Origin of the sequence: Streptomyces xanthochromogenes, assembly GCF_014650455.1 — a bacterium.
In the GTDB taxonomy this organism is placed as follows: Bacteria; Actinomycetota; Actinomycetes; order Streptomycetales; family Streptomycetaceae; genus Streptomyces; species Streptomyces xanthochromogenes.
In genome coordinates, this window is sequence record NZ_BMUZ01000014.1 from 55696 (window position 1) to 112478 (window position 56783).

Consider the following 56783-nt stretch of genomic DNA (forward strand, 5'->3'; position numbering starts at 1 on the left):
AGACGGCGGGAACTGGCCGCTTGCCGCTTGGCCCACCTGCTGGAGGTGGAGACCGGCTACCGCAGCGGTGACCCGCTGCGTCCCGCGCCGGGCGAGCCGAAACCGGAGTACGACCCGGCCACGACCACGCTGACCGCCCGCCGCTTGGCGAAGGTCGCCGAACTGGCGGCTATGGACCGCCAGCAGGCGAAGCTGCTGGGCCTGGACAGGGTCGGCTACCGCACGCTGATCCGCTGGGACCGCCGACGGCGGGAAGCGGGTCTGGTGGGATGCGCGGACGAGCGGTGGCTGCGCGAGAGCGGCGGCCACCCCAGCATCACGGAGGAGATCCGTGAGGCGATCTTCGCGGTCCGTGCGGAGACCCTGCACCGGTCGAAGGTGACGATGCGGACCCGCGAACGCCTGATCCACCAGTACGTACGCGAGACCTTCCCCGACCGGGACGTCACCGTCCCCAGCTACCAGACGCTGTGGGTGGTCTGGCGGGAGTGGTTCGGACCGGGAGGCTCCCGCCAGCGCTACGCGCGCTCGGCTGAACTGCCCTCGAAGAACGGGCACGTGTTGGTCCACCGGCCCGGCCAGGTGGTCGCGCTGGACACCACGGTGCTGCCGGTGATGGTCCGCGAGAGCGTGTTCGGCGATCCGGTGAAATGCCACCTCACGCTCGCGATGGACGTGCACACGCACTCCCTTTGCGCCTTCCGTCTCACCCTGGTCTCCGACCAGTCGGTGGACGTCGCGATGCTGCTGCGGGACGTGATGCTGCCCCTGCCGATGCGGGCCGACTGGGGCGAGGAACTGGAGTGGCCCTATCCGGGCCTGCCCGCCGCGGTGGTTGCCGAGTTCGCCGGGCACAAGGTCGCCGGCCTGCCGTTCTTCGCGCCGGAGACCGTGACCACCGACCACGGGTCTGTCTATCGCAACCACCACCTGGTCGACGCCCAGCGGGTGCTCGGCTGCAACATCCTTCCCAGCCGCGTTCTGCGGCCCACGGACAAGTCCGCCTGCGAGCGGGCCTTCGGCGCGATCAGGTCGCTGCTGTTTGAGCAGCTGCCCGGCTACACCGGCATCGACCCCGCCGACCGCGGCGCCGACCCGGAAGGTGACGCGGTGCTGACCATCGACGAGATGGAGCACGTGATCGCCACCTGGATCGTTGCAGTCTGGCAACGGCGCCGGCTGGGCCAGTACGCGCCCAGCTGGGACCCTGGCGGCGACCACAGCCCCAACTCATTGTTCGCCGCCTCGTTCGCCCAGGCCGGTTTCGCCATGGAGATCCCCTCGGCGGAACTGTTCTACGAACTGCTGCCCGTCCACCACGTCCGCAAGATCGATGCCCGGCGCGGAGTGAAGATCCGCGGACTTTGGTATGACGCCCCGGCCTTGGACCCTTACCGGGGCCAGCACTCGACCCGCGGTGGACAGCACAAGGGCCAGTGGGTCATCCGCCGGGATCCCCGAGACCGCCGCAGCGTATTCTTCCAGGACCCGCTCACCCACGACTGGCATCCCCTTGCTTGGACCGGGCTGCCGCCTGATGGGCAGGCCCCCGCCTTCGGTGACGCACGCGTACGCGAACTTCTCAAGAAGGCCCAAGCTTGCGGGCTCAGGCCCCGCACAGACGATGAACTCCTGCCGGTCCTTCTGGAGTTGCTCGGCTCTCGCATCCCGGTGAGTCAGTGGCCGACCCGGCTCCCGAAATCGGCGCGGACTGAGCACTCCCGTGAGGTCGTCCAGGCCGCCGCTTCGCGGGCTGACCGGCCGCAGAGCGAACCCGCCAAGGTTGCCGTCGGGGATGGGGTGGTCACTCCCTTGCGCTGGCAGGACAGGACGCGTCAGGCCGCGGACAGCATTGACAGCCACCGGCGGCACCGCCGTGAGCAGGCAGTCCAGGAAAGGCCGACGCCGCCGCCTCCGCTGGGTGAGGCATACCGGCAGCGTGATCTTTTCCTCCTGCCCGAGGAAGACGAGGAAGAGGATGGGCATGGCGGACCCGGCGTGGGGTGAAAATGGCATCGTCCCCTTTCTACGGGCTGGCCCACCGCCTGACCGCACCAGGGTCGAGGGCTGGCGGCAGTGGCAGGAACGTCGGAGCACTTTCATTCCGGCGCCGCGGCTCACCGTGGAGGAGTACGCGGCGATGAGCCCGAGGCGCCGTGCTCTGCATGACCTGCACCGGACCGCGACGCACGTGAACATGGGGCTGCTGGAGACCCCGATGAGCGCGAAGGTCACCAAGCTGATGCGGGGACGGATGCGGAACAACGCGTTGAACTTCGAGCCGGGCACCCGCGACGGACTGATGGTCAGCGGCGGCGGTTACCTAGGCAAGACGGAAACGGCCTGTGATGCCGCTGCCACCTTCGAGATGTTGTGGCGGGATCTGCACCGGCAACTGCTGCCCGGTCCGGTCCCGGGCACCCGGGACCTGTTCGTGCCCGTCGCCTATTGCCGCACTCCGGTGCGGGCGACACCGAAGGGGTTGTGCGCCGCCGTTCTGGACTTCTACGGGGCGCCACTGCCGAAGACGCTGAACGGCATGATCCGCGCAGTGCGGGACTCGTTGCGGGACCATCGCACAACGGCCTTGCTGCTGGATGACATCACCAGGCTCAGGCTCCACCGTGAGGACAACCAGGACACTCTCGATCTCGTCCGGGAGTTGATGGACCTCAACGTCACCCTGGTGCTGATCGGTGTCGATATCCCCCGCTCGGGGCTGCTGCGGAGCGGCTATCCCGATCCCCGCACCGGGCAGTGGGTCTTCCCGTCGGTCAAGGCGGGGAAGAGTTACAACCCGTCGGCCGCCACGCAGACTGAGCGGCGTTTCGACCTGGTCGATCTTGATCCGTTCGACTACGACACCGCTGAGGGCATGGCCGCGTTCATCCAGCACCTGGCTGGCATCGAGGACCGGCTGAGGCTGTTCCGGGCCAGGCCGGGGATGCTCACCGAAGGTGGGATGCCGGAGTACCTGTTCCGCCGCACCCGCGGAATCGTCGGGCTCCTCAAGCGGCTGATCGAGGACGGATGCACCGAGGCGATCGAGTCCGGGGCCGAGGAACTGACCCCAGAACTGCTGTCAGCGATCCCGATCAACCTAGGAAATCTCACCGACCGCGACCCAACTGCCGGTGAGGTTCCCGAAGTTCCCATGGATGTTCCCGTCTCTGCCCCAAAGCCCCGTAGGAAAGGACGCAACACCGTTTACGACGACCGCGGTGGAAGCGCGGCTGGTGGCTGAGCCGTCCGTCTTGTCCTCTCTGCGGCAGCTGCCCAGGAGCCTGGACCCGCTGGAGGACGAGTCACTGCCCGGCTATGTGCTGCGGCTTTCGCACCGGCTGGGCGTCGGACCGGGACCGCTGATCCTCCGCATGGGGGTCCCCAGCAGCCGAAAGGACAGGACGACCCTCATCCGCATCCCGGTCTCTTGCGCGATCAGTCTCGGCGAAGCCGACCTTGCCGCCTTCTGCCACGCCACCCGTCTCTCCCGCCATGAGGCAGCCGGCCTGCTGCTGGCCTCGCTCGGAACCCGCTATGGCCCCCTTAGCTCCGAATTTCGCGGCCGGAGCACTTCCGGCACCAGGCGCCTGCAATACAACAACCCCTGGCTCCTGACCACGCGGACCCAGTTCTGCCCCGACTGTCTCGCCGGAGACGGTTCGGAGATCCAGCAGCGTCACGGCGGCGCTTGGCGCAGGCTCTGGAGGCTCCCGCCGGTCTTCTCCTGTCCGCACCACGAACGATTTCTCCGCCGCTACTGCCACCTCTGTGGCGAACTGGCCCAGAATCGCCACAGCAACGACTTGATTGCCCGGCCGCGAGACAGCGAACTGCATCCCGTCCGATGCCGAGCGACCCCGAAGCCGCCGAGTCCCCGGGCAATGAGCCCAGCCTGCGGAGCCGACCTAACCCAAGCTCCCAGGAGCGATGAGCCGATGTCCCGGGACCACCAATCCCGTGACGTTCTCTTCACACTGCAGAAGAAGTACCTGTCGTTCCTGTCCCCGGGCGGCCCCAAGCAGGTCAGCAGCATCGGCTGGCTGACCCCCACGGCACAGTACTTTCAGGACCTTTGCGGCGTCGTCGCCCTGATCTTCATGACCTGGCCCGAAGTCCGGCCCTATGCGGCCACTCCTGAACTGGCGCGAATCATCGATACCGAGGCAGAACGACGCCACGAGCTGTTCCATCGTCGCGGTGCCGAGCCACGGAAGAACCTGCGGTCGACCGCATACACCGACCCACCGGACGACCCGGTCGCCACCGGCGCCGTCCTTGAAATCGCAGACCGCATCCTCAGCACACCGGACGAAGAAGCCGCAGCACAGTTCCTTGTTCCCCTTGTGGATGAAGCCAAGCGCATTCATCAGCCGATCAGTTACACCCTCCGCAGCCCCCGCGGCGCTTCGATTCCCCTCCGCGTCGTCCTCGCCTACAACCCTCGGGGAAAGTCGAGAAGCCGGGGCGACGTTATCCAAGGCGTCTCTGCGGGAACCGCCACCCGAGCTACCGGACGCGACTCTTCTGGGTAGCCAGCGCCGCGGTGCTGAGCTGGGTCCCTGGCTCAGTAAGTTCGCCAGTGCCTGTTTGCGCGTGACAGACAAACCTCAACGCTTAATGGATTCTGCGATCTGCAGGGCGCAGCCTGTGCTGGCTTCAGCGCGCTTACCGGTCCTGCAGCCGGCGCATGGGCTCCCTCCGCATGCGAGGAGTGCAAAGTATCCACACCCTGTCCTTCGGAGCCCGTATGTCCAGGCTAGACAAGCCTGGACATCCCAGTCTCAGAAGATACTTTCGCGTTTCCGCTCAAAATCTGGTCGCCACCGCAAGTGAAACGCTGGGTTAGAGTAGTTTTTGAGAGTGCGCAGCGACCGGAAGTGTTGTGCCGTCAGGGAGGACACCACGTCGGCGAATAGAGTCCGCGGAAACCCAAGCAACGTCGGCGTGCGGTGTCTCTATTAGTCGACGCAAGTGGGTTTCTTGATCTGCAGTAGGGAGCAGCTCGTAGATATCTGCGATCAATATTTCCCATGATTGCGCATGCTCGCTAAATCTAATCTTCGCTACGTCACGCCTGACATAGTCCTGAAAAGTAAATGGGAAAACCTCGGCTGGCAAGATCCCTGGATCGATTAGTTCCTCGTGAAACTCTCTCCAGGGTGAGTCTTCGCGACCTGCTCGGGAATCAAACCACGAATAAAACCTGGGAATCTTTGAGCCTTTAAATCGCACCCGCAGGTCGTCGCTGCTGGCGGCGTCTATAGGGATCAAAGAGTCATCCTGTGCGCCAATGGATACCAGAAATTGCTTGCCGGATTCTGAAACCTTATAGACGCCTCCGACCGGCTGTAGTTGAGAGAAGCGTCGACCTTTGATCAGTAGATACTTACCATCGATCTTGATTCTGAATAGGTAGGCTGCCGAGATTCTCACATCTTTATTTCCGTACCGCACCGAGTACCAGAGATGGCGCAAGTTCAGACGGTTTGTCAATATGCTGTCCAGAAGCGGAATCATCAAGCTGATTACCGCTCCGCTAGCGATGCTTCCTACCGCCTTACCGTTGTATGAAAAAGTCGCGGCAAGGGAAGCGATGAAGAGCACGGCGTAAACGAGAAGTCTGCTCATTGGCGTCAGAAGTCCAATCTAGAACTTAGGGAGCGGAATCGTTGACGGGTACTGCAGGCGCGATAGGTATCGAGCAGTCCATTTCAGCATGGTTGGATGGCTGCTCAGCCGCTTCAGGAGCCCTCTAGGCATGTAGTCGGCCTCATACATGGCCACAAGAAGGGCTCTTCTTACGTCAATGTCGTACTCGCCCTCGTACTCCATTTTCAAAAGCTGTCCGTCGTTGGAGGCGCCCAGTAGACCTATGTATCTCGCGGCGAACTCGCGCGGGTAGCTAGTTCGGTTTCTATCTCTAACTATTCTCCACGCCCACGAAAGCAACACTGGAGAGCGGATTCCGCCACGCATCGAGGTCTCAAATATGTTGCGCTCCAACAGGGGGTAGTCGACGGTCGGAACGCTCTCCAGTAGGCCCTCTAGGAGTTGCTTAAGTTCATCTTCTTTACCCTTCACGCTTTCCATGTAACGGAGGATGCGCGGCGAAATGTGATGCCACTCCTTCAGGTTGCCCACGGCCCAGGTGAATGCGAAATCGTCACTCCTTTTACCTAGGTAGGGGAGTGATAGCTTGATGTTACGCTCGTTTTCCGGGCTTTCGGTAATGGCATCTCTGAAGAATAGGCGCAACTGATTTATCGCGTCTGGCTTGCGTAGGGTAAGGTCGTACAGAATTCCGTCGCTGCGACTGTCGTCGAGATGTGCTTCAGCCTCACTCCGCGCATAGATTCTCGTCTTGTTGGCTGACATGTTGAGTCTGCGCGCTCTAAGCGCTCGATTTACGTGCTGCAGTATCGAGCGTAGGCGTTCCTCGTTGACATCAAAGAGGTAGATATCGTCAGAGTAGCGAAGGAAATCTATGTTGAACTGCTGAATAAAGTTGTCAATCGGGAGCAGATAGGCATTGGCAAGTATCCCTGATGCGGCGGATCCCTGCGGAAGCCCCCAAGTGTGACATTGGCTCTCGAATCCTTCCAAGAAGCTGTGTATTTTTGTTGCGACGGAGCTGGGGACCCCGGCTGATGTCAGATCCATGAGTAGCGCCCCGATATCTATGTGCTCATAGAAAGACGCTATGTCGGTCTGTGCCATTACGAGTTTTTTGTTGTGGGAAAGAACGCGTCGAGCTTCGGTTCGCATGGCTTTCCAGTCCCAGGAGGAGTGAACCGCCAACTTTTTAGAACGATGGTTATAGACTGCTTTTGAGAGGAGGGGATCGATGAACTCAGAAGCTTCAAATGCCAGGGCCTCGTAAATGAGTCGATCCTGGACTGAAAGTCGGGCCAATGGTCGAGTTGCCAAGTAATTTTTGGGATGCTCAACTAGGCTTATGGAAGCTGGCGTGTAGTCGCATTGATCGAGGAAATCAAGAATTTCGGAACGATATTCGCCCCAAAAGGGTTGCAGGTCTCGAAAGTTAATTACGTCGGGAAGATCAAGGCGTCCTTGGCCACTCCATAGCCTGCCAGCTGCTCGGTTCACGAAGCGACTGCGGGTCTCGTTTCCTCTCACAGTCATCAGCCTACGTGCGCTCGGGGGATGAGCGCAGTTGCTTGCTTTGGCCGACCTCGCTGGCAGTGCTTCGGCAGTTAGGCCAGGGCGAGTTGGGTGGTAGCGATGTGGTCGGCTGTCGTGTTGAAGCCCGGGTTTCGGGCATGAGGAGAGCGGCGAGGGGCTCACCGGGTATAGCTCGGTCCGTGGTCGAGGAAGGCCATCAGCGAGTGATGCGCGCAGGTGTTATCCCAGGTCGCGGCTGCTTCCTCCTTGTCGGAGTGAGCTGTCATGGAGACGCCGTTGAGATCGACTACGACCTGGCCTTCGGCGTCGGGGGCGTTTTTGCCGGCCAACGACCAGGCGCGAGCACGGACTTCGGCCGGAGGTGATCGGATGGCCTGCAGGGCCTCGCACGATTCGAGACTCCCACGTCGGCGCCAAGCTCATCAGCGACATCAACGAGGCCTCACAGGACGGCAAGTGGTGTCCCCAGCCGCAGCGCAGAACCGCCGCAGTCGGGAAGAGTGGCGCTGCGGGCGTCTGGCCGGGGTGATCTTCCAGAGTTCTCTAGTCGTTGGGCAGGTAGATAGCCGGAGCTGGCCGAGTTACGCATCCCGATTCTTAGCTCAGCTGATGACGACGTCGTGGTGATCGGTGGCTAGGACCCGACCGTTCTTGACGATGTAGACCTCCACATAATGTTGGCCTTTCCAAGAAGTCGACTCCTTGCGGGTTCTGCTTCGGTTCTCATCGAGAATGATCTCGCCTCGGAGTTGATCAAGCGCGGTGGCTTCGGGACCGCGGTTCCTGACCTTCCAATAGAGGTCGTACGGTTCCGGTACGTCGGTTGTGATGGTGAAGCGCAGACTCTGAAGGACGCTCACTCGTCGGAGGCGACGCAGGGGCCCGTGACGAAAGCCGCTCTTCGGGAGCACCTGGGCGTTGATCCGTACCTTGTATCCTCCTCGCCAGCTGAAACCAAACTCTTCGATGTACTGCTCATGTGGGGCACGGGTCTCGCGAGTTGGTTGAATGCTCGCAGATGCTGTCAGGGACTTCTGTTCCGAGCTGGGTTGTTGAAACGAGTTACCGAAGACACGCTGCCACGCTGCAAGACTTAGCGCTTTATCTTCCTTATCATAGGCCTCGGCCACCCATGAGCTATACAGGTTGATCTTCTTGCGGAAGTTCTCGTATTGTTCCTGGTTCCAGCGATGGTTGAACGTCGTCTCGGGGCAACTCGGGTCGGCAAGGGGCGGCATGAGCGGGTACAGGTCTAGCCAAGCGCTCAGGTCGGCCAGAATTGTCTTGAGAGCTGTGGGAGTGTCGCTGTAGCGCGTAGCTTCGTGCCAGGCTTGGATGCGTTCGCCGAGCAGAGTCGTGAGAATGACAGACGGTACACTGAAGGTCTGCTTGAAATCTCGGATGTACTTCAGCAGTCTGATGACGCGACGCAGTTGTCCGTTGGCCAGACTGTCTTTCTCTTTCATCCAGTCGGTGAATCCTTGAGGGTTGGTATCCTCGAATTCATTCTCGGCGTAGTTGACGATGACTTCGCGGCCGTCCGACAGAGTGATGTAGGGCACCACGTCGACGTGGCAATCGCCCGCGTAGACGATGCGGCAGCACCGGTTCTTCTTGGCGACCTTCGACTTGTAGGTGGTGGACCGCTTGAACGCAGCCCGGACCTCCCGCAAGTAGTCTTTGGGCTTCCAGTCCTCCACCTCATCCATGTGAAGGAGAAAATCTGCGTCAAACTCGTGATTGTTGAATGGCTTGATGATGGTGCGGTGAGCCCAAGACCCCTGCGGGATGTGCGTCTTGTAGAGGTCGCCGATCTGGCTGTCGGACTTCAGGGTCGATGTAATCGCGTTCACACGGTCGTTGAGTTGATCGAGGCGTGTCTGGTTGAGGTTCACAGTGTCTGCAAGGAATGCACTGAAGTAGGCCAGCAGTTTCATGAGATCTCCAGCGCGACTGTGTAGCGGCCGTCAGTCCGGTCGTAGATGGCCATCTTCGGGTGCACATGAGTGTCATGGACTCGTCCCAAAGCTACGGCTGCCGAAACCGGGGCTGCGGCCAGAACGTGCAGGGTCTGCATGTGCTTGTGCTGGGCTTCCAAGGAGGAGAGCATCGAGCGCAGCGAGTTTGTGAATTTGCTCAGCGTTTCGAGGGAGTCGATTACATCGACTGAGGGCACCTTGTCAGCAGGGTTGATTACCCAGCGCGGTAGTTCCTTTAGATGCTCGGGAAGTTCGTCTGCTTGGATGGACCCGGAGACGTTGAGGACCAGGACCCCCTCCTCGGCGCCCTGTGGGAGGTTCCGCGGTGGAGTGGTGGTGAAGCTGGTGCTAGGCGCCGGGTTGTCGGGCCAGTTCCATGCCTCTGTGCTGCGGTGACGTTGATAGATGGTCACGGCAAAGGTGTCGTCGAGGCGAGAGCCGAAGTAGACGAGCAATGGCAGACGCGCGAAGCCGAAGGCGCTGACGTGGTGTACGGCGTCCTCGCGCAGTGCCTCAGCGAGCCGATGCTCAAGGATTCGATCGATCTGCCGCTTGCATTGCTCCCAGTAGGCCGGCTCGCCCTCCTCCTCTCCGATCACGTTACGGAGGTCGATTTCGAAGCCGTCACCGTGCAGGCTCAATGGAAAGTCCGGGAACCGCTCCTCTGAGCGGATCACCGCCTCGGCGGCTGTCGGCTTGGTCAGCTCAACCTCGTAGCCACGTACCGGTCCGATCAACCGGATCACCGCGGTTCCATTCTGAGGACTGAGACCAGTCATGCGCCGGATCCAAGCCTCGCGCTCGCGCTTGATCGCCCGCAAGCGCTCCACCGTCATGAGGTCGAGTGACCCCCTGCGGTCGATCTCATTGTGCTCACCTCGACACAGAAGCATCAGGTTGTCAGCGAGGTCCCGCTTGTCTTCTGGGAGCGGGTCCATGCCTCGCGGAGAGCCAGGTGCTATGTCTCGGCCCACGATGTGGGCTAGTTCTCCGAGGGTGAAGTCCTTGTACGTGAGCTTGCCTTCGAGCAGGTAGTTGCCGCAGAACTCACAGCGCCCCCCGGCGCGGACCCAAACTTTCAAGCGTTCTGTGTCAGAGATGGCCATACGCCCTCTTCTCGCGCATCTTCCCATCGAAGATGGAAGTGCTTACAGAGAAGCACGCGCCACTGACAGTTGGGGCCGTCAGTGTGATCACTCATCGACGGACGGCTGTACGCCACCCGGGCCGAGCTGTCCGAGCGGGTCGGGTACGAGTCAGCGGCAACCCCGACGAGGAGTTCCCCCCCCCCCCGGCAGACCAGGCCAGGCTGCTCGGGATCGACATCAGCGCGATCGCCACTACCGCGAAACCCACCGCCCGACTGGCCCGCCCACGTGCGAACCGAGGAGCTGGAGAGCGGCTGGGCGCGCGAGTACCTCACCCGGTGCCAACTGTGGGAGTACGCCGACTCCGGCCTGCGGGCTGGAGTGGCCAGCCGCCCGCCGGCGCCGGACCCTCGGGTCGCCCTGGCCGCCGAACCCGGCCGGAAGCGGGGAGACCGCCGCCGTCCTCGCCGAGCGTCACGGCGGAGGCCTCAGCATCTGGAAACGAATCGTCACCCAGGCCCGCAGGCAGCGCTGTCCCGCCGCCAGCGACGTGATGGCCAGCATGCACCCGACCCGGCGCGTGGTGACCATCACTGCGTACGGGGAGGGCGGCTCGCCGGGTCACTAGAACAACCAGTGACTGATCACCCGGACGACCTCGGCGAGGGCCGTGAAGAAGCGGATGTACTCGAAGGCCGGGCGCATCTTCTCCAGCCCACGCCGGGTGCTCTGGGTGACCGTCCCCTTGGCGACGCCGTAGTCGTCCGCCACGCTCTGGGCGGTCTCACCGAGTGCCTTGTGCTCGTACAGGTACCGACGTTCCTTCTCCGGGAGCTTGGCCAGTTCCTCCTCCAGAAGGATCCGGTCGACCAGCGCGTCGATCGGATCCTCCGTGGCCTCCTCGATCTCCGCGAGGTCGGCGGGAGTCTCCTTCCGCTCCAGGGGGTAACGCCTCCAGGCCGTTCTCTTGGCCACCTGGTACATGGCACGCTCGGGCTTCTTCAGCTTCTCGCGCTTCTCCCACAGGACGGCCATGGTCTCCGCCGCGACCTCGTCTACGGCCCTCTCGCGCTGCTCGAACGGCAGGTGACGCAGCGTTCCGCCGATGTACCTACGCAGGCGTCGGCTGTACAGGAGGTGGAACCGGTCGAACGGGCCCTGGTAGACCCAGCAGGGCTGGCACCACAGTGCTCGATCGGCGTACAGGCCGGTGGGCGAGTCTGCGCGGGCGTCACCGGCCGGGCCGGTCGGGAACACGACGGCCTGGCGGCTCGGTTCGTCGGAGCAGCCCAGGCAGTCCGGCATCTGATCCTCGTTCACGCGCTTCCCCTCGGAGCGGGGGCCGACCTCAGTCGTACGGCCCATCACCATGCTCGTGCGCGACGCGCGGCTTTTGGGCGACAACGAGATCTGTCGGCTTCTGCTCAAGCGGACGCCCAGTCCCGAAGATGACCGGCCGTACGCGGGGACTGGTGACAAGAATCCCTGGAAGATGACACCTATCGGGTGAAGTCACACGGATGCGGCGGAGTGGGACGGCGCACTTTTGCAAGCATCCGCTTGCAATAGTTAGCGCGATGGGTGCACCATCGGGGCATGGCATCGCTCAACGTCGGCAATCTCGGCGAGTATCTGCGCGAGCAGCGGCGCAACGCGCAGCTGTCGCTGCGGCAGCTCGCCGATGCCGCCGGGGTGTCCAATCCGTATCTGAGTCAGATCGAGCGCGGGCTGCGCAAGCCGAGCGCGGACATTCTGCAGCAGCTCGCGAAGGCGCTGCGGATCTCCGCCGAGACGCTGTACGTGCAGGCCGGCATTCTCGACGAGCGGTCCCCCGAGGCCGCTGGGACGCGGAGCGTCATTCTCGCCGACCCCTCGCTCAGCGAGCGTCAGAAGCAGGTTCTGCTCCAGATCTACGAGTCCTTCCGCAAGGAGAACGGGCTCGACGCCGACGAGACGGGCACCGAAGGCGCGGCCGACGGCAGCGGCGCCGACGGCAGCGATGCCGACCACCCTCAAGCGAGCAACTGAGCACTGATCCGGGAGGACAGTCATGGCCATCACCGATGACCTGCGCAAGACCCTCACCGACCCCACCCCCCTCTACTTCCTCGCCGGCACGGCGGACATCGCGGGGCAGCAGGCCAAGAAGGTTCCGGCGCTGATCGAGAAGATCCAGTCCGAGGCGCCCGAGCGCATCGAGGCCGTGCGCCGCACCGACCCCAAGGCCGTGCAGGAGAAGGCGACCGCGCGGGTCAAGGAGGTGCAGAGCGCCGTCACGACGCGGGCGGGCGAGCTCTTCGGCGCCCTCGACGGCGACCTGAAGAAGCTCGGTGAGAACGCCCAGGACCTGGCCCTGCGCGGCGTCGGCGTCCTCGCCGAGTACGCCGTCAAGGCGCGCGAGGGCTACGACTCCGTCGCCGAGCACGGCCAGGAGGTCGTCAAGCAGTGGCGCGGCGAGGCGGCCGACGAGATCGTCGAGATCGCCAGTGTCGTCGAGCCCGACGCCGAGCCGAAGGACGAGGCTCCGGCAGGCCAGGACGCGGCCACGGCCGACTCGGACGCCGACAAGCCCGCCGCCAAGAAGGCCGCCCCGCGCAAGGCCCCCGTGAAGAAGAGCACCGTCAAGTCCGCGGAGTAGATGTCCGCGGCGGCTCGGGCGCCGGTTTCGCGGGGCGGGCACCTTCGCGGTGTCCGCCCCGTTGAACCAGTACCTTGGCCGCGAGGCGCTCTCCACCCACTTCAGTACTGACTAGGCGGTGCACGGCATGTTGCTCTCGGGATTCAGCCTTTTCACTTCGCTGCTCTATCTCGCGATGCTCGTCATCGCCGTGGTGGCGCTGGTCTTCGCCGTGATCGCACGCGAGGACGCCTACCGGGCGGCCGAGAAGCAGACCAAGCCGTTCTGGCTGATCGTCCTCGGCATCACGGTCGTGGTGAACCTGTTCGTGCCGATGCTCTTCCTCCAGCTCGCCGGGCTCGTCGCCTCGATCGTGTTCATGGTGGACGTACGGCCCGCGATCCGGCAGGTCTCCGGCGGCGGTCGTGGCGGCCGCCGTGGCGGCGGCTCCAGCAGCGACGGTCCCTACGGGCCCTACAACGGCGGCCGGTAGGCGCGGGCGGGCAGCTCCCTCATCAGGCGCGGCGGCCGTCCCGGTCGCCGCGTTTGCGTTCCAGGAGGACCACCGCCACGTCGTCCGTCAGCTCGCCTCCGTTGAGTTCGCGCGCCCGGGTCACCGCCGCTTCGAGCAGTGACTCGCCGCGCAGGCCGGACGCCAGCTGACTGTTGATCATCTCCACCATGCCGTCCTGGCCGAGCCGCTGCCCGCTGCCCTCGCCGGTGCGGCCCTCGATCAGGCCGTCGGTGTACATCAACAGGCCCCATTCCCGGCCGAGTTGAACCTGGCGGCGCGACCAGCGGGCGCGCGGCAGCAGGCCGAGGGCCGGTCCTCCGTTCTCGTACGGCAGCAGTTGCGCCCGGCCGTCGAGGGCGATCAGCGGGGCGGGGTGGCCGGCCAGGCACAGGCCGGCGCTGCGGCCGTCGGGCGCGATGTCGACCGTGCACAGCGTCGCGAATATCTCCTCGCTGTCCCGCTCGTGCTCCAGGACCTCCTGCAGGGTGGAGAGCAGGTCGTCCCCGCACAGCCCCGCGAGCGTCAACGCCCGCCAGGCGATGCGGAGTTCGACCCCGAGGGCCGCCTCGTCGGGGCCGTGGCCGCAGACGTCGCCGATCATCGCGTGGACGGTTCCGTCGGGTGTGCGCACCGTGTCGTAGAAGTCGCCGCCGAGCAGCGCCCGGGAGCGGCCGGGGCGGTAGCGGGCGGCGAAGCGCAGGTCCGAGCCTTCGAGCAGCGGCGTCGGCAGGAGGCCGCGCTCCAGCCGGGCGTTCTCCTGGGCGCGCAGCTTCGACTCGGCCAGCTTGTACTGGGCGGTGTCCGCGCGCTTGCGCTCCACCGCGTACCGGATGGCACGGCTCAGGAGCCTGCCGTCCAGCTCGTCCCGGAACAGGTAGTCCTGCGCGCCGACCCGGACCGCCTCCGCCGCCCGCTCCGCGTGCCCGGACGGGGTGAGGGCCAGTACGGCGTGGCGCGGCGCGAGGAGGAGCAGATGGCGCAGGGCCGCCAGCTCGTCGTCGGGGTCGCGGCCCGGCAGCGCCAGATCGAGCAGGATGCAGTGGATGTCGTCGGTGAGCAGCCGCTCGGCCTCGGTGAGGTTGCGGGCGGTACGGATGCGGACCCGGGTGCCCGCCGCGTCGAGCAGCTCGTGCACGGTGAAGGTGCCCGCCGGGTCGTCCTCGATGACCAGCAGGTTGAGCGGGCCGTCGCCGGCGCTGCCCGGCGCGGCCTGAGGGGCGGCTCGCTGGTGCGGTACGGGTACGTGCTGGGATGCGGGCATCGTCGGTTCCGGGATCCTTCCCTCCCCCCGAGGGCGCGGGGGAGCGCCGGTCGGCGCCCCACCAGCCGGGACCCTAGCGTCATCCACGGGGGTGGCGGAATGGCGTTGGGTGGTTCATCACGTCCGACCGGATGGCATATGCCACATGCCTTATTTGTCCGGGCCTCAGGAAGTTGCGCCGTGCCCCTGCCGACGGGTCGGCGTGCCCCGGGTCCCGGTGCCCGGGTGTCCGTGCCGGATATCCGTGCCCGGATGTCCGGGTCGGCCGCGGGGCGTGCCCGTGCCCCCCTCGCCGCGCCGCCGCTGCCCGGCCGTACCGTCCTCGGTGTGCCGCTACTTGTCCGGCCGCACGACGCCGAGTATCGGCATGGACCCCGCCCCGGTGATCGTCACGGTCCGGCCCGGGCGGGGGGAGTGCACGATCGCGCCGTCGCCGATGTACATCCCGACGTGGGTGGCGTCGGCGAAGTAAATGACGAGGTCACCCGGGCGCATGTCCTTGATCGCGACGTGCGGCAGCTGGGCCCACTGCTCCTGCGATGTGCGCGGGATGGGGTGACCGGCCGCGAGCCAGGCCTGTGAGGTGAGCCCCGAGCAGTCGAAGGTGTCGGGACCCGCCGCGCCCCAGATGTACTTCTTGCCGATCTGGTCCGTGGCGAACTTCACGGCCTTCTTGCCCTGCTCGCTCGCGCTGCTGTTGATGTCCTTCAGGACGCCCGTGCTCAGCCAGGCCGTCTGCGAGTCGAACTCCTTCTTGCGCTCCAACTCGGCCAGGCGCTCGCGCTCCTGCTCCTTGAGCTGGGACTGGAGCTTCTCCGCCGCCGCGATCTTCTCCGTTATGTCCTTCTTCGCGGCTTCCTTCTTGACCCGGTTGGCCTCCAGGTTCTTCCACTGGGCGGTGGCGTCCGCGCTGTAGGCCGCCAAGTCGGCCTGGGTCCTGTCCAGTTCAGCGAGCAGACCCTGGGCCGCCTGCTGGCCCTGCCGCAGGGAGTCGGCACCGTCCAGGAAGGCCTCGGGGTCGCCGCTGAGCATCATCTGCGCGCCGGGCGGCAGGCCGCCGTTGCGGTACTGCATCCGCGCGGTGGCGCCGGCCTGGTCCTTCAGGCGCTTGATCTTCTCCTGGCCCTTCACGATCTCCTGGGCCAACTGCACGATCTGCGCGGACTGTTGCTTGGTCTTCTCCTCGGCGAGGTTGTACGCGTCGGTGGCCACGGCCGCCTGGCGGTACAGGCCGTCGATCTCCTTGCTCACCTCGTCGAGCGTCTTGGGCGCGCCCTGCGTCGTGGTCGACGGCGTCGGTGCCGGGTCGGCGAACGCCGTGCCCGGCGCGGCCAAAGCGGTCAGGGCGCACACCAAGGCGATCGCGGTCGCCAGACGGCGCTTCTTCGGCACCTTGTTCGGCACTGAGAACTCCCCCTCCAGTCAACTCCGGCCCCACACCGGAACACCGGGCACCCGCATGTGATTTACCGTCAGTAACATCACACCGATGCCCGCGATGCTGCCACGCCCCCGGTCAAAACGACAGGGGCGCAGAGGCACCGGACGAGGCTCGTCCCCTTGCGCGCACCGCCGCCCGGCTCCCTTCCGTCTGACGAACCCCGGGCTCCACGCGTTCCGCGGGCCACGGGAGTTCACTCGTAAGACGACAGCGACAGCCGGCCGCTTCGCGCCGCGCGGGCCTCAACGGGGCGCCAGCGCCGACCAGTCGACCGTCACCTCGCCCTGTCGCCAGCGCCGGGGGCCGTCCACGACCGGCCAGTCGCCCGCCAGGCCTCGTACGGAGGCGATCCAGCGCTGGCGCGCGCCGAGCGAGGCGTACGGGGCCGCCGCCGCCCACGCCCGGTCGAAGTCGCGCAGGAAGGCGTGCACCGGCTCACCCGGCACATTGCGGTGGATCAGCGCCTTGGGTAGCCGCTCGGCCAGGTCGGAGGGGCGCTCCAGGGAGCCGAGCCGGGTCGCGAAGGTCACCGTGCGGGGGCCCGAGGGGCCGAGCGCGATCCACACGTGGCGGCGCCCGATCTCGTCGCAGGTGCCCTCGACGAGCAGTCCGCCGGGTGCGAGCCGCGCGCACAGGCGGGCCCAGACCGCGGCGACCTCGGCCTCGTCGTACTGACGCAGCACGTTCGCCGCGCGGATCAGCAGCGGCGGCTCGGGCAGCGGGACCTCGAAGCCGCCGTGCCGGAAGGCGAGGCCCTCGCGCTCGTACGGCTTGGCGGCGGCGACCCGGGCGGGCTCGATCTCGATGCCCACCACCGAGACGGCGGGGGCCGCGGTACGCAGGCGCTGGAGCAGTTCCACCGCGGTCCAGGGGGCGGCCCCGTACCCGAGGTCGACGGCGACCGGGGCCGTCGCGCGGCGCAGCGCCGCCCCGTGCGCGTCCGCGATCCAGCGGTCCATGCGGCGCAGCCGGTTCGGGTTGGTGGTGCCGCGGGTGACGGTGCCGACGGGGCGTTTCGCGGGCGGGGCGGGTGGAGCCATGGGACGAGGGTAGGCGGCGCAAGCCGGTGACCGGCCGGTTCGGGCGGCGCAAGCGGCGCCCCGGCGGGTCCGGCAACATTTTGGCAAAGTGGAAATGAAAGGGCGGGTTCCGGTGTTCGGGGCTTTGGAAGGGCGTCCCCCGTGCCCGTCCCGCATGCCCGATCCGCGTCCCAAGGCAGTGCCCCGAGCCGAGGAGGCCCTCGACGTGAGCCAGTACGTGTCCCGGTTCGCCGGCACCCTGGCGGGGCCGCCCAGGCTCCGGCTGCCCGGCGGTCACCGCAAGCCCCGGCGGGTCGCCATGCTCAGCGTCCACACCTCCCCGCTGCACCAGCCGGGCACGGGCGACGCCGGTGGCATGAACGTGTACATCGTGGAGCTCGCCAAGCGCCTGGCCGCGATCAACATCGAGGTCGAGATCTTCACCCGGGCCACCACGGGCGGGCTCGCTCCCGCCGTGGAGATGTCGCCCGGGGTGCTCGTGCGGCACATCGACGCGGGGCCCTACGAGGGACTGGCCAAGGAGGAGCTGCCCGCACAGCTCTGTGCGTTCACGCACGGAGTGATGCAGGCCTGGGCGCGCCACCGGCCCGGCTACTACGACCTGGTCCACTCCCACTACTGGCTCTCCGGGCACGTGGGCTGGCTCGCGGCCCAGCGCTGGGGCGTGCCCCTGGTGCACGCCATGCACACCATGGCCAAGGTCAAGAACGCGGCGCTCGCCGAGGGCGACACCCCCGAGCCGGCCGCGCGGGTCATCGGCGAGACGCAGATCGTGAACGCGGCGGACCGTCTGATCGCCAACACCGCCGAGGAGGCCGACGAACTCGTCCGCTTCTACGACGCCGAGCCCGGCAAGGTCGCCGTCGTCCACCCCGGGGTGAACCTCGACCGCTTCCGCCCGGCGGACGGCCGCACCGCCGCGCGCGACCGGCTCGGGCTGCCGCGGGACGCCTTCGTTCCGCTCTTCGCGGGCCGCATACAGCCCCTGAAGGCGCCGGACATCCTGCTGCGCGCGGCTGCCGAGCTCCTGGACCGGGACCCCTCGCTGCGCTCGCGGATGATCGTGCCGATCGTGGGCGGGCCGTCCGGGAGCGGCCTGGCCAAGCCGGAGGGCCTGCAGAAGCTGGCGGCCAAGCTCGGCGTCGGTGACGTCGTACGGTTCAGGCCGCCGGTCGGCCAGGACCGGCTCGCGGACTGGTTCCGGGCGGCGTCCGTCCTGGTCATGCCGTCGTACAGCGAATCGTTCGGCCTGGTCGCCATCGAGGCGCAGGCCGCCGGGACACCGGTGGTCGCGGCGTCGGTCGGCGGGCTTCCGGTGGCGGTACGGGACGGCTCGACGGGCTTCCTCGTCCAGGGCCACGACCCCAAGGACTACGCGACCGCCCTGTACCGCTTCGTCGAGGAACCGGCGCTGGTGGAGCGCATGGGCGGCGCGGCCGCCCGGCACGCGCAGTCCTTCGGCTGGGGGACGGCGGCGGCGGCCACGGCGGACGTGTACACGGCGGCGATGCACGAGCACCGGCGGCGGGTCCGCGCGCACGGCTGAGCTGCCCCGGTCCGGGCCGGGCCCGGGGCCCGGGGGGCTTCGCGTAGGCTCGCGGCATGGCTGACGTGCGGCAGGTCATCGAAGCGGCGCTCAAGGACGCGGAGCTCTCGTGGGAGTCTCCGGAACCGGGCGCGTACGTGGTCACGCTGCCCGGCACGCGCAAGCTCTCCACGACCTGCTCGCTGCGGGTCGGGCGGCACTCCCTCTCCGTGAACGCGTTCGTGGTGCGCCACCCCGACGAGAACGAGCCGGCCGTGCATCGCTGGCTCCTGGAGCGCAACCTCCGTCTGTACGGGGTGAGTTACGCGGTCGACCGCCTCGGGGACGTCTACCTGGCGGGGAAGGTCCCGCTCTCCTCGGTGACGCCGGAGGAACTCGACCGGCTGCTCGGGGTCGTCCTGGAGGAGGCGGACGGTTCCTTCAACACCCTGCTCGAAATGGGGTTCGCGTCCGCCATCCGGCGGGAGTACGCGTGGCGGGTCTCGCGGGGCGAGTCCACGCGGAACCTCGCGGCGTTCGGGCGGGTCACGGGGGAGGCGGGGTAGAGCAGGGGTTCTACACCCCCGAGTCCGCCCGCGCCTCGACGTCCGCCGCCACCGGGGACGGCACCCCCGCAGGCGACGGAACCCCGGCCGGGGACGGCACCGCCACGGTGGCCGGGCCCTCCGCCGGCAGGCCTCGCATCAGCCCCCAGTACCCCGCCGCCGCCACCATGCCCAGGACCGCGCACGTCCCCCACAGCCAGCCCGCCCCGAAGTGGTCGATGACGTAACCCGACAGGAGCGGGGCGACCAGCGCTGCCACGGACCAGGACATCGTGTAGACGCCCTGGTAGCGGCCTCGGCCGTGGGTGGGCGAGAGGCGGACCACCAGGCCCGTCTGGGTGGGGGCGTTGACGATCTCGGCCAGGGTCCAGACGCAGATCGTCAGGGCGTACACCGCGACCGAACCGGCGAACGCCGTCAGGCCGAAGCCGTAGCCCGCGAGCAGCGCCGAGGCGACCAGCAGGCGGCGCGGGTCGCGGTGCTGGATGTAGCGGGTGACGGGAATCTGGACCGCCACGATCAGGATGCCGTTGACCGCGATCGCCAGGCCGAAGTCCGCGCTCGAAAAACCGTCGGTGCCCATCGCGACGGGAAGCCCCACGTAACCCTGTTGGAAAATAAGGGAGATGAGGAACGACAGGCCCACCACGCCCATGAAGCGGCCGTCCCGCAGCACCGTACCGATGCCGACCTGAGGCTCCGTCACCTTCTCCTCGGCCGTGCGCTGCGGGCGCGACTCCGGCAGCTTCAGGAACACCACGATCGCGCAGACCAGGGTCAGCGTCGCCTCGCCGAGGAAGCCGGCCAGGTAGCTGTACTGCGCGATGAACCCCGCCGCCGCCGACGACACGGCGAACCCCAGGTTGATCGCCCAGTAGTTGAGGGAGAACGCCCGTACCCGGTCCTCGGGCCGCACGATGTCCGCCATCATCGCCTGCACCGCGGGCCGCGACGCGTTGCTCGCCATGCCGACAAGGAAGGCCACGCCCGCGATCGCCACCGGGTCCGTCATGAAGCCGAGCAGCGCGACGGAGAAGGCCGTCGCCGTCTGGGCGATGACGAGGGTGGGCCGACGCCCGAGGCGGTCGGTCATCACGCCGCCGCCGATCGAGGAGACGACCCCGCCGAGTCCGTGCAGGGAGGCCACAAGTCCCGCGTACGAGGCCGAATAGCCCCGGTCCAGGGTGAGGTAGAGCGCCATGAAGGTGGCGACGAAGGCCCCGAGCCGGTTGATCAGGGTGCTGGTCCACAGCCACCAGAACTCCCGGGGCAGCCCCGAGACGGTTTCTCGTGCGGCGAGTCTGAGACTGGCGACGGACATGTGGCTCCCCCGGAACTGTGGCAAGGCTGTGAGCGGCGGCACGGCGGGCGGCACCGCCACAAGGGGCACCGCTGTAAGTGCTGCAACCGATGTCCGCACGTTACAAGTGGCCCGGTTCCGGGGGCCAGTGAATTGACGGCGTCCGTCAATCGAGACGCCCCCGGGACCTTGGTCCCTGCGCGCGCGAGGGCCCCGGAACGTCGATTAGGCTCGGACGCATGGCCGACGCACCGTACAAGCTGATCCTGCTCCGCCACGGCGAGAGCGAGTGGAACGAGAAGAACCTGTTCACCGGGTGGGTGGACGTCAACCTCACGCCGAAGGGCGAGAAGGAGGCGGCGCGCGGCGGTGAGCTGCTCAAGGACGCCGGCCTGCTCCCCGACGTGCTGCACACCTCCCTCCAGAAGCGCGCCATCCGCACCGCCCAGCTCGCGCTGGAGTCCGCGGACCGCCACTGGATTCCGGTGCACCGCAGCTGGCGTCTGAACGAGCGCCACTACGGCGCGCTCCAGGGCAAGGACAAGGCGCAGACGCTCGCCGAGTTCGGCGAGGAGCAGTTCATGCTGTGGCGCCGCTCGTACGACACCCCGCCGCCGGCCCTTGAGGACGGCACGGAGTTCTCGCAGAGCGACGACGCCCGTTACGCGACGATCCCGCCGGAGCTGCGCCCGCAGACCGAGTGCCTCAAGGACGTCGTCACGCGCATGCTGCCGTACTGGTACGACGGCATCGTCCCGGACCTGCTCGACGGCAAGACCGTCCTGGTCGCCGCGCACGGCAACTCGCTGCGCGCGCTGGTCAAGCACCTCGACGGCATCTCCGACGCCGACATCGCGGGCCTGAACATCCCGACCGGCATCCCGCTCGTGTACGAGCTCGACGCCGACTTCAAGCCGGTCAAGCCGGGCGGCACCTACCTGGACCCGGACGCGGCCGCCGCCGCGATCGAGGCCGTCAAGAACCAGGGCAAGAAGTAACACCACACGGACTCAAGCCCCCCATCTGCATGTTTTGCACGTGGGGGGCTTGCCTATATCTGTGGGCCGTCTAGGGGCCGCGAACTGCGTACGGGGCGGTACGGCGACCCGTATGGCTGTACCCCTTTGAGTGTCAGACGTAACGGTATGCTTGTCGCGCTTCACCTGATCCTCCCTTGAACTCCGTGCTTGGCCACGCGAGTTCAGAGGCTCCGGCTCGAATTGGCGGGCCGGTTGGAGGAGAAGGGAGGTGGTAGGGATGCGTATCGAAAAGAGCAAGCTCCGCAGGCCATGGACCGGCGCCGAGAGGTGGCAGGTCTGGCTCGCGGGGGCGGGTCTAGTCGTAACAGTCGCTACCAGCGTGATGCAGTTCGCTCGATGAGCGGGTCACGCGCGAGAACGGTCGGAACCGGTAGCTGCGTATGCAGCGAGCCCGGTCTCTGGGAACGCGACCGGGCTCGTTGACTGCGGGAGGGGCCTGGATCTGGATTGCAGCCAGAACCGGGCCCTTCTTGCTGCCAGAACCTTCGAGCTACTGCTAGAAGATTCTGGCTTCTTCTAGAATCTTCTAGCTTCTTCCAGAAGATTCCACGAGTCCCAATCTCTCACGCGCGTACGCAGCTATCAACATCGTGAACTTGTGAGTCGTAGACGCAATGGCTCACGAAACGGGACGTCAACCTCTCCCATCTGCGCCGATAGAGGCCGGAGTGGTTCAGTTCTGTAGACAGAACGTCTCTGTGTCGAGCGATGCGACAGCCTTTCGAGTCCTCTCCCGACTCGTTGGCATCAGATGGGGGGACACGCGCAGTGTCAGTCCTGGGCCGGAGTGCCCCAGGTACTCGGCCAGTGCCTTCACGTTCTCCCCTGTACTGGGATGACACCGGCGTCCGCCAGAGCGGGCTTCCACTGCTCCGTGTTGAAGTCGCTCCGTCAGATGCGGTTCCCCATCGGGGTGAGGAGCAGCAGCTTCTTGGTGATGACCGGTCCGCCCACGGTCTTCGACGGCAAGCTGATGTCCACAAGAGGGAAGAGCTTCAGTGGACACGAAGAGCCTCCACGACGGGTGTAGGCAACGGAACGTACCTGAGCTTGCCGCCCTCGGGCGGTGCGAACACGGGCTTGCTCCTGCTCGGCTTGAGCTGGTGGACGATGTGCACGGTGTCGGTGTCGAAGTCCAGCGCGTCCACTGCGAGCCTCATGATCTCGCCCCCTGGGAGGTGGGGGCTCGTGTTCTACGTTCCGTGACGGCCGTCGCACCCTCGGGTCGCCGTCCTCCGGCTCCATGGATAGCCTCGAAAGGTGCATTTCGCCCGAAGTGGTGAACTGCGTCTCACCTGGGGGAGTCCGCCAAGACGGGAGTCCAGAACGTGAATACCACCCTGCGCAGCCGCTGTGTCCGTACCCTTGCCGCCGGTGCGCTGTCCGCCGCCCTGCTGACCGCCGGCGCGGCCGGTACCTTCGCCTCGGCCGCCGCGAGCCCCAAGCCGAGCCCCTCCGCGTCCAAGATGGCCGGCTCGATCACCATCAAGGCGTCGTCGACGTCGGTGAAGGCCGGCGACAAGGTGACCTTCACGGGCCGCACCAAGGGCCTGCCCATAGGCACCAAGGTCGTGCTCCAGCACAAGAAGGGCAGCAAGTGGACGACCCTGCAGGCGAGCACGCTGGTCAAGCAGGGCAGCAGCTACTCCCTCGAGGCCAAGCTCAACGACAAGGGCAAGCAGGACCTGCGCATCAAGTACGACGAGGTCGTCTCGCCGACGGTCACCGTCACCGTGAAGTGACCCCGGGCCGAGAGCTGTCAGTTATGGCACCGGCCACACCCCTGTCCAAGGATGATCGGCGGACAGGGGTGAGCCGGTCCCGTGCTTCCGGGCGATGCGGCGTTTGGCGATGTGGTAGGCCCATGCGTGCGTAGCGACCTTCTTCTCCACGCCGAAGTGTTTGCCGGTAGCTGCGTCGAGGACTTGGTGGTACTCGTGCAGCAGGTCCCAGGACGTCGCGTCGAAGTCGGCGTCCGACCACCCGTACAGGTACTGAAGTTCGAACCGCACGGCGGCCAGGAACTCCTCCTCGCTTCGGTCCTGCATCTCCGTCCGCCCCCCGTGCTCGCGCACCCATTCCTTGATGTCCGCAGACGCCTCTTCCCACTTGCTGCCCGAGTCTCGTATCTCCGCGTAATCCACCCAGGCCCAGAAGGCCTCTGCGTCGGCGATGTCCGGCGCCTGCTTGTGGTGGTCGGCGCAGAGCAGCGCGAAGTTGCGGACGTCCATCGAGCCGCCGAGCGACAGCGGCACCACATGGGCACGCTCCGCAGGCTTGCGCCAGCAGACCAGGCAGTTGTCCTCCATGTCGAGGTACTGGGATATGGCCTTGAGGCTCGGCGCTGTCCTGCGGTCGGACGCCGTGGTCTCGCGCGGCCGAAGGGGGAGCAGGTCAACGTCGTACCAGAACCCCGCGTCGTCCGCCGGGTACTCGATGCGGAGTTCGTCCGGCAGGTCGTCGCGCTGTCTGCGGTTGTTCTCGATGGTGTGGAAGGGCGTAGTGACCTGCGTCAGGTAGGGGAGGAGGTACTTCAGCGTGAAGTTCTGGATGATCTCCAGGGCATCGTGGTCGAACCCGCCTGCGGCATTGCGGTGGCCCTGAACTCTGAGCAGTAAGTGACGCGGCTTGCCCGGCATCCGTCGCTGGGCGTTCTTGACCACCTCGAAGATGCGCCGGGCGCAGCGTTCGAAGTTCTCGTACACGGCCATGTCGTGATAGATCAGGATGGCCTTCTGGACGGCAGGTCGACGAACTCCGCCGGTCTGGTTCTTGCGCTTGCGCGGCTTCTTCATGGGCATGAAGAGATCTTCGCGTGCGGACCCCGGCGGCGAAGTGCGGGTCACGGTTTTCGGGCGATAGAAGGGCCCCGCCCGAAGCCGGGCGGGGCCCTTCACGTACCGGTCCCCGTGGGTCAGCCGCCGCACTGGCAGGGCGCGCCCGACTGGCAGCCGCAGCCGCAGCCGGAGCCGCAGCCGCAGGCGCCGATCAGGGGGAGCCGGACCACTTCGACAGGTGTGACGGGCGCTTCCTGGCGTGGTTCGGTCGTGGGTGATTCGGCCATGGGTCCCTCCCGGGGGTAGGCAGCCGCAACGAGCCTTCGCCCATTGCATGCCCACGGGAACGGGCGCGTCAACGGCGCATGTGCGCAAGGTTGTTGAGGGTGCTCCCCGGACGTGGGCCGGAGGTCAGGCCCCCTCGACCTGGGAGGCCTGCTGGAGCTCGTCGGCGTGCTCGCCCGTGACCAGGTAGACCACGCGCTTGGCGACCGACACCGCGTGGTCCGCGAAGCGCTCGTAGTAGCGGCCGAGCAGCGTCACGTCGACGGCCGTCTCGATGCCGTGCTTCCAGCGGTCGTCCATCAGGTGCTGGAACAGGGTGCGGTGCAGCAGGTCCATCTCGTCGTCGTCCTGCTCCAGCTGGAGGGCCAGGTCGACGTCCTTGGTGATGATGACCTCGGCCGCCTTGGCCATCAGGCGCTGCGCCAGCTGGCCCATCTCCAGGATGGTGGCGTGCAGGTCGTGCGGCACGGCACGCTCCGGATAGCGCAGCCGGGTCAGCTTCGCCACGTGCTGGGCGAGGTCGCCCGAGCGCTCCAGGTCGGCGCTCATGCGCAGGGAGGTCACCACGATCCGCAGATCGGTGGCGACGGGCTGCTGGCGGGCCAGCAGCGCTATCGCGCGGGCCTCCAGATCGTGCTGGAGATCGTCGACCTTCTGGTCGGCCGCGATCACGCTCTCGGCGAGCTTGAGGTCGGCGTCGAGCATGGCCGTGGTGGCGCGCCCGATCGCCGACCCGACAAGGCGGGCCATTTCGACCAGGCCCTCGCCGATCGAGTCCAGTTCCTCGTGGTACGCGTCCCGCATGGGTGTCCCTCTCTACAACGGTCTCCGGGGGGCCGGGGGTGCCTGTGACCCCCACGCTCCCACGGTCCGTCCCCTACGCGTCCGATTCGGCCATAGGAAGTGAACCGTCCCTATCACCTCGGTGAACTCTGGGCGACGAACGTTCGAGCGGCCACCCATTTGGCTGGGAGAGTGTCGGTGTCCCCGCATAACCTGGGTGCATGGACGTGAACGCGGCGGTCGCCGCATTGGCAGCGATCGCCGGGGTGTGCACCGGCGTGATCGCCATGCTGGCGTTCCGCTGGAGCGAGCGCGATCAGGCGCGGCCCACGCGGACATCCCTGCACACCGACGCCGTACTGCCCCCGGGCGTGGACACGGTCCTCTCCGTGCTGCGCTCCTCCGCGGTCGTCCTCGACGAGAGCGACTCGGTGGTCAAGGCGAGCTCGGCGGCGTACGCGCTCGGCCTGGTCAGGGGCGGCAAGCTGGCCGTCGAGCCCATGCTGCACATGGCCCGCGACACCCGGCGCGACGGCGAGATACGGCAGGTCGAGCTCGACCTGCCCCGGCGCGGCACCGGCCGCGGCGAGGCCCTCGCGGTCTCCGCCCGGGTCGCCCCGCTCGGCTCCCGGCTCGTGCTGCTCCTGGTGGAGGACCTCACCGAGGCCCGCCGCATCGAGGCCGTACGGCGTGACTTCGTGGCCAACGTCAGCCATGAGCTCAAGACCCCGACCGGGGCGCTCTCGCTGCTCTCCGAGGCCGTCATGGACGCCTCGGACGACCCGGAGGCGGTCACCCGCTTCGCCGGCCGCATGCAGATCGAGGCGACCCGGCTCACCAACCTGGTCCAGGAGCTCATCGACCTCTCCCGGGTCCAGAACGACGACCCCCTGGAGGATGCCGAGCCGGTCCGCGTCGACGAGCTCGTCGCCGAGGCCATAGACCGCTCCCGGCACACCGCGTCCACCAAGCAGATCACCATGGCCGCGGGCGGCACCGCCGACCTGTACGTGTGGGGCAACCGCGGCCAGCTCGCCGCCGCCCTCGGCAACCTCGTCGAGAACGCGGTGAACTACTCGCCGGCCAGGACCAGGGTCGGCATCGCCGGGCGGCGCATCGCGGCGCCCGGCGGTGGGGGCACCTCCCAGGCTTTCGGCCCTGGGGGACTGATCGAGATCGCCGTGACCGACCAGGGCATCGGGATCTCCGAGAAGGACCGCGAGCGCATCTTCGAGCGCTTCTACCGGGTGGACCCGGCCCGCTCGCGTGCCACCGGAGGCACCGGCCTGGGCCTCGCCATCGTCAAGCACGTGGCCGCCTCGCACGGCGGGGAGGTCACGGTGTGGAGCTCCGAGGGACAGGGCTCCACCTTCACCCTGCGGCTGCCGGAAGCCGGCGCCGTCCGCGACCGCGCCTCGGCCGGGCGCGGTCCGGTCACGACCGACGAGGACGACGACGTCCCCTACGAGACCTTCAGTTCCGCTGTGCCTCATTCACCAGCCATAGTTCCTGCCCCGGAGGTCCTTCCGTGACCCGAGTGCTCGTCGTCGAGGATGAGGAATCCTTCAGCGACGCCCTGTCCTACATGCTCCGCAAGGAGGGCTTCGAGGTCGCGGTGGCGGCCACCGGGCCCGACGGCCTGGACGAGTTCGAGCGCAACGGCGCCGACCTGGTCCTGCTGGACCTGATGCTGCCCGGCCTGCCCGGCACCGAGGTCTGCCGTCAGCTGCGCGGGCGCTCCAACGTCCCGGTCATCATGGTGACGGCGAAGGACAGCGAGATCGACAAGGTCGTGGGCCTGGAAATAGGGGCCGACGACTACGTCACCAAGCCGTTCTCCTCGCGCGAGCTGGTGGCCCGCATCCGCGCGGTGCTGCGCCGCCGCGGCGAGCCCGAGGAGGTCACCCCGGCCGCCCTGGAGGCGGGCCCGGTCCGCATGGACGTCGACCGGCACGTGGTCACCGTCTCCGGCGGCAAGGTCGACCTGCCGCTGAAGGAGTTCGACCTCCTGGAGATGCTGCTGCGCAACGCGGGCCGTGTGCTGACGCGTATGCAGCTCATCGACCGGGTGTGGGGTGCGGACTACGTCGGTGACACCAAGACGCTCGACGTCCACGTCAAGCGCCTGCGCGCCAAGATCGAGCCGGACCCGGGCGCCCCGCGCTACCTGGTGACGGTCCGCGGCCTCGGCTACAAGTTCGAGCCGTAGGCCGACAGCCGGACCAGGACATGAAGGAGGGCGGCCCCGGATCGAATCCGGGGCCGCCCTCCTTCTGGTGCCTACGGCAGGGTCAGTGACCGGTGCCGGTGCTGTGCGAGGGCGAGCCGGAGCCCGCGGGCTTGCCGCTGCTGCCCGCGTTCGGGTTCGCCGAGTTGGACGGGCTGCCCGAGGGGGCGCCGGGGGTGCCCTTGCCCGACGGCTCGCCGGAGGGGGTCTCCCTGGGCTTGGGGAGCTCGCTGGGGCCGACACCCTCGAAGTAGCTGGTGGCCGGGACCACGAAGGCTTCCAGGCTCACCGCGCCGGCCCGGCTGAACTGGAAGGTGACCTTCTGCGCGTCGCCGTTCTTGGCGGCTTCGCGGCCGTTGTCGACGACCGCGGAGGCGTTGTTCTTGCCGCCGATGACGACCGAGCCGTGGCCCGGAATGGTGATCGCGCCGGTGCCCTTGGCGGGGGAGAGCTTGACGGTGGCGGTGCCGACCTGGACGGAGTCCAGGGTCTGCGGGGCGGCGCCGTTGTTGAACAGCGTCGCCGCGACGACGGCCGGGCCCTCGGCGTCGGCCTTCGGCTGGGTGACGACCGTCGCGTTCTGGATCTTGATGTCGCCGACGGTGACATAGGCGTTGTCCGCCTTGACTCCGAGCGTCTGGGCATCGTTGCCCGCCGCACAGGCGGAGAGGGAAGCGAGCGAGAACGCGATGGCAGAAGCGGCGAGGGCGCCGCGTCGAAGGCTGCGGCTCACGGCGGCGGCAACTCCTTGGACGTACGAGACGGACTGCTTCGGACGGGCTACGGGTCAGCCGGCCGCATACCTAAGGGCCAGCTAAGGGTGTGTCAGCGGGCCTAGATTACCGAGCCGTCCCACGCGCCCCGCACCCGACCCGCCCCTACGGACGACGGGCCCGGAGAAGTCGGGTGGATCACCCGCGGATCTCGGGTGGGTCCTCCGCCGATCTCGCGCTTTCGTACGCCGTTCACATATCGGCGAGTGATCAATTCCCCGGCCGGCCACGCATTCCTTACCGAAAATCCACCGACCCGGTCCGACCCGGCCGTTCGTTGATCAATTCCGGAAAGAATCCCGCACGGCCGAACGGGTGAACGAGCGCCGAACGGAGTAGATGAAGTTCACCGCCCGGAACCCGGCAAACCGGGACGTTCGGCCTCTCGGGGGCCCTTCCGGGGGTGGGTAACGTACGCGTTTCGCGGCCCCTTCGCAGCCGCTCCGACCTGCGAATACCGCCTTCCGCAAGCCCTGCGCAGCACGTTCCTGTTGCTGTTGTCAAGCCCCGAGATATGCCCTGACCTGCGAAAACGCCATTCAGAAGAAGCAGTTTCCGTGTTACCCTGGATAGCCACGGAAGGGGTACCTGTCACATGACGTTCAAGGTTGGCGACACCGTGGTCTATCCCCATCACGGGGCCGCGCTGATCGAGGCCATCGAAACTCGCCAGATCAAAGGCGTGGACAAGACCTACTTGGTGCTCAAGGTCGCCCAGGGCGACTTGACTGTGCGCGTGCCCGCGGACAACGCGGAGTTCGTCGGCGTTCGCGATGTAGTTGGTCAGGACGGGCTGGACCGGGTCTTCGAGGTGCTGCGCGCGCCGTACGCGGAGGAGCCCACTAACTGGTCCCGTCGTTACAAGGCAAACCTCGAGAAGCTCGCCTCCGGCGATGTCATCAAGGTCGCCGAAGTGGTGCGTGACCTGTGGCGTCGTGAGCGCGAGCGCGGACTGTCCGCAGGTGAGAAGCGCATGCTCGCCAAGGCGCGCCAGATCCTGGTGAGCGAGCTGGCCCTCGCGGAGAACACCAACGAAGACAAGGCCGAGGCCCTTCTCGACGAGGTTCTCGCGTCCTGACGCCGTAGGGCCCGTCCGCCGGACAGGTCCTTGTTTCGGGGCCGCCGCCCCGAAATGCCCGGCTTTGCCGCGGTGCCCGCTGACCAGCAGCCAACATTGCTGTGTCGCCGGGCGCTGCGGCATGTTCGTATCCCCACGCCGTCAGCGCTCGCACTGTAGGGCCCGGTCGCCGTCGGCGCCCGCACCGTGTGTGCCGAGCCCGGACGGCCTGCCTGACCGGTGTCACGGAAGGGCCGGTCAGGGCGTCGCGCCCGGCACTCCCCCAAGCTCCAGAAACCAGGCTCCAGGAGCAGGGGGTACTCCCAGGCCACTACCCATGTCGTTTGAGGACACAAACCTTGTCTGAGGAATCGCGCTCTTTCCGCACCGCCGCGGTGATTCCGGCGGCCGGTCGCGGTGTGCGGCTCGGCCCGGGCGCCCCCAAGGCGCTCCGCGCGCTGAACGGCACCCCCATGCTCGTGCACGCCGTCCGGGCGATGGCCGCCTCCCGGTCCGTCTCCCTCGTGGTCGTGGTCGCGCCGCCGGACGGCGCGACCGAGGTCAAGAACCTCCTCGCCGAGCACGCCCTGCCGGACCGCACCGACCTCCTCGTGGTGCCGGGCGGCGAGAGCCGTCAGGAATCCGTGAAGCTAGGCCTGGACGCGCTGCCGCCCGGCTTCGACGTCGTGCTCGTCCACGACGCGGCCCGACCGCTGGTCCCCGTCGACACGGTCGACGCGGTCATCGAGGCGGTACGCGACGGCGCCCCCGCCGTGGTGCCCGCGCTCCCGCTTGCCGACACCGTCAAGCAGGTCGAGCCGCGCACCGACGGCTCGCCCGAGCCGGTCGTGGCCACCCCCGAGCGGAGCCGGCTGCGCGCGGTGCAGACCCCGCAGGGCTTCGACCACGCCACGCTCGTACGCGCCCACGAGAGCGTCACCGAGAACGTCACGGACGACGCCGGCATGATCGAGCAGCTGGGCCTGCCCGTCGTGGTGGTGCCGGGCCACGAAGAGGCGTTCAAGGTGACCCGCCCGCTCGACCTCGTACTGGCCGAGGCCGTACTCGCACGACGGAGGGCCAACGATGGCTTCTGAGACCCCTTCCGGCGCACCTGCTCCCGCCCCGGTGGTCCCGCTGGTCGGGATCGGCACCGACGTCCACGCCTTCGAGCGCGGCCGTGAGCTGTGGTGCGCGGGGCTGCTGTGGGAGGACCAGGAGTACGGCCTGGCCGGGCACTCCGACGGTGACGTCGCCGCCCACGCCGCCTGCGACGCGATCTTCTCGGCGGCCGGGGTCGGCGACCTCGGCGCCCACTTCGGCACCGACCGCCTCGAGTGGTCCGGCGCATCGGGCGTGAGCCTGCTGGCCGAGGCCGCCCGGATCGTGCGCGCCGAGGGCTACGCGATCGGCAACATCGCGGTGCAGGTCATCGGCGTACGCCCGAAGATCGGCAAGCGGCGCGACGAGGCGCAGAAGGCGCTGTCGGCCGCCGCCGGGGCGCCCGTGTCGGTGTCCGGCACCACGACGGACGGGCTCGGTCTGACCGGCCGGGCCGAGGGGCTCGCGGCGATCGCCACGGCGATGGTGTACCGGTTGCCGTAGAAACGCGGTGGTCTGGGGTAGGAGAAGAGGCGACGATTCCGACCTCCTCCGGAAGGACCCGCACGTGTCCGCTCAGCTCAGCGACGACCTCAAGGCACTCCTCGACACCCCCGTCTTCGTCAACATCGCCACCATCCAGCCCGACGGAAGCCCCCAGGTGTCCCCGGTCTGGGTGAAGCGCGACGGCGACGACGTACTGATCTCGACGACCGTGGACCGGCGCAAGGAGAAGAACCTGCGCCGCGATCCGCGCGTCACCGTCCTCGTCCAGCCCTTCGACGCCCCGTACACGTACGCCGAGATCCGGGGCACCGCCGAGCTCACCACCGAGGGCGGCCAGGAGCTGATCGACGAGCTCGCGATGAAGTACATGGGCAAGAAGTACCGGGAGTTCAACCCGGACTCGGTCAACGACGCCCCTCGGGTGGTCGTCCGGATCACCCCGCGCAAGATCGTCGGAAGCCTCTGAGACCCAACAGTCGCCAAATTGTGTGCCCCGGGGCCCGTAAAGGGTCGCGGGGCACTGGTATTGGGCCACTACCCTGGTGTGGTGACCATTCGCCTGTACGACACCAGCGCCCGGCAGATTCGCGACTTCGTCCCGCTCACGCAGGGCTGTGTCTCGATCTACCTCTGTGGCGCCACTGTCCAGGCGGCCCCGCACATCGGACACATCCGGTCGGGGCTCAACTTCGACATCATGCGCCGCTGGTTCGAGTACCGCGGCTACGACGTCACGTTCATCCGCAACGTCACGGACATCGACGACAAGATCATCAAGAAGTCGGCCGAGCAGGGACGCCCCTGGTGGTCGATCGGCTACGAGAACGAGCGCGCGTTCAACGACGGCTACACCGCGCTCGGCTGCCTCGCGCCCACCTACGAGCCGCGCGCGACCGGCCACATCACCGAGATGGTCGAGATGATGCGCGGTCTCATCGAGCGCGGCCACGCCTACGAGGCGGACGGCAGCGTCTACTTCGACGTGCGGTCCTTCCCCGAGTACCTGTCCCTGTCCAACCAGGACATCGACGACCTGCGCCAGCCCGACGAGGGCGTCGCCGGCAAGCGCGACCCGCGCGACTTCGCGATGTGGAAGGCCTCCAAGCCGGGCGAGCCCGACTGGGAGACCCCGTGGGGGCGCGGCCGGCCGGGCTGGCACCTGGAGTGCTCGGCGATGGCCCACAAGTACCTGGGCTCCGCGTTCGACATCCACGGCGGCGGCCTCGACCTGATCTTCCCGCACCACGAGAACGAGATCGCCCAGGCCAAGGCCTTCGGTGACGAGTTCGCCACGTACTGGGTGCACAACGCCTGGGTGACGATGTCCGGCGAGAAGATGTCGAAGTCGCTCGGGAACTCGGTGCTGGTCTCCGAGATGGTCAAGCAGTGGCGCCCGATCGTGCTCCGCTACTACCTGGGCACCCCGCACTACCGGTCGATGATCGAGTACAGCGAGGAGGCCCTGCGCGAGGCCGAGTCGGCGTTCGCGCGCATCGAGGGCTTCATCCAGCGGGTGGCGGAGAAGGCGGGGGGCGTCGTCGAGCCCGCCGCCCAGGTGCCGCTCGCGTTCGCCGAGGCCATGGACGACGACCTGGGCGTGCCCCAGGCCCTCGCGGTCGTCCACACCACGGTGCGCCAGGGCAACAGCGCGCTCGCCGCCGACGACAAGGAGGCCGCGACCGCGCGCCTCGCCGAGGTCCGCGCCATGCTGGGCGTCCTCGGCCTGGACCCGCTGGACGCGCACTGGGCCGGCGAGACCGACCGCGGTGAGGATCTGCACGGGGCCGTCGACACCCTGGTACGTCTGGTCCTGGAGCAGCGCGAAGCCGCCCGCTCCCGCAAGGACTGGGCGACCGCGGACGCGATCCGCGACCAGCTGACCCAGTCCGGCCTGGTGATCGAGGACAGCCCCAGCGGCCCCCGCTGGACGCTCGGTCCGCGCTGAGCGGCAGCCTGATGTGCCGCCCGCGCGATCGGGCGGCACACTTCATATACGTACGTACACGATCTGCATCCGCATGTGGATCGCGGATTCACTGAGGAAATAGGTAGGTCATGGCCGGGAACAGCCAGCGCAGGAACCGCCGCACGTCCAACAAGAAGGGCGCGACGGTCGGCAGCGGTGGCCAGCGGCGCCGGGGCCTGGAAGGCAAGGGCCCCACGCCCAAGGCCGAGGACCGCAAGAAGCACAAGAAGAACCGCATCGCGACCGCGAAGGCCAGGCAGGCCGCGACCCGCCGTCCCGCGCCGCGGCGCGGCGGGTCCAAGGGCACGTCCGAGATGGTCGTGGGCCGCAACCCCGTCTTCGAGGCGCTGCGCGACGGCGTCCCGGCCACCACGCTCTACGTCCAGCAGTACATCGACAACGACGAGCGGGTCCGTGAGGCCCTCCAGCTCGCCGGCGAGCGCGGCAACATCAACCTGATGGAGGCCCCGCGCGCCGAGCTCGACCGGATGACCAACGGGCTCAACCACCAGGGCCTCGTCCTCCAGGTCCCGCCGTACGAGTACGCGGAGCCGCAGGACCTCACAGCCGCCGCGTACGACAACGGCGAGGACCCGCTGATCGTCGCGCTCGACGGCGTGACCGACCCGCGCAACCTCGGCGCCATCGTCCGCTCCACCTCCGCCTTCGGCGGCCACGGCGTGGTCGTGCCCGAGCGGCGTGCGGCCGGCATGACGGCGGGCGCCTGGAAGTCGTCCGCGGGCACCGCGGCGCGTACGCCGGTCTCCCGCGTCACCAACCTGACGCGCGCCCTTGAGGCGTACAAGAAGGAAGGCCTCACGATCGTCGGTCTGGCGGCCGACGGCGAGCACACCGTCGAGGAGCTGGAGCAGATCGCGGGCCCCGTCGTCATCGTGATCGGCAGCGAGGGCAAGGGACTTGGCCGGCTCGTCGGCGAGACCTGCGACTACCGCGTGCGGATCTCGATGCCGGGCGGCGCCGAGTCCCTCAACGCCGGTGTGGCGGCGGGCATCGTGCTCTACGAGGCGGCCCGCCGACGCGCCTGATGTGGGTGATCTTGACGGGTCTCGGACAGATTCGGACCCGTCAAGCAGTGTCCTAAACACCCGTCACTCGGTTAGATGAGTGTGGACACCAGAACGCCCCGGCCCGGGTTCGACGACCAGCCTGCCCTGAGCATGGCCAAGGTGGACTGCGACCCCGCGCAGGTCATCGTCAACCACGCGAGTTTCAGGGTGCAGCTTGCCCCCAAGTCGCTGCCGAAGCCCGTCATTTCGAGCACCGCGGTGCGCCGCAGGGCGCCCGTGGTGTGGAGCGGCAAGTCGGCGCCGGGGGCGAGCGGACTGCTGCAGGCGGTCCGCGCCACCTCCGTCGGCGGCGGTGGCGCGAGCTACGACACCGGCGCGACGCAGACCATCCCACGCATCTCCGTCGACGACACGATGCCGACGCCGCTGGTCACCGGACCCGGCGCCGGGCCGGAGACCGCACTGCTCCCGCAGATGCGCACGCCGTACGGTCAACAGCCCTATGCCCAGGGCGAGTTCGAGGACTACGACGAGCTCGACGGCGGCACCGACGACGGCTCGCCCGCCAAGCGGCGCGGCGCCGACCCCGTCCGGCACGCCTACTACCCGGGCCGCCGGATGAACCTCGGCGTCGTGCTGCTCCCGCTGCGCGTCTTCCTCGGCTTCATCTCCGTGTACGCGGGCATGGGCAAGCTGTGCGACCCCGTCTACTTCGACGGCGGCGAGCGCGGTTCGATGGTCAAGTGGCTCAATTCGCTGCACCCTTGGGCACTCGCCGAGCCCCTGCGCGACTTCGCCCTCCAGCACCCCGTGGGCGCGGGCCTGACCGTCGCCTTCCTCCAAGTCGTCGTCGGCGTACTGACGATGCTCGGCCTGTGGCAGCGGGTGGCCGCCGTGTTCGGCGCGCTGCTCTCGGCGGCCCTGCTCGTGACGGTCAGTTGGCAGACCGTACGCGCCAACGACGCGCCCGACATCATCTACCTCGCCGCCTGGTCCCCGCTGATCATCGCGGGCGCCCCGGTGTACTCCCTGGACGCGCGCCTGGCCGGCGAGGCCTGGCGCAAGCTCGGCCCGCGCTCCGAACTCTGGGAACTGCGGCGGCGGGTGCTGCGCCGCGGCCTCGTGATGACGACCGTCGTCATCGGCCTCACCCTGACCACCGGTGCACTGCTCGGCGGCGCGGTCCGCTCCACCACCGTGGTGACCGTGCCGGGGCCCGACGACGACCCGACCAACTACCTGCCCGGCACCCCACTGCCGAGCGAGACCGGCCCGGCGCTCGCGCCGCGTACGACCCCCAGGGCGGTCAAGCCCTCGCCCAAGGCGAAGAGTTCGGCGAGCCCGTCCGCCAAGGCGTCCAAGAAGCCGAAGGCGCACCAGACGGCCACGGCGGGCACCACCGGGCAGCCCAGCCACTCGGCCGGCACCGGCGGCCACTCCCCCTCCCACCACCGGGGCACCACGCCCCAGGCCCCGGCGGCGCCCACCAGCGCGGGCCCGACGTCCTCGGGCGGTACGGGTTCCAGCGGTGGCGGCGGCACGACGGGCGGTGGCGGCGGCGCCCGCAACCCGATCGGCGGCCTTCTGGGCTGACGCCCCAACACACAGCAGGGGCCGGACACTTGAGGTGTCCGGCCCCTGCTGCGCGTGGTCCTGCCGGTAAGTGGCGCCAGCGGCAAGGAAGTTGCCGAGCCTCGCATGGAGACTGACGCAAACAGCCCTCAACTACCCTCGCGCGACAGCTCCTTGGCGGCTTCGGTGAGGTCCTTGACGGTGTCGATGGCGCGCCAGTACGCCCCCTGCGGCAGCGGGAAGCCGGCCAGGCGGCGTTCGCGGGCGAGGCGGGGGAAGGTGGTGCGCTCGTGGTCGCCTACGTCGGGCAGCATCGCGGTGAAGGCCGCTGAGAAGACGTACACGCCCGCGTTGATGAGATAGGGCGAGGGCGGGGACTCGATGAAGTCCGTGATGTGGCCGAAGGCGTCGGTCTCGACGGCGCCCCAGGGGATGCGGGGGCGGGCCAGGGCCAGGGTGGCGGTCGCGTCGCGCTCGCCGTGGAAGGAGGCCATCTCGCGGAGCGAGAAGCGCGTCCAGATGTCGCCGTTGGTGGCGTACCAGGGCTGGTCGACGTGCGGCAGCGAGGCCGCCGCGTACTTGAGGCCGCCGCCCCGGCCCAGCGGCTCGTCCTCGACGACCGTGGTGACGCGCAGCGGCAGATCGGCCTTCGCCAGCCAGTCCTTCAGGACGTCGGCGAGGTGGCCGCAGGAGACCACGGCGTCAGTGACGCCCTCGGCGGCCAGCCAGGCGAGCTGATGGCCGATGATCGGGACCCCGGTGCCCGGGATCTCGACCATCGGCTTGGGGCGGTCGTCCGTGTAGGGCCGGAGCCGTGAGCCCTGGCCGCCCGCCAGAACCACGGCCTGGGTCGGAAAAGTCGCAGTCGTGCTCGCAGTCATGCGGTGAACGATAGGCGTCCCCGCAGCGGGACGTCACCGCTCCTGGGCCACGCCGGAGGCGAAGGAGGTGTCGCAGACGGGGCGGGAGAACGACTGGGCCTTCACGGGGCCGTAGTGCTCCACTGCGGCCCTGCCGAGCGCGCGGGCGATGGACATGCAGTGCTGGGCGAGCGAGGGACGGTGCTCGACCTCGCGCTGGAGGTGGGTCAGCGCGGTGCCGGGGTCCTTCTCCTGGAGCTCGGTCAGGAGCGCGTCGCGCAGCACGTCCTGCGGGGCGCGGGACTTGGCGCGTACGGAGACGTTCTCGGAGGAGGCGGTCAGGATCTGCGATTCGTTTCCGGCCCAGTTGACCCGGGTGACCGCGAGCGTCCCGGAGAGGACGAGGACGACGGGCAGGACGAGGGCGAGAGTTCGGCCGATTCGGCGGGCTGTGTGCGTCACGGAGGCGAGCGTAGCGGGGAGTGATGATTTGGCGACATTTAGTCACTCTGTCGGGGGATGGTTCGACGTCGTTTTTCGAATGGCGTGTTGACGAACACGATTCGAAATGGCCGGTGTGCCGGGGTATTTGTCGACAACCGGCTGCGGCCCCGCACTCGCGTGCGGGGCCGCCACAACCGTAGACCCCCTGGTGGCGGCCGCCTCACGGTCTCAGTCTGTAAGGCGCTCGCCCGTAGAGGTGGAGAACACGTGGGTCTCACCCGGACGCGGGACGACGTGAAGCTGTGTGCCCTTGTCCGGCACCGCGCGGCCGTTGACGCGGACGACGAGGTCCTTGGTCTCGCCGCCGACCTCGGCGGAACCGTACACATAGCCGTCGGCGCCGAGTTCCTCGACTACGTTGACGGTGACGGCCAGACCGGCCGGCGCGTCCGCGGTCTCCTTGGTGAGGGCGGTCGCGGCGCCGCCGTTCTGCTCGACGATGTCGAAGTGCTCGGGGCGCACGCCGACGGTGACCGTACGGTCGCCGCGGTCGGCGGCCGCGGCCAGCGCCTCACGGCTGACCGGCACCACGCTGTTGCCGAACTTCACACCGCCGTCGGTGATCGGCACCTCGACCAGGTTCATGGCGGGCGAGCCGATGAACCCGGCGACGAAGAGGTTGGCCGGGCGGTCGTACATGTTGCGCGGCGAGTCGATCTGCTGGAGCAGGCCGTCCTTGAGGACCGCCACGCGGTCGCCCATCGTCATGGCCTCGACCTGGTCGTGCGTGACGTACACGGTGGTGATGCCGAGGCGGCGCTGCAGCGAGGCGATCTGCGTACGCGTCGAGACGCGGAGCTTGGCGTCGAGGTTGGAGAGCGGCTCGTCCATGAGGAAGACCTGCGGCTCACGCACGATGGCGCGGCCCATCGCGACGCGCTGGCGCTGACCGCCGGAGAGCGCCTTGGGCTTGCGGTCCAGGTACTCGGAGAGGTCGAGGATCTTGGCCGCCTCCTCCACCTTCTTCCGGATCTCCGCCTTGTTCACGCCGGCGATCTTCAGGGCGAAGCCCATGTTGTCGGCGACGGTCATGTGCGGGTACAGCGCGTAGTTCTGGAACACCATCGCGATGTCCCGGTCCTTGGGCGGCAGGTGCGTGACGTCACGCTCGCCGATGCGGATCGCTCCGCCGTTGACGTCCTCCAGGCCCGCGAGCATGCGCAGGGAGGTGGACTTTCCGCATCCGGAGGGACCGACGAGGACGAGGAACTCGCCGTCCTCGATCTCGATCTCGAGCCCGTCGACCGCGGGCTTCGTGGAGCCCGGGTAGATCCGGGTCGCCTTGTCGAACGTGACAGTGGCCATGACTGATGTGTCCCTTCACCGGCAGGAACGTGCCGGACGATCCGAGTAGAGGGAGAAGTGGTTTAGTCCACCTGGGTGGGCTGGGTCAGGACGCTACCTGGGGATGCCCCGCTTGTCAGCAGCCCGACGCCGACCAATTCCGGGGGGCCGGCCCCGACCACGCCGCCTTTGCCGCCCTGGCCAGCCCGGCCCCGCGGGCGCCTCCGCGCCGGTCCTGCTGAGGCCGACCGCCTTGGTCCCGCCCGGGCCGGTCGTGCCGGCTGCCTTGGTCCCGCCGGGTCCGGTCGACCGGGTCCTGTCGGGCACCCGCTGCCCGCCCGACCAAATTTCCTGGCCGCACTCGCACGCGCGTTGGTTACACTTCACGGGTTGCCTCCTTAGCTCAGCTGGCCAGAGCACCGCTCTTGTAAAGCGGGGGTCGTCGGTTCGAACCCGACAGGGGGCTCCAGGCAGGAGACGCGAAGGCCCCCAACCGAGCATGGTTGGGGGCCTTTGGCATCCACGCCTGACATCAACGCGGTTGATCACTCCCGGACGACGTGTCCCGCCCCGGGCGACGCCTGAGCAGCCGGTCCATGTGGCTGATGGCCTCGCGCTGGGTGTCCTGGACGACGTGCGTGTACACGTCCATGGTGAGGCTGATCTGGGAGTGGCCGAGGATCTCCATCACAACGCGGGGCGCGACTCCGGCCGCGGTGAGCAGGGTCGCGCACCCGTGCCGGGCGTCGTGCAGCCGGACGACGCGGAGGCCGGCGGCCGCGGAGACCCGCACGAAGGACCGGTGCACGTTGCGCGGCTCGACCGGGCGGCCGGTCCGGGTGGTGAAGACGTACCCGGTCTCCTGCCAGGCCGCACCAGCACTGGCGCGGGCGGCGGCCTGGCGCATGCGGTGCCAACGCAGGGGAGCGATGCATATGGCGGGGAGCGGAAGCGCCCGGCTGCGACGCCCTTTCGTCTCGTCGTTGTAGAGCAGGCCGCGTCGGCGCTGGAGCTGCTGCCGCACGGTCAACGTCCGCTGGTCCAGGTCGATGTCGGACCAGCGCAGGCCGACGAGTTCGCCCCGGCGCAGCCCCATGGCGATGGCGAGGACGAAGGCGGCGTAGAGCGGGTCGGGTCGGGCGGCGGAGAGGAAGGCCAGGGTCTCGTCGAGGGACCACGGGCTCAGCTCACGCGGCTTCGGGCGCGGTGGTTCGACGAGCTTGGCCACGTTGCGCGTGATCATTTCCTCCCGGCAGGCGGCGGAGAGAGCCGACCGCAGGACCCGATGCGATTCCTTCGCGGTGGCCGCGGTGGTCTTCTTCTCCAGCTGGAGGAGGAAGCGCCGCACGTCGGCTGTCCCGAGGGACTCCAGCCGCTTCCCGCCGATCATCGGGGAGAGGTAGAGCCGGACGTGCGCCTCGTACTTGTCGTACGTGCTGAGCTTGCGGCGCGGCTTCACGACGCTCTCCAGCCAGAAGGACAGCCACTCGGAGAGCTTGGCCGACCGGGTGGGCACCGGGGTGCCGCTCGCGACCTTGTCGAGGAATTCGCGGCGCTTGGCGTCGCACTCCTCCCAGGTCTTGCCGTACGCGAACTTACGGGCCCGGGTGCCGTCCGGCTGGAGGACGTAGACCGCGCACTGATAGCGGCCGTCCTTGCGCTTGGTGATCGTGCCCGCGCCATTGGGGTTGCGTTTGCGCTGGGTGGCCATCAGGCAGCCTCCTCGATCTGCCCGAGGATGAAGGCGCTGACGGAGTCGAGCGGGATGCGGCGCGACCCATCGATCTTGATCGAGACCAGGCGGTGCGAGCGGATGAGGTCGTAGACCTTGGAGCGCCCGAGCCTGAGCCTGGACATGACTTCGGTGACGGTCAGCAGCTCGGCGGTGGTGGTCGCGGTGGTCACGCTGCGGCTCCTTCCAGGGCGAGTTGGGCGGGCAGCTCCTCGCGGGCGGTCTCGCGGTTGAGCTGGAGCGTGCGGGCGATGGTCGCGGCGAGGGCCGACTCGCCGGGGGTGTGGCCGTGGCCCGCGTACTGCCAGTCGCGCAGGACGAGGACGGTGTCCGGCTCGCGGTCCTCCAGACCGAGAGCTTCCCGCTCTTGTGCGGCGCGGAAGTCGGCGCGGGCCTGGCGGAGTTCGCCGAGCGTCGTCGAGTAGCGGCGCGACTTCGAGGAGAAGTGGCCCCGGAACCCGAGCATGTGAGCCCACGCCCAGAGACGCCGCTCGGGGTAGAGCGGATCGAGGAGCTTGCAGGCTTCGATCAGGCGCCGGGCGTGCTCGGGGAGGTCGTGGCGGTCGAGCTCGGCCGGCTCGCCGATGCGGCGGTCCAACGTGCCGGTGTTCTCGGCGGCCTTGGTGGCGTACTTGGCGACGTAGGAGGCCACCGCCTGCTCCGTGATGTCCGACCCGTCGCCGAAGGCCTTGATGGGGCGTACGTCGAGCTGTGGGCCCCACTGGAAGGTGCGGGCCGGTTGGCCGTCGGCCGCCGGTACGGAGACGGACGTGTAGCCGTGTGCTGCGGCGGCGTGAATGGCGTCGGTGAGCAACGCGACCGTGGCCCAGGACGGCGGCGGCGTTCCGGGTCCGTCCGGGCCGTCGACGCGGATCACAGCGTGGAAGTGCACGGCACCGCGCTTCTGGAACTCCGCGACCTTGCCGTAGGAGACGCGGGCCGATTCCTTCAACTCGCGCTGCGTCACCCCGGCACGCGAGGCCAGCTCTCGGCGCAGTCGGGTCGTGAAGCGCATCCACAGGCCGCCCGCGTGGTTGTTGAAAAGCACCGCGGCCGCGTAGTCGTACGTCCTCGGGTCGAGGGCCGTGCCCAGCGCGGGGTCGTCCGTGGCATGGGCAATACCGCAGCAGCAGACTCCGCGGCCAGGGCGGTTGTGGACCGGTCCGAAGGACGGGGCGGTGAGGGTGGCGAAGACGCGCGGGTGATCCCGGACCGTGTCGGGAACGTCTCGGCGGTCGTCCCCGGTGAGCCCAGCGCGGATGAGTTGGTAGGTGTCGCCCGCGTACGTCCAGGCGCACGAAGGGCAGCGGGAGGCACGGCGGTTGCCGCAGGCAACGCGGAGCCGGCCGCCCGGTTCCGTGCTGGTGGAGTACGAGTGCAGCGTCTCTCCGGTCGTCCTGTCCTTGGTGAGAGTCCAGCCGGTGAGGTGTACGGGGTCGGAGCAGCCGCCGGTGCGGCGGACCTGGTCCTGCCAACGGTCGAAGTCGGGGGCGGAGGCCACTCTCAACAGGTCTCCGAGGGTGATCGGGTCGAGGGGCGGTGCAGTTACGGGCGACTCCCGTGTGCGGAGGCGTCGGTCGGGTGCGGTGGGGTGAGCCATGCTGGAGGTTCCTTCGGTTCTCGGATCGGAGGGCGTACGGCTCCCGGGCGGCGGATGCTTGGCGGTATCGAGGCCGCCCGGGGGCCGGTCAGCGGTGCTTCGTGGTGGTGCTCATCAGGGAGCGGACGACCAAGGCGCACACGGCGAGGCTGACGCCGGTGAGGGCGACCGCGAGCAGCATCGAGACCAGGACGGCGCCGAGCACCAGGACCACGGCCGTCCCGCCGCCGACGAGGGCGACGACGGCGCCGGGGGTGAGCTGGATGGCAGCCCGGGAGGGTGCGGGAGTCGGTACGACGGCCGGTACGGGGTGCTGGGCGGTGACGGCCGGTACGGTCCGTTCGACGGTGACGGTCGGCGGAATGACGAGGCCGGACGGCTGGGGCATGGTCGGGACCTTGGGACGGAACATGGTGAGTCCCCTTTCTCGGATGGCTACTTGATCGCGGTGTCGATGACGGGGGAGAGCAGGCTGTCGGCGAGGAGGTAGCCGCCGACGAGGAGTACGGCCACGAGCCACCGGGGCGGGCGGACGAGCTTGATGCCGAGGTAGCCGACGACGACCAGGGCGAGCCAGAGCGGGACGTTCACGTTGGGCTCCTAGCGGGCGGCGCAGCAGTGGGTGCGGGCGGCGAGCTGGGCCGCGCTGCGGCTGGAGTAGTCGGCGGACCATCCGCAGCGGTCGTTGGTGCATACGGCCGCGTGCTTGGTCCGGCCGCGGTGGTCGCGGTAGGTGCCGATCTGTACGGGGCCGATCCGCATCACGGAGTGGAAGTGGTCACGAGAGGCCATGTCGATCTGTCCTTTCGGGCGCGTCATCCCGGTGCTGGCAGCAGGAATGAACTTGCCTGTCGATCAAGCGAGTTGAGCGGCGATGACTTCGGCGAGCTGGGCCGGAACTCCGAGGCGGGCGCGCAAAGTGTCGGCGTCGAGTGCGGAGCCCGTACGCGCTCGGTGATCGTCGGCGAGCTTGCGGGCGTGGTCGACGAGGGCGGTCGGGACGGGCGGGGTGGTGGGCAGGTCAGGCGGGTCTATTCGTACGGGTTGATCGACGGGCTGCGGATCGGGGGCGGGCTCCGGGGCGTGGGGCTCGGCGACCGAGTCCACCGACGGGTTCGAGAGCGGCGCCTCGGGCATCGCCTCGCTCGCGGTGTGGGCGAGGAGGGTGCCGCCGAGGAAGGCGAGTGCGGGCCACCCGGCGATACCGAACCTCAGCCAGACAGGCGGGTGTTGGAGGTCGAGGAGCCCGGCGGTCGCGACGTTGGCGCCGAGCGAGGCGGACAGGGCGATCAGAAACCAGGACCAGGCGAGCCGAGAGGGCCCCGCGCTGCGCAGGCGCCGCCAGGAGGCGACCAGAAGCAGGTCGACGCTGACCGGATAGGCCCAGGCCTTCCAGCCTCCCTGCCCGGCGGCGAGGGCCAGGTCATGGAGGTGAGCGAAGGAGAGTGCTCCGGCGATCACGGCTTGCACGAGAACGGCGTCCAGGCGGATCGAGCGGTTCATGGAGCTCCACCATTTCGGCGATTCGGCTTTTGGCATGGAGGGGGTAGGGACCTGGCGCGATGGGTCGCACCGACTGGAAGGGAGGAGAGCGTCAGGCCGTGGCGGGGCGAGCCTTGAGCGGCACGAGGGCCTTGGAGGGCGCAGCGACGACAGGCCGGAAGGCGGCGAGTGCCGGCAGATCGGGAGTGCGGTCGGCGTAGGCGTTGCAGCGGTTCACGGCGTCGCGCAGCGAGGTGTGCGGGGCGCGGATGCGGGCCCAGCCACCGGTCGAGTCGCCGGCGACGGCGACGCCCGGGGTATCGGGAGAGATCTGAATGGCGGCGAGGACGGCGTCCGGCGAGATGTCGCCGAAGGCCATGTTGGCGCTGGTCTCGTCGTTGACGCGGTGGGCGGTGCGGCCGGTGAGCTGAGCGCGGAGCATTGTGATGCCCTTGCCCAGTTCGGAGCCGAAGCGCTGACCGCAGATCTCCAGATAAATGCCTGCGGCGCGGCCGAGTTGGGCGAGCCGAACGAGGTCGGTGATGATGCGATCGCGGCGCTTCTCCTCGTCCTTGTTTGCGAAGAGAGCGAGTTCTGCGACCTCGTCGACCAGGACGACGACCGGGACGGGGCGGAGGTCGGCAGGCAGGTCCCAGATGTCGGCGGCGATCTCCGCGTCCGGTACGGCGACGCTGATGCGCTGCTGAGCACGGATGAGCCGATAGACGTCCGCCATGTGCGAGACGAGCGCGTCCAAGAGGGCGAGCGCGGTCTCTTGGTCGTCCGCGAGGGCGGAGAAGCGGCGGGCCAGAGGGAAGAGTTCGACGCCCTGTTTGCAATCGATCCCGACCAGGGCGACGTCGAGCGGGGCCAGTCCGCAGACGAGGCTGCGCAGGTACACGGACTTGCCGGATTCGGTGGCTCCCAGCGTGAGCCCGTGGGGCACGGCCCGGAAGTCTCGGTAATGCACGGCCCCGTCCTCGCGCAGGGCCACGGGAATGCGCATCGGAGCAGCGTCACTGGCCTTCGCAGCGGGCATCCGAACCTGCCTGAGCACGTCGTAGGCCGTCATGCGTAACTCCACGACCCCTGAACGAAGTTCGCGAGAGCTGACGCCGTACATCCCGAAGGAATGGCGCAACCTGTCTGTCGCGGCGGAGAAGTCGAAGGCGTCCTGACCGGGGCGGAGCTTGAGCCGCAGGACCAGGCCCGTGCGCGTCGGCCGTATCCGCAGGATGCGGGGTGAGCGGGACTCGGGCACGGAGCGGCCGGCCATCCGGGCTAGGGCGAGCCGCCAGCGCGCGGGTGGCACGGTGAGCCCGCAGGCTTCCATGACCGCGGCGTACCGGACCAGAAGCCGCAGCGAGGCGAGCGGAGCGCCTAAGCAGACCCAGTACCAGGCAGGACGCCGCCTCCGCAGGATCACTGCGAAGGCGACGACCAGCGTCAGCACGACCATGAAGGTGGTCATGGTCAAGCTGCCTTGTGCTGCGTGGCACCGACCCCGAGGGAGGTGAGGGCGACCGCGCGGTAGGCGATGCCGTGGCGCTTCTGGCCGTTGAACTCGTTCTCCCACGGCCGCGCGATGAGCCCGGTCAGCGCGACCGGGGTCCCCATGGCCAAGTCGTCGGAGAGACCGGGCTTGGGGATGGTGACGGACAGGATCTCAACCTCGTCGTTGGCCGCGAACATCACGTCCACGGTCATCAGAGCGGCCCCGGTCTCGGCGTCCACGGCGAGCTCGCCGGTGCGGCGGTCCTTGATCTTGGGCTGCGGCGCTTTGGCGACCATGACGGTAGCGGCGGAAGTATCCACGGGGATCTGACGCACAGTTGATCACTCCTCTATAGGTGCTGAGCTCCACCACTCATGTACATGAGTGACATGAAGAAGAGTGCAGCACTCCTATATATGAGTCAACCCGCCGAGATGAAGAAGTCGCGGCGGGTTGTGGGGAGTTGAGCGCGCGTCAGTCGGCTGCGGGGATCCGGTAGCTGAAGACGAACTGGTCAGCGGCCATGAGGGTGTCGCAGACCTCGACCACGCGACCGGCGGTCGTCACGGCCTCGCGCACGAGGTGAACCACCGGAGCGCCGGGGCTCAGCGCCAGCTCGGACGTCTCGGCCTTGGACGCCGGGCGGGCTTGGAGCGTCTCGACGAACTCAGCGAACTCGTGTCCGTGGTCTTCGAGTCGGGCGTAGATGCCGCCCCCGCCGGGGTTCTCGGCGAAGAGCTCGGGGATGTCCTTCACCACGTCCCAGGGGAGGTAAGAGGTCGCCGTCTCGACGGGCGTGCCGTTGCGGAAGTAGAGCCGCCGTCGAGCGAGGACCTGGGTGCCGGCCTCGACGTCCAGGCGCTCGGCGATGTCCTCACTGGCTTCCATCGGGCCGATGTAGAGCACGCTCACCTTCGCGGTCGCTCCCGACTGGGCCGACTCGGCCAGGTACGCGGCCTTGCCGCCTTGCCGATGCGATCGCCGAAAGCGGTCGGAGGAGCGGTGCCGTACGGGCGGCCGGTCCTTCACGATGGAACCCTTGCCGTGCCGGGTCTCCACGAGCCCACTGGCCCGGACCTCGGCCATGGCCTTGCGCACGGTCCCGCCGGCCACGCCGTAGCGCTCCGCGAGTTCGGACTCGCTCGGCACCAGTTCGCCGGGCTTGAGAACGCCGGCCCGGATCTGCTGAACGATTTCGTCGGCGATCTGCACGTACCGGGGTACGGCCTTCCCACCTCCTACTGCTGTTCCCATAGTCCTTCTCATCCTCCTATGCTCCTGTACATGAGTAACAGCGCGCAGGAAGGCCAGTCAACGCCGCTCCACTCCGTGTCCGTGGCCGGGGTGGTAGTCCGCGACGACGGCCGTCTCCTGGCCATCCGGCGCGCGGACAACGGCACTTGGGAGCTCCCCGGCGGCGTGCTCGAACTCGACGAGACTCCAGAGGTGGGGGTCCGCCGCGAAGTTCTGGAGGAGACGGGCATCGAGGTCGAGGTCGACGAGCTGACCGGGGTCTACAAGAACACGACCCGAGGCATCGTGGCCCTGGTCTTCCGCTGCAAGCCCGCGGGCGGTGTCGAGCGCACGTCGAGCGAATCAACGGCCGTCGCCTGGCTCACGCCGGAAGAGGTCACGGAGTGGATGTCCGAGGTCTACGCGATCCGTCTCCTGGACGCGCTGGACGGCGCGGGGCCGCATGTCCGAAGCCACGACGGCAAGCGCCTGACGCCTGCGCGATAGAACTTTCCCTACTTCATCAAGGCCCGCGCACGGCGCGGGAGCGCGCCGCCTCTGCGGCGCGGCCTGCCTCCTGTCTGCGCCCCGGCTGGCCGCGCCCGGCGGCGCGCTAGCGAGCTGCGGGCATGAAGTGGGAGATACCCTCTGTGGCTGGGGCGGTCGGCTCCGCGGCTTTAGGCAGCCACTTTGGGGCGAGCCTCTAAGATCATGGCCCCAACGTCGTGCTTTAACGGGCAGGTCCACAGACTGCCCGACTCGCCGGAAGCTTACGGGGCCATGATCACTCGCCCCAAAGCAGCTCCAGCCCAAAGCCGCTCCGCCGACCTAGCATGCGGCGCTACTCCTTCTCTGTCTGCAACACCCCATGATCCACACCGATTTCCCATGTGCGACACATCGGCGATTCCAGCGAATCGACAGTCGCGCTATGCCGACTCACCCCCGGTGACCACGAAATACCCCTGCTGGTCGCAGTGATGCTCAACGATCCCGCACAAGCCAATTTAGAGTAAGTCCCCTGCTCGTTGCTGATCGATGAAGGAAGCGCAGATGCGTGACACGTTCGACTGACTTGCGTGCAGGCTATCCGCACCTTAGATCCCAGCGCGTCACGAATTCCATCTATGATCTCTTTACGCGGGTTCAGAAAGCTTGATCGCCCATGGGAAAAAATAACGAGTTCCGGCTGGACTGCCCTCGCCAACTCTCTCGCGAATTCTCTATTATCGGCAGCACCCGACCGGCCGCCATGATGCGGGAACACCAGAACTGGAGCCGCCATATCGACCCCGACCCGTTGCATTTCAGCGAAGCCTTTGGCATCAAGATCACCGGGCAACAGGACCGCTGGGCTACCATCCAATTCAATCCGAACTACCGCTGACATGCCATTGGAGGTAATAGACCCGAGAGGATGCTTACCATTTGTCGGGCCAACACCGGCCCACAAAATTCCCGGATGCAGGATACGTACACCTATTCTCGCACAGTTAAGGGCGCCATTCGCGCCCACATTGAGGTTGGTGCAAACATTGATCAACCCTCTTTGGTGACGATCCGCCGCCACGGTGAGAAGGTCAATGAAAGCTTCGGACAGCTTTGTAGAATCTGGATTTGCCCATAACGCCTTGACGGTAACTTCGTCATGCGCCATGAGGGCTGCGGCACCTTTAATGTGGTCGTTATCCGCGTGAGAAAGAATGAGATGGTCGACGGTGCTCGCGCCTACGCGATCCATTGCTTCCAAAAGTGGCACAACAGCCGGCACATCCACAACGACTCCGCTTGGCCCGTCATAGATAAACGAACAGTTGCCATGCCCGACGTTTAGGATCTGCGCAGAGAGCTGGATAGAAGTACGTTGGTTCGGGAGCTCCACTTTAGTAGTCAAAGCCTTCCCCTTCAAAGCGTCGGCAGCCAGCTGCGTGGAATATCAGGAGCCATTTCGAAATTTTCGAAGAAGAGCTCCTCTGAAGACCTCGCGTGAATATTCACTCGTGCCATAAACCGTTTCCCAGGCAGTTCATCCACTGTCATTCCCACACATGAAGTGATCATGTCTGCCGGAAGAATTACGGCATCGACAGGATCCCAAGCCACGACGATTACTTCGACAATCGGCTCGGCCCCGATACGGTCTACCCGAAGCACACGTACAACCGTGCGATACCCAACCCTCTCCGGAGCCGGTCCAATCAGCTGCTCACGATGAGCTCGTGCCAGGGCTGACTCAATTTCTGCCGGCTCAAAGCGCTTTCGCAACATGCATGGGATGCTGGAACGGTAGCGCCGAATGCTGGTCTGTTCGTCAAGGTCTGCATACCCTGTGATTAGGACCGCCGGAACTCTGCGCCTGTTGCTTGCAGCGACAACTTGAGCTCCCGTAAACGGGGCTGTAGCCGAATGACTCAATCTATGGTCGCAAACAAGCCCGTCGGCCCTCGCGGCAACGTTATCCAGGAGCTCTTGAAGAGTTGGAAACGTTGGATCGATAGCGACGGGTACGAATTCTGCATCTTCCAGCAGGATAGAAGTACGCCTCATATCATCAAGCGAGTCATCTACCACTGCGATCTTGGAACCGGGCCTCAAGGTGTCAAGAACGCTCTGCACTTTTACCTCAACTTCGCGGGGCACATCAAAAAATTCGAATGACACTACAAGGCAATCCGCGGAAATGAGACGTAAAACTCGGCACCGCCCAGCTCACCATTCTCGACTGCCCAGATCTTCCCCTTGAGGTCGAGCACGATGTCTCGAACGATGGTGAGCCCCATACCAGTACCCTCATTCCTGGTGGATTTACCGGGCTTCCATACATCATCCTTATCTATTCCAATAATTCCAGGACCGGAGTCCAAGACCCCCAGAGTCACTTCTTCCCGGTTAATTTCGGTCCGAACAACTATTTCTCGAGTGCTCGATTGGTTCGTAGGGCTCGTGAAAACGGCTACGGAATTCGCCAGAAAGTTTGCCAGAATCGCCTCAACTGAAGCGATCGTTGAACGAACAACTGCAGAAGGGTCTTGGACCAGATCCGTCGACACGGAAACCCGCGCGTCAGCGAAGTACGGCTCGAAACTCTCCGTTATCTCACGGACGACCGCGTTGATGTCAACGTCTCGCCACTTCCGTTTACGCTGCTTCAACAGCTCCAATGGCAATTCGGCGAAGGTGTGCAGGGACGCTGCTGACCTACGAATGAGGTCCACTGGATCACCAAGCACTGAAGTGAAGCGTTCATTGCCCAGCTCTCGTTCACCGCGGCGAGCAATGGACCCAACCATTTGCTCGATGGTGTCAACTGGGCGAAGCGTCTCGTGCGCAAAAACTGCGGTGGTGGTTCCAACCGTGCTGAGAGTGCGGTACAACATGAGATCGCTCTCTACGACCTCCAGCCTCTCAGCCATGGCCGCCCTATCCTCACGCACAGCCTGCTGGACCATAGGACGGACGCTCTCCGGCACGAGCCGCAGGGCCGCATCAACCTTGTCCCGAGTTTCTTTTACCTTTTCTCGAGTTTTCTGCTTTTCTTCGATCTTGCGCTTGTCTCGACGCTCAAGCCGTACATCAGCGGCCCATTCGAGCGCAGCGCGGGCAAACTCCTTTAGCTCAACGAAGGCAGAATTTTCTACGAAACCACTGCGATCGGTCTTGGGAACCAACTGACCGTTGTCCGCCACCACCATGATGCGACCGACAGAGTTATTAGTTCCAGGCCGCTCCTCCGGGTTTCGCTTCTGCAGGACGTTCATGTCCAGCCAGTCGTAACCGCGGTCCCCATAGGGATGAACCCGCAATCCCCGCTGATAGAAGTGGACCCCACCGACCTCATCGAGCCAGGTCACATAGGCCTTCCTGAGGCCCGGAGTCAATTGCACGTCAAAAGACGGACGAGTTCGATTGAACATCCAGATCTCAAGCTCTGCGGCGGGTGCCATATATCCAGAATGATTCCCCATCGCGGAGCTTGACGCGACAGCAAAATGATCTCCGGACGCAAGTATGGTTCCGGCGCCGTCCAACAAATATGCTGCTGCTTGACCATCCTCATCAAGAGTCGCCCGCAGCATATAGTGGGCACCTTCGAAGAAGCCCGAATCCACAACTTTCTGCAGCTCAGCAAAGTCTGGCGCATCGAGAGTAATGGCGAAATCCTCACCCTTATCGGGGAAAGGGCCAGTCAGCATGACCAGGGACCGAGCCAAGCGCCTCACGTCAGAATCTGCAAGCGGGGCTCGAAGATTCCTTATTTCAATAGTCGTGCCGGGCTTCTCCGAAGTTTCCCTGGACGCTACTTCAAGGTCGACATCCTCGATGGCGGCAGCCTGATCGTACCGAGCCCAGTCGATCTGTACGACATACTCGACTCCGGGTTCCGCTTTGGGCCGCGTACGAACTACTGCCTCCCGCCCAAGCCTCAAAGCTGCAAGCCGGCCAAGCCCTTTCTCGCCGACCTTTCGTCGACCGCGGGGCGTAACCGAATCTTCCACTTTTCCGGAACGACCGAGAATCAGAAAACCGTTTCTGATGTCTTCAGCGGTCATTCCCTCGCCAACGTCGGTCACAACAATGGTTCCACCGAGTTCACCGACATCCTGCAATTTTACTTCGCAGCTGATTGCATCAGCGTCGTAGGAGTTTCGCGCCAACTCTACGATTCCCAAGTCCGGATGGGGGATGAGCTCCTCGCCAAGGCGCGCTAGCATCTCTGGCGCGAAGCGCAGGCGTTCTGTACCCATGTGTCCCATATCTCCCGCGTCTTAGGCCGTCTCGCACCCAACAGCACAGTCAACATGCCCCGTTGAGACGGCATCGGCAGATCACCCCTAGCAACCAGCGTAGTGCTGCGTGTAGATCCGTGCACTACGTTGGAGGCGATCTCTGACTCAAAGCACGTCCTCATGGCCGATAGTGGCGCAGCGTCAGGACCATGGACTAGATCAACAGGGAGTAGGGCCGGGATGACTGGGGCGCACGGCTACAGCGAGTACACCACTCGCCTGCAGGCACTGACCACTGACGTCGCCTCAGGCCGACCGGTCCAACACGATCACCTCTTGGCCAGCGTGGACGGCGAGGCGTCGGAGCAGCTCCGCCAGCTAGTGCCACTCGACTATCGCCGGCGGGTCGGTGCTTTTTTCACCCCAGCACCGCTCAAGCAGCGCGTAAGCGAGATGTTGAAGTCCGGAGCGCGATCGGACCGGTACCTGGATCCGGCGTGTGGTTCCGGTGACCTGCTATTGGCGGCATCACATGCATTGCCGATTCAAGAATCGCTTGAAGAGACGCTCGAAGACTGGACTGATCGCCTACACGGATGGGATATAAATAGCGAGTTCGTTGAAGCGGCCCGACTTAGATTGCTCATTGCCGCCCTATTGCGTCACGGATATGAGAATCAGAGTGGATGGCCCATTTCTAATGCATCCGCCTACTTTACCAACATTTCCATTAGGGACGGTCTCGAGGCGCTTAGAGACCAAGGCGCATTCGTGGGTCACATCGTACTGAATCCACCCTTCAGCGTGATTTCCTCGCCTTTGAGTCGCGCATGGACAACCCGCCCGACCTCGGCTGCGGCACTATTCACCTACCAAGCAGCTCATCACTTGGCGGACGGAAGCCGTCTGACAGCCATCCTCCCGGACGTCTTGAGGAGCGGCAGTCGTTACTCCACCTGGCGGACCCAGGTGAACAAGATTTTGAGTCGCAGTTCGTTGGATACATATGGGCAATTTGATGAACATGCTGATGTTGATGTTTTTCTACTAGACGCCCAAGTTTCTCGCCGAGAACGATTGGAAGACTCAGGCGAGTGGTGGAAAACCGTTGGTTCTGTCGCAGCGGGCTCACGGTCGGTAAATGACTTTTTCTCCGTACGAGTTGGCACTGTTGTCGATAATCGTGATCCTCTTGATGGGCCTGAGTTTCCGTTTGCCCGAGCGCGTGATCTACCACCGTCTGGTGAAATTTCTACCCCTACGCGCCGCCGAAATTTCTCTCGCCGAGTATTCGAACCTCCCTTCGTTTTGGTGCGAAGGACGTCCCGACCCTCAACAGCGCAACAACAATCTCGACTCTCGGGCGTGCTGGTTACAGGAGAAGCGCCGGTGGCAGTGGACAACCATCTAATCGTCGCCTCACCCAGGGACGGATCCGTCAAATCCTGCCGGGCTCTACTCAAGGTCCTTTCAAGCAAATCAACAAGTGAATGGCTAGACAACAGGATCAGATGTCGCCATCTCACAGTTGGGGCTGTGCGCGAGATCCCCTGGCCAAACACCTAGGGCATGCCGTCCCGCCCATGGACCAGGGGGGACCGCTTATCCTCGATTGCCCGTTTTCGGCTCCCTGGCCAGGCAGAACATGCTTGATCGAGACGGCCTCCAGAGCCGTGTGCTACTCAGTCGGCAAGCCAGGAGACAGCACAGAAGAAGAGGCGGCGTGCTCCGCGCAGACAGCCCACCAGCTCTCGCCGCCAGTGTCCACGACGCAAGCGCTCCACAGCGCAGGAGCGGGGCATGGTGCAGCCCAGGAACACTCACCCCGCGCCGATGCCGTGTCCACGTGGTGGCGGTCTTCCGCCCACGGGCCCAACCACTGAAGTTCCATGCCCCATAGTGAAGCCAACGTTCAACCAGCATCGCTACACATGTGCCAGAACTCAGCGGCTGAAGCCATCCGTGCATGAGTGTCTAACTGCGTGACAACGCCGACGAACAGCGGCGGACGAGCGCGAACGTCTGCGGACCGTCAGCGCAGGTGAGAGGCATGGCAGCCCAAGGTGCCACCCACACCCAAGTTGCTTCGGGACGAAAAGGTCCACTGCTCAATCGCCTCCGGCTGTACCCAGCGACGTGAAGAGGCCCGGATTCGAGATCCGGGCCTCTTCACGTATCGACCATGAGTGGTTGCTAGTCGATCCTGCTCATGGCTCTCTGCAATGGATCACCGCCTTCCGATGGCATGAGGTCCGCAGCCGCCAATCGGTGGCCACGGCTTGCTGCTACGCGAAGTGTGGCTTGCAGGGCCTTGATCAGGGCCGTCGTCAAGCCTTCGAGGGCCGGTCGCTCCGTCTCACCATTGCTGATCATCTCTAGGCCCTCAGCTACCAGTGCAGACGCGCTGTCCAGTTGGTGCGCTTCCACCTCGTCCGCCAAGCGGGACAGGTGGCTTGCGGGATCGTCGGTGCTCAGGAAGCACGGCTTGCCGTCCGGGCCTGACCAGGGCAGGAGGCGGAGCTCGTCGTGGAGTGTCATCGTTGCGCCTGCCTTCCTGGCGTCATGCGGTGGGTGGTGAAGGGAGCGTTGGCGCGGTCGCCGGGTAGGACGAGGTGGGCCGCTTCGGCTACGCGGCCCGTGATGTCGGTCGAGACTCGGGTGATAGCCAGGACGGCCAGTGTCGTGCTGATGCGGAGGGTGGCAGCTTCACTCCGGGTCGGAAGGCGGGCGGCCACTGTCTCTTGAGTGTCGGCGAGTGCTGGGCGCACCTCGGCCAGGGCCGTCTCGACTGACCCCCAACAGGGCGCCTCCGCTTGCAGGTTGATCGGTGCCAGGTCGCGCGGGACGTAGACGCGGATCAGGCTGTGCGGCGAGTTGTCCTCGTAGCCGACGCAGAGGAGTTCGGTCAGCGGGCTGTGTAGCGGCACCTTCAGGAGTGAGGCCAAGCCGCCTCGCGCGCGCGTCTTGGTCGTCCGCACCGTGACGCGGAGGGCCGCTCTCGGCACGTCCCGGTCGGTTGCCATGTGGCCGCCGCCGACGTAGGTGACCCGGTGAAGCCGACGGCGTACGAAGTTGCCCTTGCCGTGGACCTTCTCGATGAGCCCTTCGCCCTGGAGAACCGCCAGAGCGTTGCGCAGGGTCGGTGTGCTGACCCCGTGGTGCGCTGCGAGCTGGGTTGCCCAGTTCTTCACGCGGACCCCTCGGCAGGCACGTCCCGGTCGGGCGGAGTGTGGCACAAGCAGGTGCAGGCCTCGTAGATCACGGGGATGCCACCCGGTGCTGTCTGCGGTACTGAATGCGCACACTCGCCGTGCTGGTCGACCTGACAGGAGCCCGATCGGTATGGGGCTTCGGGAGTTCTCCGCGTGGCACGAGCCTGGAGACGCCGGTGTGGCATCAGCGGACCTCTGCCCAGCGATACGGCGTCCTTGTCGGAGCGGGAACGACGGGCGGCACGGCATGCCGCCGTGTTCGTTGTTCGGGCGCCCATAGATATGGGCGGACGAGGGCTGTCTCCTCTCCGCGCAACACCCCGGTGTGCTTCTGCGGCCGCCGGGGCATGCGAGCCGCCCTGCGATCGCTACCGGCCCGTTGATCGGCCTTTGCGCAAAGGGCAGTTGAGGGGTGCTGGCGTTGTCTGCACCTCCTTTCTGCGAGCCGCGCGCGGATCTGCGATGCCGCGCGGCGGATGTGGTTGAACACGATGGTGCTCCTCTCGCTGGTGGCCACTCCCGTGGAGTGGTCCGGCGCCCGGGCTGGCCTGTGTACGGCGGGCGGCTCCGTAACGTGCGGCCGCTCAGGCTGGTGGCCAGAAATCCGCCCCGACCGGCCTCGACGACCGAGCCCGAGACAAGATCTCTAGACAACTTCAGAATGAAGTACCTGTCTAGAGATGTCAACGTGGATGTCTGGAGTTGTTCAGCGGGCGAGATCGCGGTCACACGCACAGAGCGAGCGCCCTGGCCATGGCCTAGGCTGTCTAGAGAAGAGAGGAAGGCTCCGGAAATGGTCAACACCGACGAGGACCGTCGGCCGAAGTACCAGCGGATCGCGGACTCGCTGCGCGATGCGATCCAGTCGGGCGAGTACGGTCCCGGTGATCGACTTCCGGGGGAGAACGAGCTGATGGCCGCGCACGGCGTGGCGCGCATGACGGCTCGACAGGCGTTGAGCGTGCTCCGCGACGAAGGCATCGCCGAGGCCCGCAAGGGCGCGGGCGTGTTCGTCCGGTCCTTCCGCCCGCTCCGGCGCCGGGGAATCCAGCGACTTGCCCAGGAGCAGTGGGGCAACGGCCGCTCCATCTGGTCCGTCGACACCGGAGATCGTGCGCTCGAAGTCGATCAGGTGTCCGTCTCGGAGGAGCCGGTTCCGGCCCGTATCGGTGCCGTCCTGGAGTTGGATGAAGGCGAGGCCGTGTGCGTCCGGCGGCGACGCTTCGTCCTGGACGGGAAGCCTGTGCTGCTGGCCACGAGCTACCTGCCGATGTCGGTGGTGGCCGGGTCCGCAATCACCCAGGAGGACACGGGGCCGGGCGGTACTTACGCCAGGCTCGCCGAACTCGGTCGTAAGCCCGTGCACTTCCGCGAAGAGATCCGCTCTCGGATGCCGTCGAAGGATGAGGCGGCGCGGTTGAGCATGGCGTCCGGCACGCCGGTCGTGCTCATCTGCCGCACGGCTTTCGCTGGGGAGGGGCAGCCGGTCGAGGTCAACGAGATGACTCTCGACGCGGCCTCGTACGTCTTGGAGTACGACTTCGATGCCTGATCGGGCAGACCCGGTTCGAGCCCGCCGGGCCAGCCCGTAGATCAGAGGTGCCGACGCTGTCCCTTGGCGGGCCCTCCGTTAAGGTGCGGCCATGATCGACAAGGCCCCGGACTGCCCCGAGTGCGGTGAGGACATGAAGTCCGGTGGGCTCGTCCTCTGCCTGCGGGAGGATGACGGGCTGCGGGTCTGCCGGTCGCTCTGGAAGTGTCCTGGTCGGCATCTTTGGTGGAGGTGGGCCGACCGGCTGGACGATCCCTGGGAGGTCTGTCCCCTGCCGCAGTTGTTTCGCTGACGTCGACGCGGCGGGCCGGTCGAGTCCTGTTGAGGCGCGGGTGTGCGCTGATCCGGCCAGATCCTGGACAATTGGCCGTAGTTACGGGGTGCGGGGAGAGGGGCGGTCAGCGCATGAGCCGGCGTTCCAGTGGGCTTGTCGGGGTCTGGGCCGAGGCGCAGCGGCAGCAGCAGCGGCAGCGGGAGGCGCAGCAGCGAGCCGTGGTGCAGCAGCAGCGGCAGCAGCGGGCGTACGAGCGGGATCTCGCGCGGATGCAGCGCGAGCAGCAGGCGGCGTACCGGCAGGGGCGGGAGGCGGACGCCCGGCTGCGTACGGAGGAGCTGGAGGGTCAAGTCGCCGCGCTGGGCGGGCTGTTGGGTGCGGGGTGTCGGGCCACGCCTTTCCGGGTGGCGGCGTTGACCCGGCCGGAGCAGGTCGCGCCGTTCGAGCCGGGGCAGCTCGCGCACCCCGTGCCCATGCCCGACCCGGCGCACTACCAGGCGCAGGGCGGCTGGACGTCCGGGCGGCGGGCGCAGGCCCAGCAGGAGGCGCAGGCCCGGTACCAGCACGACTGGCAGGCCGCGCAGGCCGCCGAGGCGCATCGGGTGCGGCAGCTCGCCGAGTACCGGGCGCAGTACGAGGCGTGGGCGGCCGGGCAGCTCGCCGAGGTTCGCACGCACAACGCGGGGCTGGCTCAGCTGGTGGACGCGCTGCGGGCCGGCGAACCGGGCGCGGCGGTGGACTACTTCTCGGCCGCGCTGTACGCCTCGGGCGCCTGGCCGGAGGGGTTCCCGCGTCAGGTGGCGGCCGCCTTCGACCGGGGTGCGCGCCAGCTCGTACTCGACTGGGAGCTGCCCCCGATAGACGTTGTGCCCGAGGTCAAGTCCGTTCGTTACGTGGCCGGTTCGGATCAGGAGAAGGAGACCGCCCGGCCCGTCACGCAGCGGCGCGCGCTCTACCGGGACGCGCTCGCGCAGTGTGTGCTGCTGGTGCTGCGCGATCTGTTCGCGGCCGATGAGTTCGGGGTGCTCGAATCGGTTGTCCTCAATGGGTTCGTTGATGATGTCGATCCGGCTACCGGGCGCCGCGCGGAGATCTTCCTCGCTGCGGTGAGCGTGCCGCGTGCCGCCTTCGCGCCGCTCAACCTCGGGCAGGTCAGCGCCGTCGACTGTCTGGTGGAGGCGCTGCGCGGGCAGCTGTCGGCGCGGCCCGACCAGCGTGCGGCGGTACGTCCCGGA

At 67.0% G+C, this 56783-nt stretch carries 53 protein-coding genes, 1 tRNA gene and 2 pseudogenes (2 of these 56 only partly in view); 24 read left to right on the plus strand and 32 right to left on the minus strand.

The features are described from left to right. The 3 genes in view from IE267_RS31460 to IE267_RS31470 are tightly spaced (each overlapping or abutting the next) and all read left to right on the plus strand, a layout consistent with a single transcriptional unit that may run on beyond the window. On the plus strand, nt 1–2007 hold the 3' portion of the coding sequence (locus IE267_RS31460; RefSeq protein WP_189765512.1) for a transposase. The gene continues 246 nt to the left of window position 1, outside the view; 2007 of the gene's 2253 nt are visible here — the last part of the coding sequence; its start codon lies off the left edge, out of view; its stop codon occupies nt 2005–2007. Then, a complete protein-coding gene (locus IE267_RS31465) occupies nt 1985–3244 on the plus strand; it encodes an AAA family ATPase (RefSeq protein WP_189765513.1) in 1260 nt (419 codons plus the stop codon). Before IE267_RS31460 ends, IE267_RS31465 begins: the two co-directional genes overlap by 23 nt. Further along, nucleotides 3222–4535 (plus strand): TniQ family protein, encoded by a 1314-nt coding sequence (locus IE267_RS31470; RefSeq protein WP_189765514.1) that lies wholly within the window; start codon nt 3222–3224, stop codon nt 4533–4535. Before IE267_RS31465 ends, IE267_RS31470 begins: the two co-directional genes overlap by 23 nt. A gap of 310 nt (nt 4536–4845) precedes the next feature. On the opposite strand, the gene IE267_RS31475 is transcribed toward IE267_RS31470, so the two are convergent. From IE267_RS31475 to IE267_RS31495, 6 genes and pseudogenes are all read right to left on the minus strand, one after another. Then, entirely contained in the window at nt 4846–5607 is a 762-nt protein-coding gene (locus tag IE267_RS31475; RefSeq protein WP_229861521.1) for an SMODS-associated NUDIX domain-containing protein, read from the minus strand. A 42-nt stretch (nt 5608–5649) separates the two neighbouring features. After that, nucleotides 5650–7146, minus strand: coding sequence for an RNA-directed DNA polymerase (locus IE267_RS31480; RefSeq protein ID WP_229861522.1), 1497 nt, complete (start codon nt 7144–7146; stop codon nt 5650–5652). Nucleotides 7147–7220: 74 nt separating this feature from the next. Continuing rightward, nucleotides 7221–7532: pseudogene (locus IE267_RS39815) on the minus strand (IS1380 family transposase); the annotation flags it as partial. Nucleotides 7533–7748: 216 nt separating this feature from the next. Next, nucleotides 7749–9083, minus strand: a complete 1335-nt coding sequence (locus IE267_RS31485) for an SMODS domain-containing nucleotidyltransferase (protein WP_189765516.1) — start codon at nt 9081–9083, stop codon at nt 7749–7751. Continuing rightward, nucleotides 9080–10231, minus strand: a complete 1152-nt coding sequence (locus IE267_RS31490) for an HNH endonuclease (protein WP_229861523.1) — start codon at nt 10229–10231, stop codon at nt 9080–9082. The genes IE267_RS31485 and IE267_RS31490 overlap by 4 nt, the downstream gene beginning before the upstream one ends. 606 nt (nt 10232–10837) lie before the next feature. Then, complete coding sequence (locus IE267_RS31495) at nt 10838–11533, minus strand: RNA polymerase sigma factor (protein ID WP_189765518.1); 696 nt, start codon at nt 11531–11533, stop codon at nt 10838–10840. A 276-nt stretch (nt 11534–11809) separates the two neighbouring features. On the opposite strand from IE267_RS31495, the gene IE267_RS31500 reads away from it, so the two are divergent. From IE267_RS31500 to IE267_RS31510, 3 genes are all read left to right on the plus strand, one after another. Continuing rightward, nucleotides 11810–12241 (plus strand): helix-turn-helix domain-containing protein, encoded by a 432-nt coding sequence (locus IE267_RS31500; RefSeq protein ID WP_161248435.1) that lies wholly within the window; start codon nt 11810–11812, stop codon nt 12239–12241. Nucleotides 12242–12263: 22 nt separating this feature from the next. Continuing rightward, complete coding sequence (locus tag IE267_RS31505) at nt 12264–12851, plus strand: hypothetical protein (RefSeq protein ID WP_167158150.1); 588 nt, start codon at nt 12264–12266, stop codon at nt 12849–12851. 127 nt (nt 12852–12978) lie between these two features. After that, nucleotides 12979–13323: a DUF2516 family protein gene (locus IE267_RS31510; RefSeq protein WP_161248439.1), complete on the plus strand. Its 345-nt coding sequence runs from the start codon at nt 12979–12981 to the stop codon at nt 13321–13323. A 22-nt stretch (nt 13324–13345) separates the two neighbouring features. Here the strand turns inward: IE267_RS31510 and IE267_RS31515 are convergent, their stop codons facing one another. From IE267_RS31515 to IE267_RS31525, 3 genes are all read right to left on the minus strand, one after another. Next, nucleotides 13346–14605 carry a PP2C family protein-serine/threonine phosphatase gene (locus tag IE267_RS31515; protein WP_167158149.1) on the minus strand — a complete coding sequence of 420 codons (1260 nt, stop codon included), beginning with the start codon at nt 14603–14605 and terminating at the stop codon, nt 13346–13348. Nucleotides 14606–14938: 333 nt separating this feature from the next. Beyond that, nucleotides 14939–16009 carry a C40 family peptidase gene (locus tag IE267_RS31520; protein WP_229861524.1) on the minus strand — a complete coding sequence of 357 codons (1071 nt, stop codon included), beginning with the start codon at nt 16007–16009 and terminating at the stop codon, nt 14939–14941. A 279-nt stretch (nt 16010–16288) separates the two neighbouring features. Continuing rightward, complete coding sequence (locus IE267_RS31525; RefSeq protein WP_189765519.1) at nt 16289–17086, minus strand: class I SAM-dependent methyltransferase; 798 nt, start codon at nt 17084–17086, stop codon at nt 16289–16291. A gap of 205 nt (nt 17087–17291) precedes the next feature. Here IE267_RS31525 and mshA point away from each other — a divergent pair, with 205 nt between their 5' ends. Beyond that, nucleotides 17292–18632 (plus strand): D-inositol-3-phosphate glycosyltransferase, encoded by a 1341-nt coding sequence (mshA, locus tag IE267_RS31530; RefSeq protein WP_167158147.1) that lies wholly within the window; start codon nt 17292–17294, stop codon nt 18630–18632. A gap of 56 nt (nt 18633–18688) precedes the next feature. Beyond that, entirely contained in the window at nt 18689–19177 is a 489-nt protein-coding gene (locus IE267_RS31535; RefSeq protein ID WP_161248447.1) for a type III secretion system chaperone family protein, read from the plus strand. Between the two features lie 10 nt (nt 19178–19187). Here the strand turns inward: IE267_RS31535 and IE267_RS31540 are convergent, their stop codons facing one another. Beyond that, the gene (locus IE267_RS31540) at nt 19188–20498 is read right to left on the minus strand and encodes an MDR family MFS transporter (RefSeq protein WP_189765520.1); all 1311 of its coding nucleotides are present in this window, start codon (nt 20496–20498) and stop codon (nt 19188–19190) included. A gap of 218 nt (nt 20499–20716) precedes the next feature. Between IE267_RS31540 and IE267_RS31545 the strand changes: the two genes are divergently transcribed. Then, entirely contained in the window at nt 20717–21475 is a 759-nt protein-coding gene (locus IE267_RS31545) for a phosphoglyceromutase (protein ID WP_161248451.1), read from the plus strand. A 715-nt stretch (nt 21476–22190) separates the two neighbouring features. On the opposite strand, the pseudogene IE267_RS40505 reads toward IE267_RS31545, so the two are convergent. After that, a pseudogene (locus tag IE267_RS40505) lies at nt 22191–22686 on the minus strand (site-specific integrase); the annotation flags it as partial. Between the two features lie 159 nt (nt 22687–22845). On the opposite strand from IE267_RS40505, the gene IE267_RS31555 reads away from it, so the two are divergent. Then, nucleotides 22846–23259, plus strand: coding sequence for a hypothetical protein (locus IE267_RS31555; RefSeq protein ID WP_189765522.1), 414 nt, complete (start codon nt 22846–22848; stop codon nt 23257–23259). A 21-nt stretch (nt 23260–23280) separates the two neighbouring features. Here IE267_RS31555 and IE267_RS39825 read toward each other — a convergent pair whose 3' ends face one another. The 3 genes from IE267_RS39825 to phoU form a co-directional block, all read right to left on the minus strand. Next, on the minus strand, nt 23281–24318 hold the full coding sequence (locus IE267_RS39825; RefSeq protein WP_229861525.1) for an HNH endonuclease: 1038 nt from the start codon (nt 24316–24318) through the stop codon (nt 23281–23283). A gap of 113 nt (nt 24319–24431) precedes the next feature. Beyond that, nucleotides 24432–24581 (minus strand): hypothetical protein, encoded by a 150-nt coding sequence (locus tag IE267_RS31565; RefSeq protein ID WP_189765523.1) that lies wholly within the window; start codon nt 24579–24581, stop codon nt 24432–24434. Nucleotides 24582–24705: 124 nt separating this feature from the next. Continuing rightward, on the minus strand, nt 24706–25383 hold the full coding sequence (phoU, locus tag IE267_RS31570; protein WP_161248455.1) for a phosphate signaling complex protein PhoU: 678 nt from the start codon (nt 25381–25383) through the stop codon (nt 24706–24708). Nucleotides 25384–25583: 200 nt separating this feature from the next. Here phoU and phoR point away from each other — a divergent pair, with 200 nt between their 5' ends. Next, the gene (gene phoR / locus IE267_RS31575; RefSeq protein WP_167158119.1) at nt 25584–26894 is read left to right on the plus strand and encodes a two-component system sensor histidine kinase PhoR; all 1311 of its coding nucleotides are present in this window, start codon (nt 25584–25586) and stop codon (nt 26892–26894) included. A gap of 5 nt (nt 26895–26899) precedes the next feature. Beyond that, nucleotides 26900–27571, plus strand: a complete 672-nt coding sequence (gene phoP, locus IE267_RS31580) for a two-component system response regulator PhoP (RefSeq protein ID WP_465270246.1) — start codon at nt 26900–26902, stop codon at nt 27569–27571. Between the two features lie 82 nt (nt 27572–27653). Here the strand turns inward: phoP and IE267_RS31585 are convergent, their stop codons facing one another. Continuing rightward, complete coding sequence (locus IE267_RS31585) at nt 27654–28322, minus strand: copper chaperone PCu(A)C domain-containing protein (RefSeq protein WP_189765524.1); 669 nt, start codon at nt 28320–28322, stop codon at nt 27654–27656. Nucleotides 28323–28957: 635 nt separating this feature from the next. On the opposite strand from IE267_RS31585, the gene IE267_RS31590 reads away from it, so the two are divergent. The 7 genes from IE267_RS31590 to IE267_RS31620 all read left to right on the plus strand — a co-directional run bounded on the left by IE267_RS31590 (nt 28958) and on the right by IE267_RS31620 (nt 35614). Continuing rightward, on the plus strand, nt 28958–29440 hold the full coding sequence (locus IE267_RS31590) for a CarD family transcriptional regulator (protein WP_003953493.1): 483 nt from the start codon (nt 28958–28960) through the stop codon (nt 29438–29440). Nucleotides 29441–29778: 338 nt separating this feature from the next. Then, nucleotides 29779–30516: a 2-C-methyl-D-erythritol 4-phosphate cytidylyltransferase gene (gene ispD, locus IE267_RS31595; RefSeq protein WP_189765525.1), complete on the plus strand. Its 738-nt coding sequence runs from the start codon at nt 29779–29781 to the stop codon at nt 30514–30516. Then, nucleotides 30506–31024, plus strand: a complete 519-nt coding sequence (gene ispF / locus IE267_RS31600) for a 2-C-methyl-D-erythritol 2,4-cyclodiphosphate synthase (protein WP_189765526.1) — start codon at nt 30506–30508, stop codon at nt 31022–31024. Before ispD ends, ispF begins: the two co-directional genes overlap by 11 nt. Nucleotides 31025–31088: 64 nt before the next feature. After that, nucleotides 31089–31493 carry a PPOX class F420-dependent oxidoreductase gene (locus tag IE267_RS31605; RefSeq protein ID WP_167158110.1) on the plus strand — a complete coding sequence of 135 codons (405 nt, stop codon included), beginning with the start codon at nt 31089–31091 and terminating at the stop codon, nt 31491–31493. 81 nt (nt 31494–31574) lie between these two features. After that, nucleotides 31575–32972 carry a cysteine--tRNA ligase gene (gene cysS, locus IE267_RS31610; RefSeq protein WP_189765527.1) on the plus strand — a complete coding sequence of 466 codons (1398 nt, stop codon included), beginning with the start codon at nt 31575–31577 and terminating at the stop codon, nt 32970–32972. 110 nt (nt 32973–33082) lie between these two features. Continuing rightward, a complete protein-coding gene (gene rlmB, locus IE267_RS31615) occupies nt 33083–34039 on the plus strand; it encodes a 23S rRNA (guanosine(2251)-2'-O)-methyltransferase RlmB (RefSeq protein ID WP_167158106.1) in 957 nt (318 codons plus the stop codon). 75 nt (nt 34040–34114) lie between these two features. Further along, nucleotides 34115–35614, plus strand: a complete 1500-nt coding sequence (locus tag IE267_RS31620; RefSeq protein ID WP_189765528.1) for a DoxX family protein — start codon at nt 34115–34117, stop codon at nt 35612–35614. Nucleotides 35615–35742: 128 nt separating this feature from the next. Here IE267_RS31620 and IE267_RS31625 read toward each other — a convergent pair whose 3' ends face one another. The 3 genes from IE267_RS31625 to IE267_RS31635 form a co-directional block, all read right to left on the minus strand. Beyond that, complete coding sequence (locus tag IE267_RS31625) at nt 35743–36474, minus strand: nucleotidyltransferase family protein (RefSeq protein ID WP_161252475.1); 732 nt, start codon at nt 36472–36474, stop codon at nt 35743–35745. Between the two features lie 33 nt (nt 36475–36507). Beyond that, nucleotides 36508–36915 (minus strand): hypothetical protein, encoded by a 408-nt coding sequence (locus IE267_RS31630; protein ID WP_100577781.1) that lies wholly within the window; start codon nt 36913–36915, stop codon nt 36508–36510. A gap of 210 nt (nt 36916–37125) precedes the next feature. Beyond that, a complete protein-coding gene (locus IE267_RS31635) occupies nt 37126–38262 on the minus strand; it encodes an ABC transporter ATP-binding protein (protein WP_161252473.1) in 1137 nt (378 codons plus the stop codon). A gap of 371 nt (nt 38263–38633) precedes the next feature. Between IE267_RS31635 and IE267_RS31640 the strand changes: the two genes are divergently transcribed. Beyond that, a tRNA-Thr gene (locus tag IE267_RS31640) sits at nt 38634–38710 on the plus strand. A 63-nt stretch (nt 38711–38773) separates the two neighbouring features. On the opposite strand, the gene IE267_RS31645 is transcribed toward IE267_RS31640, so the two are convergent. The 10 genes from IE267_RS31645 to IE267_RS31690 all read right to left on the minus strand — a co-directional run bounded on the left by IE267_RS31645 (nt 38774) and on the right by IE267_RS31690 (nt 45804). Next, the gene (locus tag IE267_RS31645) at nt 38774–39952 is read right to left on the minus strand and encodes a tyrosine-type recombinase/integrase (RefSeq protein ID WP_189765529.1); all 1179 of its coding nucleotides are present in this window, start codon (nt 39950–39952) and stop codon (nt 38774–38776) included. Beyond that, nucleotides 39952–40146, minus strand: coding sequence for a helix-turn-helix domain-containing protein (locus IE267_RS31650; RefSeq protein ID WP_189765530.1), 195 nt, complete (start codon nt 40144–40146; stop codon nt 39952–39954). The genes IE267_RS31645 and IE267_RS31650 overlap by 1 nt, the downstream gene beginning before the upstream one ends. Continuing rightward, nucleotides 40143–41573 carry a replication initiator protein RepSA gene (gene repSA, locus IE267_RS31655; RefSeq protein ID WP_229861526.1) on the minus strand — a complete coding sequence of 477 codons (1431 nt, stop codon included), beginning with the start codon at nt 41571–41573 and terminating at the stop codon, nt 40143–40145. The genes IE267_RS31650 and repSA overlap by 4 nt, the downstream gene beginning before the upstream one ends. Before the next feature lie 88 nt (nt 41574–41661). Then, nucleotides 41662–41985, minus strand: a complete 324-nt coding sequence (locus IE267_RS31660) for a SpdD-like protein (protein ID WP_189765531.1) — start codon at nt 41983–41985, stop codon at nt 41662–41664. Between the two features lie 23 nt (nt 41986–42008). Then, nucleotides 42009–42164: a hypothetical protein gene (locus tag IE267_RS31665; RefSeq protein ID WP_189765532.1), complete on the minus strand. Its 156-nt coding sequence runs from the start codon at nt 42162–42164 to the stop codon at nt 42009–42011. Between the two features lie 9 nt (nt 42165–42173). Then, nucleotides 42174–42365: a mobile element transfer protein gene (locus IE267_RS31670; RefSeq protein WP_189765533.1), complete on the minus strand. Its 192-nt coding sequence runs from the start codon at nt 42363–42365 to the stop codon at nt 42174–42176. A 63-nt stretch (nt 42366–42428) separates the two neighbouring features. Then, the gene (locus tag IE267_RS31675; RefSeq protein WP_189765534.1) at nt 42429–43076 is read right to left on the minus strand and encodes a DUF2637 domain-containing protein; all 648 of its coding nucleotides are present in this window, start codon (nt 43074–43076) and stop codon (nt 42429–42431) included. 91 nt (nt 43077–43167) lie between these two features. Next, complete coding sequence (locus IE267_RS31680; protein WP_189765535.1) at nt 43168–44526, minus strand: FtsK/SpoIIIE domain-containing protein; 1359 nt, start codon at nt 44524–44526, stop codon at nt 43168–43170. Nucleotides 44527–44528: 2 nt separating this feature from the next. Beyond that, nucleotides 44529–44885, minus strand: a complete 357-nt coding sequence (locus tag IE267_RS31685; protein ID WP_189765536.1) for an SCO3933 family regulatory protein — start codon at nt 44883–44885, stop codon at nt 44529–44531. A 139-nt stretch (nt 44886–45024) separates the two neighbouring features. Beyond that, nucleotides 45025–45804 (minus strand): GntR family transcriptional regulator, encoded by a 780-nt coding sequence (locus tag IE267_RS31690; protein WP_189765537.1) that lies wholly within the window; start codon nt 45802–45804, stop codon nt 45025–45027. Between the two features lie 18 nt (nt 45805–45822). On the opposite strand from IE267_RS31690, the gene IE267_RS31695 reads away from it, so the two are divergent. Then, nucleotides 45823–46290 (plus strand): NUDIX hydrolase, encoded by a 468-nt coding sequence (locus IE267_RS31695; protein WP_189765538.1) that lies wholly within the window; start codon nt 45823–45825, stop codon nt 46288–46290. Between the two features lie 334 nt (nt 46291–46624). Here IE267_RS31695 and IE267_RS31700 read toward each other — a convergent pair whose 3' ends face one another. The 3 genes from IE267_RS31700 to IE267_RS31710 are packed head-to-tail and all read right to left on the minus strand — an operon-like array spanning nt 46625 to nt 50528. Beyond that, nucleotides 46625–47665, minus strand: coding sequence for a ComEC/Rec2 family competence protein (locus IE267_RS31700; protein ID WP_189765539.1), 1041 nt, complete (start codon nt 47663–47665; stop codon nt 46625–46627). A gap of 23 nt (nt 47666–47688) precedes the next feature. Continuing rightward, a complete protein-coding gene (locus IE267_RS39830) occupies nt 47689–48444 on the minus strand; it encodes a DNA-binding transcriptional response regulator (protein ID WP_229861527.1) in 756 nt (251 codons plus the stop codon). Next, on the minus strand, nt 48444–50528 hold the full coding sequence (locus IE267_RS31710) for an ATP-binding protein (RefSeq protein ID WP_189765541.1): 2085 nt from the start codon (nt 50526–50528) through the stop codon (nt 48444–48446). The genes IE267_RS39830 and IE267_RS31710 overlap by 1 nt, the downstream gene beginning before the upstream one ends. Nucleotides 50529–50750: 222 nt before the next feature. On the opposite strand from IE267_RS31710, the gene IE267_RS40510 reads away from it, so the two are divergent. Continuing rightward, the gene (locus IE267_RS40510) at nt 50751–52076 is read left to right on the plus strand and encodes an N-6 DNA methylase (RefSeq protein ID WP_373304616.1); all 1326 of its coding nucleotides are present in this window, start codon (nt 50751–50753) and stop codon (nt 52074–52076) included. Nucleotides 52077–53044: 968 nt separating this feature from the next. Here IE267_RS40510 and IE267_RS31720 read toward each other — a convergent pair. After that, the gene (locus IE267_RS31720; protein WP_229861529.1) at nt 53045–53701 is read right to left on the minus strand and encodes a GntR family transcriptional regulator; all 657 of its coding nucleotides are present in this window, start codon (nt 53699–53701) and stop codon (nt 53045–53047) included. 814 nt (nt 53702–54515) lie between these two features. Between IE267_RS31720 and IE267_RS31725 the strand changes: the two genes are divergently transcribed. Next, nucleotides 54516–55274, plus strand: a complete 759-nt coding sequence (locus IE267_RS31725; RefSeq protein ID WP_189765543.1) for a GntR family transcriptional regulator — start codon at nt 54516–54518, stop codon at nt 55272–55274. A 405-nt stretch (nt 55275–55679) separates the two neighbouring features. Then, on the plus strand, nt 55680–56783 hold the 5' portion of the coding sequence (locus IE267_RS31730; RefSeq protein ID WP_189765544.1) for a restriction endonuclease. The gene runs 1038 nt beyond the window's last position; 1104 of the gene's 2142 nt are visible here — the first part of the coding sequence; it begins with the start codon at nt 55680–55682; the stop codon falls past the right edge of the window.

Excerpts from the sequence above, each read along its gene's own strand:
- IE267_RS31465 (WP_189765513.1), top strand. The coding sequence starts at position 1,985 with ATGGCGGACCCGGCGTGGGGTGAAAATGGCATCGTCCCCTTTCTACGG.
- IE267_RS31480 (WP_229861522.1), bottom strand. The coding sequence starts at position 7,146 with ATGACTGTGAGAGGAAACGAGACCCGCAGTCGCTTCGTGAACCGAGCA.
- IE267_RS31485 (WP_189765516.1), bottom strand. The coding sequence starts at position 9,083 with ATGAAACTGCTGGCCTACTTCAGTGCATTCCTTGCAGACACTGTGAAC.
- IE267_RS31490 (WP_229861523.1), bottom strand. The coding sequence starts at position 10,231 with ATGGCCATCTCTGACACAGAACGCTTGAAAGTTTGGGTCCGCGCCGGG.
- IE267_RS31500 (WP_161248435.1), top strand. The coding sequence starts at position 11,810 with ATGGCATCGCTCAACGTCGGCAATCTCGGCGAGTATCTGCGCGAGCAG.
- IE267_RS31505 (WP_167158150.1), top strand. The coding sequence starts at position 12,264 with ATGGCCATCACCGATGACCTGCGCAAGACCCTCACCGACCCCACCCCC.
- IE267_RS31510 (WP_161248439.1), top strand. The coding sequence starts at position 12,979 with ATGTTGCTCTCGGGATTCAGCCTTTTCACTTCGCTGCTCTATCTCGCG.
- IE267_RS31515 (WP_167158149.1), bottom strand. The coding sequence starts at position 14,605 with ATGCCCGCATCCCAGCACGTACCCGTACCGCACCAGCGAGCCGCCCCT.
- IE267_RS31525 (WP_189765519.1), bottom strand. The coding sequence starts at position 17,086 with ATGGCTCCACCCGCCCCGCCCGCGAAACGCCCCGTCGGCACCGTCACC.
- IE267_RS31535 (WP_161248447.1), top strand. The coding sequence starts at position 18,689 with ATGGCTGACGTGCGGCAGGTCATCGAAGCGGCGCTCAAGGACGCGGAG.
- IE267_RS31540 (WP_189765520.1), bottom strand. The coding sequence starts at position 20,498 with ATGTCCGTCGCCAGTCTCAGACTCGCCGCACGAGAAACCGTCTCGGGG.
- IE267_RS31545 (WP_161248451.1), top strand. The coding sequence starts at position 20,717 with ATGGCCGACGCACCGTACAAGCTGATCCTGCTCCGCCACGGCGAGAGC.
- IE267_RS39825 (WP_229861525.1), bottom strand. The coding sequence starts at position 24,318 with ATGCCCATGAAGAAGCCGCGCAAGCGCAAGAACCAGACCGGCGGAGTT.
- IE267_RS31565 (WP_189765523.1), bottom strand. The coding sequence starts at position 24,581 with ATGGCCGAATCACCCACGACCGAACCACGCCAGGAAGCGCCCGTCACA.
- phoU (WP_161248455.1), bottom strand. The coding sequence starts at position 25,383 with ATGCGGGACGCGTACCACGAGGAACTGGACTCGATCGGCGAGGGCCTG.
- phoR (WP_167158119.1), top strand. The coding sequence starts at position 25,584 with ATGGACGTGAACGCGGCGGTCGCCGCATTGGCAGCGATCGCCGGGGTG.
- IE267_RS31590 (WP_003953493.1), top strand. The coding sequence starts at position 28,958 with ATGACGTTCAAGGTTGGCGACACCGTGGTCTATCCCCATCACGGGGCC.
- ispF (WP_189765526.1), top strand. The coding sequence starts at position 30,506 with ATGGCTTCTGAGACCCCTTCCGGCGCACCTGCTCCCGCCCCGGTGGTC.
- rlmB (WP_167158106.1), top strand. The coding sequence starts at position 33,083 with ATGGCCGGGAACAGCCAGCGCAGGAACCGCCGCACGTCCAACAAGAAG.
- IE267_RS31620 (WP_189765528.1), top strand. The coding sequence starts at position 34,115 with ATGAGTGTGGACACCAGAACGCCCCGGCCCGGGTTCGACGACCAGCCT.
- IE267_RS31625 (WP_161252475.1), bottom strand. The coding sequence starts at position 36,474 with ATGACTGCGAGCACGACTGCGACTTTTCCGACCCAGGCCGTGGTTCTG.
- IE267_RS31635 (WP_161252473.1), bottom strand. The coding sequence starts at position 38,262 with ATGGCCACTGTCACGTTCGACAAGGCGACCCGGATCTACCCGGGCTCC.
- IE267_RS31645 (WP_189765529.1), bottom strand. The coding sequence starts at position 39,952 with ATGGCCACCCAGCGCAAACGCAACCCCAATGGCGCGGGCACGATCACC.
- repSA (WP_229861526.1), bottom strand. The coding sequence starts at position 41,573 with ATGGCTCACCCCACCGCACCCGACCGACGCCTCCGCACACGGGAGTCG.
- IE267_RS31660 (WP_189765531.1), bottom strand. The coding sequence starts at position 41,985 with ATGTTCCGTCCCAAGGTCCCGACCATGCCCCAGCCGTCCGGCCTCGTC.
- IE267_RS31670 (WP_189765533.1), bottom strand. The coding sequence starts at position 42,365 with ATGGCCTCTCGTGACCACTTCCACTCCGTGATGCGGATCGGCCCCGTA.
- IE267_RS31675 (WP_189765534.1), bottom strand. The coding sequence starts at position 43,076 with ATGAACCGCTCGATCCGCCTGGACGCCGTTCTCGTGCAAGCCGTGATC.
- IE267_RS31680 (WP_189765535.1), bottom strand. The coding sequence starts at position 44,526 with ATGACCACCTTCATGGTCGTGCTGACGCTGGTCGTCGCCTTCGCAGTG.
- IE267_RS31690 (WP_189765537.1), bottom strand. The coding sequence starts at position 45,804 with ATGGGAACAGCAGTAGGAGGTGGGAAGGCCGTACCCCGGTACGTGCAG.
- IE267_RS31695 (WP_189765538.1), top strand. The coding sequence starts at position 45,823 with ATGCTCCTGTACATGAGTAACAGCGCGCAGGAAGGCCAGTCAACGCCG.
- IE267_RS31710 (WP_189765541.1), bottom strand. The coding sequence starts at position 50,528 with ATGGGTACAGAACGCCTGCGCTTCGCGCCAGAGATGCTAGCGCGCCTT.
- IE267_RS40510 (WP_373304616.1), top strand. The coding sequence starts at position 50,751 with ATGACTGGGGCGCACGGCTACAGCGAGTACACCACTCGCCTGCAGGCA.
- IE267_RS31725 (WP_189765543.1), top strand. The coding sequence starts at position 54,516 with ATGGTCAACACCGACGAGGACCGTCGGCCGAAGTACCAGCGGATCGCG.